At 72.6% G+C, this 57,269-nt stretch carries 46 protein-coding genes and 2 pseudogenes (1 of these 48 running past the window's edge); 17 read left to right on the forward strand and 31 right to left on the reverse strand.

Going from position 1 to position 57,269, the window contains the following annotated elements; genetic code table 11:
* A pseudogene (locus tag ACH4ZA_RS30685) lies at nucleotides 1-169 on the reverse strand (1,4-beta-xylanase); the annotation flags it as partial.
* A 437-nt stretch (nucleotides 170-606) separates the two neighbouring features.
* On the opposite strand from ACH4ZA_RS30685, the gene ACH4ZA_RS30690 reads away from it, so the two are divergent.
* From ACH4ZA_RS30690 to ACH4ZA_RS30700, 3 genes are all read left to right on the forward strand, one after another.
* Nucleotides 607-2,214 (forward strand): sigma-70 family RNA polymerase sigma factor, encoded by a 1,608-nt coding sequence (locus ACH4ZA_RS30690; protein WP_398432586.1) that lies wholly within the window; start codon nucleotides 607-609, stop codon nucleotides 2,212-2,214.
* Nucleotides 2,215-2,490: 276 nt separating this feature from the next.
* Entirely contained in the window at nucleotides 2,491-4,761 is a 2,271-nt protein-coding gene (locus ACH4ZA_RS30695) for a family 43 glycosylhydrolase (protein ID WP_319281299.1), read from the forward strand.
* Between the two features lie 367 nt (nucleotides 4,762-5,128).
* Nucleotides 5,129-6,613, forward strand: a complete 1,485-nt coding sequence (locus ACH4ZA_RS30700) for a ricin-type beta-trefoil lectin domain protein (RefSeq protein ID WP_319281298.1) — start codon at nucleotides 5,129-5,131, stop codon at nucleotides 6,611-6,613.
* Between the two features lie 72 nt (nucleotides 6,614-6,685).
* On the opposite strand, the gene ACH4ZA_RS30705 is transcribed toward ACH4ZA_RS30700, so the two are convergent.
* The 5 genes from ACH4ZA_RS30705 to ACH4ZA_RS30725 all read right to left on the reverse strand — a co-directional run bounded on the left by ACH4ZA_RS30705 (nucleotide 6,686) and on the right by ACH4ZA_RS30725 (nucleotide 11,757).
* Complete coding sequence (locus ACH4ZA_RS30705; RefSeq protein WP_398432633.1) at nucleotides 6,686-7,702, reverse strand: LacI family DNA-binding transcriptional regulator; 1,017 nt, start codon at nucleotides 7,700-7,702, stop codon at nucleotides 6,686-6,688.
* 191 nt (nucleotides 7,703-7,893) lie between these two features.
* A complete protein-coding gene (locus ACH4ZA_RS30710; protein WP_398432587.1) occupies nucleotides 7,894-8,880 on the reverse strand; it encodes a macro domain-containing protein in 987 nt (328 codons plus the stop codon).
* Between the two features lie 166 nt (nucleotides 8,881-9,046).
* Complete coding sequence (locus ACH4ZA_RS30715; protein WP_398432588.1) at nucleotides 9,047-9,808, reverse strand: nuclear transport factor 2 family protein; 762 nt, start codon at nucleotides 9,806-9,808, stop codon at nucleotides 9,047-9,049.
* A 156-nt stretch (nucleotides 9,809-9,964) separates the two neighbouring features.
* Nucleotides 9,965-10,861, reverse strand: a complete 897-nt coding sequence (locus ACH4ZA_RS30720) for an SDR family oxidoreductase (RefSeq protein WP_398432589.1) — start codon at nucleotides 10,859-10,861, stop codon at nucleotides 9,965-9,967.
* A gap of 47 nt (nucleotides 10,862-10,908) precedes the next feature.
* A complete protein-coding gene (locus tag ACH4ZA_RS30725; protein WP_398432590.1) occupies nucleotides 10,909-11,757 on the reverse strand; it encodes an NAD-dependent protein deacetylase of SIR2 family in 849 nt (282 codons plus the stop codon).
* Nucleotides 11,758-11,866: 109 nt separating this feature from the next.
* On the opposite strand from ACH4ZA_RS30725, the gene ACH4ZA_RS30730 reads away from it, so the two are divergent.
* Nucleotides 11,867-12,766 carry an AraC family transcriptional regulator gene (locus ACH4ZA_RS30730; protein ID WP_319281291.1) on the forward strand — a complete coding sequence of 300 codons (900 nt, stop codon included), beginning with the start codon at nucleotides 11,867-11,869 and terminating at the stop codon, nucleotides 12,764-12,766.
* Between the two features lie 250 nt (nucleotides 12,767-13,016).
* Here ACH4ZA_RS30730 and ACH4ZA_RS30735 read toward each other — a convergent pair whose 3' ends face one another.
* From ACH4ZA_RS30735 to ACH4ZA_RS30785, 11 genes are all read right to left on the reverse strand, one after another.
* Nucleotides 13,017-14,180, reverse strand: a complete 1,164-nt coding sequence (locus ACH4ZA_RS30735) for an FAD-dependent oxidoreductase (protein WP_398432591.1) — start codon at nucleotides 14,178-14,180, stop codon at nucleotides 13,017-13,019.
* A 99-nt stretch (nucleotides 14,181-14,279) separates the two neighbouring features.
* On the reverse strand, nucleotides 14,280-15,152 hold the full coding sequence (locus tag ACH4ZA_RS30740; protein WP_398432592.1) for an LLM class flavin-dependent oxidoreductase: 873 nt from the start codon (nucleotides 15,150-15,152) through the stop codon (nucleotides 14,280-14,282).
* 118 nt (nucleotides 15,153-15,270) lie between these two features.
* On the reverse strand, nucleotides 15,271-15,537 hold the full coding sequence (locus ACH4ZA_RS30745) for a hypothetical protein (RefSeq protein WP_319281288.1): 267 nt from the start codon (nucleotides 15,535-15,537) through the stop codon (nucleotides 15,271-15,273).
* A gap of 82 nt (nucleotides 15,538-15,619) precedes the next feature.
* Nucleotides 15,620-16,657, reverse strand: a complete 1,038-nt coding sequence (locus ACH4ZA_RS30750; RefSeq protein ID WP_319281287.1) for a rod shape-determining protein — start codon at nucleotides 16,655-16,657, stop codon at nucleotides 15,620-15,622.
* Between the two features lie 483 nt (nucleotides 16,658-17,140).
* Nucleotides 17,141-18,670 carry an FAD-binding protein gene (locus ACH4ZA_RS30755; RefSeq protein WP_398432593.1) on the reverse strand — a complete coding sequence of 510 codons (1,530 nt, stop codon included), beginning with the start codon at nucleotides 18,668-18,670 and terminating at the stop codon, nucleotides 17,141-17,143.
* A gap of 126 nt (nucleotides 18,671-18,796) precedes the next feature.
* Entirely contained in the window at nucleotides 18,797-22,237 is a 3,441-nt protein-coding gene (locus ACH4ZA_RS30760) for an SAV_2336 N-terminal domain-related protein (protein ID WP_398432594.1), read from the reverse strand.
* Complete coding sequence (locus ACH4ZA_RS30765; protein WP_398432595.1) at nucleotides 22,227-23,285, reverse strand: AAA family ATPase; 1,059 nt, start codon at nucleotides 23,283-23,285, stop codon at nucleotides 22,227-22,229. The genes ACH4ZA_RS30760 and ACH4ZA_RS30765 overlap by 11 nt, the downstream gene beginning before the upstream one ends.
* A gap of 78 nt (nucleotides 23,286-23,363) precedes the next feature.
* Complete coding sequence (locus tag ACH4ZA_RS30770) at nucleotides 23,364-25,112, reverse strand: trypsin-like peptidase domain-containing protein (protein ID WP_398432596.1); 1,749 nt, start codon at nucleotides 25,110-25,112, stop codon at nucleotides 23,364-23,366.
* A complete protein-coding gene (locus ACH4ZA_RS30775) occupies nucleotides 25,109-25,435 on the reverse strand; it encodes a CU044_2847 family protein (protein WP_319281301.1) in 327 nt (108 codons plus the stop codon). The genes ACH4ZA_RS30770 and ACH4ZA_RS30775 overlap by 4 nt, the downstream gene beginning before the upstream one ends.
* A gap of 80 nt (nucleotides 25,436-25,515) precedes the next feature.
* Nucleotides 25,516-27,123: a carboxyl transferase domain-containing protein gene (locus ACH4ZA_RS30780; protein WP_398432597.1), complete on the reverse strand. Its 1,608-nt coding sequence runs from the start codon at nucleotides 27,121-27,123 to the stop codon at nucleotides 25,516-25,518.
* A complete protein-coding gene (locus tag ACH4ZA_RS30785; protein WP_398432598.1) occupies nucleotides 27,120-28,637 on the reverse strand; it encodes an acyl-CoA synthetase in 1,518 nt (505 codons plus the stop codon). The genes ACH4ZA_RS30780 and ACH4ZA_RS30785 overlap by 4 nt, the downstream gene beginning before the upstream one ends.
* Before the next feature lie 161 nt (nucleotides 28,638-28,798).
* On the opposite strand from ACH4ZA_RS30785, the gene ACH4ZA_RS30790 reads away from it, so the two are divergent.
* Entirely contained in the window at nucleotides 28,799-29,695 is an 897-nt protein-coding gene (locus ACH4ZA_RS30790) for a hypothetical protein (RefSeq protein ID WP_319281279.1), read from the forward strand.
* A 37-nt stretch (nucleotides 29,696-29,732) separates the two neighbouring features.
* On the opposite strand, the gene ACH4ZA_RS30795 is transcribed toward ACH4ZA_RS30790, so the two are convergent.
* Nucleotides 29,733-30,332, reverse strand: coding sequence for a hypothetical protein (locus tag ACH4ZA_RS30795; protein ID WP_319281278.1), 600 nt, complete (start codon nucleotides 30,330-30,332; stop codon nucleotides 29,733-29,735).
* Between the two features lie 132 nt (nucleotides 30,333-30,464).
* On the opposite strand from ACH4ZA_RS30795, the gene ACH4ZA_RS30800 reads away from it, so the two are divergent.
* Both ACH4ZA_RS30800 and ACH4ZA_RS30805 read left to right on the forward strand, forming a co-directional pair.
* Nucleotides 30,465-31,238, forward strand: a complete 774-nt coding sequence (locus ACH4ZA_RS30800) for an IclR family transcriptional regulator (RefSeq protein WP_319281276.1) — start codon at nucleotides 30,465-30,467, stop codon at nucleotides 31,236-31,238.
* Nucleotides 31,235-32,086, forward strand: coding sequence for an SMP-30/gluconolactonase/LRE family protein (locus tag ACH4ZA_RS30805; protein ID WP_398432599.1), 852 nt, complete (start codon nucleotides 31,235-31,237; stop codon nucleotides 32,084-32,086). Before ACH4ZA_RS30800 ends, ACH4ZA_RS30805 begins: the two co-directional genes overlap by 4 nt.
* A gap of 121 nt (nucleotides 32,087-32,207) precedes the next feature.
* Here ACH4ZA_RS30805 and ACH4ZA_RS30810 read toward each other — a convergent pair whose 3' ends face one another.
* Genes ACH4ZA_RS30810 through ACH4ZA_RS30820 form a run of 3 tightly spaced genes read right to left on the reverse strand, consistent with a single transcriptional unit; the run spans nucleotide 32,208 to nucleotide 35,555 of the window.
* Complete coding sequence (locus ACH4ZA_RS30810; RefSeq protein ID WP_398432600.1) at nucleotides 32,208-33,608, reverse strand: NAD(P)/FAD-dependent oxidoreductase; 1,401 nt, start codon at nucleotides 33,606-33,608, stop codon at nucleotides 32,208-32,210.
* Complete coding sequence (locus ACH4ZA_RS30815) at nucleotides 33,601-34,935, reverse strand: MAB_1171c family putative transporter (RefSeq protein ID WP_398432601.1); 1,335 nt, start codon at nucleotides 34,933-34,935, stop codon at nucleotides 33,601-33,603. The genes ACH4ZA_RS30810 and ACH4ZA_RS30815 overlap by 8 nt, the downstream gene beginning before the upstream one ends.
* The gene (locus ACH4ZA_RS30820) at nucleotides 34,932-35,555 is read right to left on the reverse strand and encodes a toxin-antitoxin system, toxin component family protein (protein WP_319282403.1); all 624 of its coding nucleotides are present in this window, start codon (nucleotides 35,553-35,555) and stop codon (nucleotides 34,932-34,934) included. The genes ACH4ZA_RS30815 and ACH4ZA_RS30820 overlap by 4 nt, the downstream gene beginning before the upstream one ends.
* Nucleotides 35,556-35,853: 298 nt before the next feature.
* On the opposite strand from ACH4ZA_RS30820, the gene ACH4ZA_RS30825 reads away from it, so the two are divergent.
* The 3 genes from ACH4ZA_RS30825 (at nucleotide 35,854) to ACH4ZA_RS30835 (ending at nucleotide 38,796) form a co-directional block, all read left to right on the forward strand.
* Nucleotides 35,854-37,368: an alpha-N-arabinofuranosidase gene (locus ACH4ZA_RS30825; RefSeq protein WP_319282405.1), complete on the forward strand. Its 1,515-nt coding sequence runs from the start codon at nucleotides 35,854-35,856 to the stop codon at nucleotides 37,366-37,368.
* A gap of 64 nt (nucleotides 37,369-37,432) precedes the next feature.
* Entirely contained in the window at nucleotides 37,433-37,891 is a 459-nt protein-coding gene (locus tag ACH4ZA_RS30830; protein ID WP_319282407.1) for an Rrf2 family transcriptional regulator, read from the forward strand.
* 254 nt (nucleotides 37,892-38,145) lie between these two features.
* A complete protein-coding gene (locus ACH4ZA_RS30835) occupies nucleotides 38,146-38,796 on the forward strand; it encodes a DUF4360 domain-containing protein (protein WP_319282410.1) in 651 nt (216 codons plus the stop codon).
* A gap of 19 nt (nucleotides 38,797-38,815) precedes the next feature.
* Here the strand turns inward: ACH4ZA_RS30835 and ACH4ZA_RS30840 are convergent, their stop codons facing one another.
* Nucleotides 38,816-38,995: a DUF397 domain-containing protein gene (locus tag ACH4ZA_RS30840; protein WP_398432602.1), complete on the reverse strand. Its 180-nt coding sequence runs from the start codon at nucleotides 38,993-38,995 to the stop codon at nucleotides 38,816-38,818.
* Nucleotides 38,996-39,079: 84 nt separating this feature from the next.
* Here ACH4ZA_RS30840 and ACH4ZA_RS30845 point away from each other — a divergent pair.
* Nucleotides 39,080-39,298, forward strand: a pseudogene (locus ACH4ZA_RS30845) (FAD-dependent oxidoreductase); the annotation flags it as partial.
* Between the two features lie 35 nt (nucleotides 39,299-39,333).
* Here ACH4ZA_RS30845 and ACH4ZA_RS30850 read toward each other — a convergent pair.
* Entirely contained in the window at nucleotides 39,334-40,101 is a 768-nt protein-coding gene (locus tag ACH4ZA_RS30850; RefSeq protein WP_398432604.1) for an intradiol ring-cleavage dioxygenase, read from the reverse strand.
* A 391-nt stretch (nucleotides 40,102-40,492) separates the two neighbouring features.
* Here ACH4ZA_RS30850 and ACH4ZA_RS30855 point away from each other — a divergent pair, with 391 nt between their 5' ends.
* Entirely contained in the window at nucleotides 40,493-41,428 is a 936-nt protein-coding gene (locus ACH4ZA_RS30855) for an arabinan endo-1,5-alpha-L-arabinosidase (RefSeq protein ID WP_398432605.1), read from the forward strand.
* Complete coding sequence (locus tag ACH4ZA_RS30860; RefSeq protein ID WP_398432606.1) at nucleotides 41,410-41,703, forward strand: RICIN domain-containing protein; 294 nt, start codon at nucleotides 41,410-41,412, stop codon at nucleotides 41,701-41,703. Before ACH4ZA_RS30855 ends, ACH4ZA_RS30860 begins: the two co-directional genes overlap by 19 nt.
* On the opposite strand, the gene ACH4ZA_RS30865 is transcribed toward ACH4ZA_RS30860, so the two are convergent.
* The 8 genes from ACH4ZA_RS30865 to ACH4ZA_RS30900 form a co-directional block, all read right to left on the reverse strand.
* On the reverse strand, nucleotides 41,700-43,532 hold the full coding sequence (locus tag ACH4ZA_RS30865; protein ID WP_398432607.1) for a pyridoxal phosphate-dependent aminotransferase: 1,833 nt from the start codon (nucleotides 43,530-43,532) through the stop codon (nucleotides 41,700-41,702). The two genes, ACH4ZA_RS30860 and ACH4ZA_RS30865, sit on opposite strands and share 4 nt — an antisense overlap.
* A 186-nt stretch (nucleotides 43,533-43,718) precedes the next feature.
* Nucleotides 43,719-44,765 (reverse strand): aldose epimerase family protein, encoded by a 1,047-nt coding sequence (locus tag ACH4ZA_RS30870; protein WP_398432608.1) that lies wholly within the window; start codon nucleotides 44,763-44,765, stop codon nucleotides 43,719-43,721.
* Nucleotides 44,766-44,850: 85 nt separating this feature from the next.
* Nucleotides 44,851-46,098 (reverse strand): multiple monosaccharide ABC transporter permease, encoded by a 1,248-nt coding sequence (gene mmsB / locus ACH4ZA_RS30875; protein WP_319279159.1) that lies wholly within the window; start codon nucleotides 46,096-46,098, stop codon nucleotides 44,851-44,853.
* A complete protein-coding gene (gene mmsA, locus ACH4ZA_RS30880; protein ID WP_319279158.1) occupies nucleotides 46,095-47,648 on the reverse strand; it encodes a multiple monosaccharide ABC transporter ATP-binding protein in 1,554 nt (517 codons plus the stop codon). The genes mmsB and mmsA overlap by 4 nt, the downstream gene beginning before the upstream one ends.
* Before the next feature lie 32 nt (nucleotides 47,649-47,680).
* Nucleotides 47,681-48,787, reverse strand: coding sequence for a multiple monosaccharide ABC transporter substrate-binding protein (chvE, locus tag ACH4ZA_RS30885; protein WP_057583418.1), 1,107 nt, complete (start codon nucleotides 48,785-48,787; stop codon nucleotides 47,681-47,683).
* A 147-nt stretch (nucleotides 48,788-48,934) separates the two neighbouring features.
* Nucleotides 48,935-49,906, reverse strand: a complete 972-nt coding sequence (locus tag ACH4ZA_RS30890) for a hypothetical protein (protein WP_319279155.1) — start codon at nucleotides 49,904-49,906, stop codon at nucleotides 48,935-48,937.
* Nucleotides 49,907-50,027: 121 nt separating this feature from the next.
* Entirely contained in the window at nucleotides 50,028-51,032 is a 1,005-nt protein-coding gene (locus ACH4ZA_RS30895) for a zinc-binding dehydrogenase (protein WP_398432610.1), read from the reverse strand.
* Nucleotides 51,029-52,189, reverse strand: a complete 1,161-nt coding sequence (locus ACH4ZA_RS30900; RefSeq protein WP_398432611.1) for a mandelate racemase/muconate lactonizing enzyme family protein — start codon at nucleotides 52,187-52,189, stop codon at nucleotides 51,029-51,031. The genes ACH4ZA_RS30895 and ACH4ZA_RS30900 overlap by 4 nt, the downstream gene beginning before the upstream one ends.
* A 256-nt stretch (nucleotides 52,190-52,445) precedes the next feature.
* On the opposite strand from ACH4ZA_RS30900, the gene ACH4ZA_RS30905 reads away from it, so the two are divergent.
* From ACH4ZA_RS30905 to ACH4ZA_RS30920, 4 genes are all read left to right on the forward strand, one after another.
* A complete protein-coding gene (locus tag ACH4ZA_RS30905) occupies nucleotides 52,446-53,348 on the forward strand; it encodes a hypothetical protein (protein WP_398432612.1) in 903 nt (300 codons plus the stop codon).
* Between the two features lie 498 nt (nucleotides 53,349-53,846).
* On the forward strand, nucleotides 53,847-54,893 hold the full coding sequence (locus ACH4ZA_RS30910) for a LacI family DNA-binding transcriptional regulator (RefSeq protein WP_398432614.1): 1,047 nt from the start codon (nucleotides 53,847-53,849) through the stop codon (nucleotides 54,891-54,893).
* A 133-nt stretch (nucleotides 54,894-55,026) separates the two neighbouring features.
* Nucleotides 55,027-56,031, forward strand: coding sequence for an ABC transporter substrate-binding protein (locus ACH4ZA_RS30915; RefSeq protein ID WP_319279147.1), 1,005 nt, complete (start codon nucleotides 55,027-55,029; stop codon nucleotides 56,029-56,031).
* A 95-nt stretch (nucleotides 56,032-56,126) separates the two neighbouring features.
* A protein-coding gene (locus ACH4ZA_RS30920) for a sugar ABC transporter ATP-binding protein (RefSeq protein ID WP_319279146.1) crosses the window boundary here: on the forward strand, nucleotides 56,127-57,269 show its 5' portion. 390 nt of this gene lie beyond the right edge of the window; the window shows 1,143 of its 1,533 coding nt (coding positions 1-1,143); the start codon lies at nucleotides 56,127-56,129; its stop codon lies off the right edge, out of view.

Here is a 57,269-nt window from a genome sequence, read left to right on the forward strand (position 1 = left end):
TGTGCGAGAGGTACATCTGCTGGTTGGTGGCCCCCTCACCGGTGAAGTGCACCATCAGGTAGCCGGGGTCGGCGGCGGCCGCCTGCTGGGGTGTGGTCAGGGACTGCGAGGTGAGGAAGAGGCCGAGTGCGACCAGTATCGCCGCGAGCCGGGTGAGAACCCTTGACATGCGCGTTTCCTGTCTTTGTGCGGGTGCCGGGACGGGGGGAAAGCGGAGGCCGGGTGCGTGACCGCGGGGTCGGTCACGTTTGTTCGAGATTACGGACATTGTTCGTAAAGTCGGCAAGAAGTTAGAGCGCGGTAAGAACGGGTGTCAAGAGGGGGAAGTCGAGAAAAACGGCGGGTGCCTTTGCGTGTCCTCGCGAAGCGGTCGGGGCGGGCGGTCGGGGTCGGGTCGGAGGCGGCGCAGGGCCGTACGCAGGGGAGACGCGCCGCGACGTCGCGCATAACGGAAACCGTCCAACGGAATGCGTCGAGGTGAATCGTCGGACCGGGGAGGGTGTGGGGCGGTGGCGGGGGAGCGACCCGAGCGGATCCGCCGGATTCGGCTCCTGGCACACTGTCGCCCGCGACAGATCGGCACGGCGACGGGACAGGTGAGGCTGGGTGCGCTCGCAGGACGCACGGGAGCGGTCGGACGTCGCCGTCGTCATGGCGGCGCGGGCCGGGGACCGGCAGGCCTCGGAACAGCTCGTACGGGACTCGCTGCCGCTGGTCTACAACATCGTCGGGCGGGCCCTGGACGGCCACAGCGACGTCGACGACGTGGTCCAGGAGACGATGATTCGGGTCCTGGACGGGTTGCCCGGGCTGGAGCGGCCGGATCGGTTCCGGGCCTGGCTCGTCGCCATCACCGTCCGGCAGATCCGTGACCGGTGGCGCAGGGGGCGGGCCTGGCTCACCGCGGAGCCCCTGGAGGAGGGCGCCCACGACACGGACCCGCAGGCCGACTTCTCCGACCTGGTGGTGCTCCGGCTCGCGCTGTCGGGCCAGCGGCGCGAAGCGGTCGAGGCGACCCGCTGGCTGGAGGACGAGGAGCGCGAGGTGCTCGCGCTGTGGTGGATGGAGCGCGCCGGCGAACTGACCCGCGGCGAGCTCTCGGCGGCCTGCGGCCTCGCGCCGCAGCATGCCGCGGTCCGCATCCAGCGGGCCAAGGAACGGCTGGAGACGGCGCGTGCCGTCGTCCGGGCCGTGACGGCCTCGCCGCGGTGCCCCGACCTGACCGCCGTGCTCGCCTCCTGGGACGGGCGGCCGTCCGGGCTGTGGCGCAAGCGGCTGGCGCGCCATGTCCGGGACTGCCCGCAGTGCCTGTCGAACTCGTCCGACCTCGTTCCGGCGGAGGGGCTGCTGGCCGGCCTCGCGCTGGTGCCGGTGCCGGTCGCGCTGACCGGTCTGGTGCTGGCCAGGACGCTGGGCACGGGCTCGGCCGGGGCGGCCGCCGGCGCGGGCGCGCGAACGACGGGCGGCGCGAGCCGCACGGCGGGCAACGCGAGCCGGGCGGCGCGGACGCTCGCCAAGCTGGCTGCAAAGCCCGCGGTGACGGCGGCCGCGGCCGCCGTCACGCTCGCGGCCGCCGGAGCCGCCTGGTACGCCACCGCCGGATCGCACGAGCCGGCCCCGCGCCCTGCCGTCGCGGCCCCGCCGTCGCCCGCCGTCCCGTCCGCGCAGCCGTCCCCGGGAGCGTCCGTCTCACGGACGGCGACGCCGACGTCCAAGCCGACGACATCGCCGTCGACGCAGGTGCCGGGGGCGGCCCCGACGGCGACGGCCGGGGCGCGGATCTCGGGGCGGCATGCCCTGCGGTCGGTCGACGACCGGGGGGACTACATGATCCGGTCCGGCCGATTCGGCGTCCTCGGCCCGGTCGGGGCGACCAGCTCCGCCGCCACCCGTCGGGCGGCCGCCTTCACGTTCGTTCCCGGCCTGGCCGACCCCCGCTGCTACTCGCTCAGGGACGCCGAGGGCAGGTATGTGCGGCACTACGCGTTCCGCATCCGGCTGGACGCCGACGACGGCTCCGCCATCTTCCGCAAGGACGCCACCTTCTGCCCGCGTTCCGGCTCCACGGCCGGCTCGATCTCCCTGGAGTCGTACAACTACCCCGGCCGCTATCTCCGCCACCGCGACGACCTCCGGCTGTGGCTCGACCCTTCCGAGAACACGGCCACGTACCGGGCGAGCCGTTCCTTCGTCCTGGTGGAACCCTGGAGCTGACGCCGAACGACCGTGCCTGCCCTGACAGCGTCGTGACGCTGCGTCAGGCATACGGGGAAGCGTGCAGGCTTGTTCGACCTATCGGACATTGTTCGCAAAGTATTGACGCTGCCTCGCGGCTCACCTCACACTCACGCAGCGCAGCGCAATGTCATACGGGCGGCACGTCAGCACCTCGGCCGAGGGCGTGACCCCCTTCTCCAGCATGCCTTCATCACAGGATGTGAACCCATGCACAGCGTGAGACTTCAAGGCCGTCGACGACGATGGCCGGCCGTGGTGGCCGCCGCCGCGCTCCTCGCGGGTATCGCCGGTCTGTCGGCCCCGGCCCGGGCGGCGGAGGTCACCGACGGTCTGGCGCTCTGGTACAAACTCGACGCGACCTCGGGCGCCGTGGCAGTGGACTCCTCGGGCAACGGACGTGACGGAACCGTCAACGGGGCCGCAGCCTGGTCGAGTTCAGGGCAGGGACTGGCGTTCAACGGCTCCGACACCTACATCAAGGTGCCGGACGGCATCCTGAGCGGCATGAACGCGGTCACCGTCTCGATGGACGTGCAGATCGACGCCGCCCAGGCCACGCCGTACTTCCTCTACGGCTTCGGCAACACCTCCGGCGGCGCCGGGAACGGGTACCTGTTCGCCACCGGCGACACCTTCCGGGCGGCCATCGCCTCCGGCGGCTTCTCCACCGAGCAGAACACCCGGACCCCGGCCGCGCTGCCGCGTTCGGTGTGGAAGCACGTCACCTACACCCAGAGCGGCACCACGGGCATCCTCTACCAGGACGGAGTGGAGGCGGCCCGCAACCCGTCGGTCACCGTCACGCCCGGTTCCATCGGATCGGGCGTCACCACCGCCAACTACATCGGCAAGTCCCTCTACAGCGCGGACAAGTTGTTCAAGGGCAGGATCCGCGACTTCCGCGTCTACAACCGCGCCCTGACGCCCGGTGAGGTCCTCGAGGTCAGCGGGAACACCACGGCGATCGCCGCGGTCGACGACCCCTCGCTGAAGATCGCCGCCCTCGTCGACGACGCCGCGAGCCGGATCACGCTGCCGCTGAAGGAGGGCACGGACCTCACCGCGCTCGCCCCGCAGTTCACCCTCACCCAGGGCGCGTCCATCAGCCCGGCCTCCGGCGTCGCGCGCGACTTCACGCACCCCGTGACGTACGAGGTGACGGGCTCCGACGGGGCGAAGCGCACCTGGACGGTCTCCGCGCAGATCATGAGGAGCCCGGTCCTGCCGGGATTCACCGCCGACCCGAACATCGTCCGGTTCGGCGACACCTACTACATCTATCCGACCGCCGACGGCTTCGCGAACTGGAGCGGTACGCAGTTCAAGGCGTACTCGTCCAAGGACCTGGTCCACTGGACGGACCGCGGCGTGGTCCTCGACCTCGGCCCCGACATCAGCTGGGCCAACAGCCGGGCCTGGGCGCCGACGGCGACCGCGAAGAACGGCAAGTACTACTTCTACTACTCCGCCGACACGAACATCGGCGTCGCGGTCGCCGACTCGCCCGCCGGCCCGTTCAAAGACCCCCTGGGCAAGCCGCTGATCGCCCGCGGCGCCCACGCCGGCCAGATGATCGACCCGGCCGTCTTCACCGACGACGACGGCCAGTCGTACCTGTACTGGGGCAACGGCCATGCCTACGTGGTTCCGCTGAACGACGACATGGTCTCCTTCGACCCCTCGAAGGTCACCGAGAGCACCCCGAGCGGCTTCCGGGAGGGCTCCTTCGTCATCAAGCGCCAGGGCGTCTACTACCTCATGTGGTCGGAGAACGACACCCGGGACGAGAACTACCGCGTCGCCTACGCCACCGGCCCCTCGCCCACGGGCCCGTGGACCAAGCGGAGCGTGATCCTGGAGAAGGACCTCTCGCTCGGCATCAAGGGCCCCGGCCACCACTCCGTGGTGCAGGTGCCGGGCACCGACGACTGGTACATCGCCTACCACCGCTTCGCCATCCCCGGCGGTGACGGCACCCACCGCGAAACCACCGTCGACAGAATGGAGTTCGACGCCGACGGCCTGATCAAGAAGGTCGTCCCCACGCTGAGCGGCATCGACCCGGTCTCCGCCGGCGTCACCCTGCCGACGGACACCACCCGCTCCCTCCGGTCGGTCAACTTCCCCGGCCGCTACGCCGTCGTACGGTCGGACAGCCTCGGCTACCTCGACCCGGTGACGTCCGCCAGCACCACGGCGGTCAAGCAGAGCGCCACCTTCACCGTCGTCCCCGGCCTGGCCGACGGCAGCTGCTACTCGTTCCGTGACGCGGCCGGCCGCTACCTGCGCCACAAGGACCTCCGCGTCCGCGCCGACGCGGGCAACGGCACGACGCTCTTCGCCAAGGACGCCACCTACTGCGCCCGGCAGGGCTCGGTCACCGGCTCGGTCTCCCTGGAGTCGTACAACTACCCCGGCCGCTACCTGCGCCACTACAACTACGAGCTGCGCCTCGACACCTACCAGGACAACGCCACCTTCCGCGCCGACAGTTCCTTCACACCGGTGAGCCCCTGGGCCTGACCGCGCCTTTCCGCCTCCCGGCCTTCACCCGCGGGCGGCGCGCAGCAGCAGACGGAGGGCTCCCGCGGGACACGACGTGCGGGGGCCCTTCGGCCGTGCGGGGACCCTGCCGCCGGGCGGGGGTCCCTGCGCGGTGCGGGCCCTTCCGCTTCCCGGCGGACCAAAGGGGCTGTCCTCCTCCCGAACCGGTCACAGGTCTTGTCACCGGTGCGGGAGACGTGCCAGTGTCCGGCCATGGTTACGTAACCATGGCCGGTTCACAAGGGTCCGAACCAGCTGTGTCCGGACCCGGACCCTGGTTCCTCACTGCCTCGGCTCAGGTGACGAACCCGCACTCCGCCCCGCGATTTCCGTCACTGGAGACGACATGACCAAGACCCCTACGAGGTCGAGAAGACTGGCCAGTGTGCTCATGGCCGGCTTCGGCGCGACACTCATGTTGCTGTCCGCCCCCGCGCCCGCCCTCGCCCGGCAGGCCGCCACGACGCAGGCAGGCTCGTACGCGCCGGCCAAGCCCGCGCCCAAGGGCGGTACGAGTGACTTCCGTGGGGTGAACTGGGCGGACCCGAGGGACAACTACGCCAGTGACGCCGTGGTGCCCAGCGGGCTGAAGGTGACCGACGACTACCGCACGGTGTACCGCACCGCCACCCGCATGGTGAGCGGCTTCAAGAAGAACCTCGGCGCCAACACGCTGCGCCTGCCGATCAACCCGGCGAGCGTGGGCACCACCTGGTGGAAGTCGTACCGGGCGACCATCGACGCGGCCACGGCCCACGGTGACAAGGTCATCGTCAGCTACTGGGAGGCCGACACCAGCAAGGACGGCCTGGTCGACGACACGGCCGCCTGGAAGAAGATGTGGAACACCGTGGTGCGTGCGTACAAGCACAACCCGCGCGTCTACTTCGAGCCCATGAACGAGCCGCACGGCTACACCCTGGACCAGTGGGTGTCCGTCACCAGCGGCTGGCTGGCCCAGCACAAGGACGTGCCGCGCGGCCGGGTCGTGATCAGCGGTACCGGCTACAACGACAACGTCACCGGCGTCGGCGCGGCCCGCGCACTGCGGGGGACGCTGCTGTCGCTGCACTTCTACGGCTTCTGGAACAAGTACACCCAGCAGTCGGACTGGACCGCCGACCTTGAGACCCGCCTCGGCAAGTACGCCGGCCGGACCATCATCGACGAGGCCGGCGCCCCGATGACCATCGGTCTGAACTACGGCGCGTGGAACGGCAACGTCTACACCTCGTACCTCGCGGCCGTGGCCAACACCGCCCGCAGCAAGGGGATGGGACTGGTGTACTGGCCGGGCCTGCGGTTCGGCGACGCCTACTCGATCGAGTCGCTGGACTCCAAGGGCAACCTGGTGGACAACAGCGCCACCGGAGTCGCACTGCTGCGCTGGGGCTACGGCTTCGGCAAGACCCCGCCGGTCAACAACCTGCCGCCCGCGCCTCCCGGTGAGGTCCTGCGCGGAGTGGGCTCCGGCCGCTGCGTCGACGTGCCCGGCTTCAGCACGGCCAACGGCACCCAGCTCGACCTGTGGGACTGCAACGACGGCGGCAACCAGACCTGGAACTGGAACGCGGGCAAGCAGCTCACCGTCTACGGCAACAAGTGCATGACGGTGGGAGGCACCGGAGCCACGGCGGGGGACCCGGTGGTCATCTCCGACTGCACCGGCGCGACGGCACAGCAGTGGAACGTCAACGCGGACCTCTCGGTGACGAGCGTCGCGAACCCGGGCCTCTGCCTGGACGCGGCCGGCGCGGGCACCGGCAACGGCACGTCGGTCGACGTCTGGCACTGCAACGGAAGCACCAACCAGCAGTGGGCCAGGAGCTGACGCCCCCGCCCGACCTCTGATCCTCTCCCCACCGCGCGGGCCCGGCGAGCACCCTCGCCGGGCCCGCACCGGTCAGCGCCGCCGTGCTTCGCCCCGAGGCGAGGGCGGCGGCGCTCCGGTGCTCGCGCGGACGATCAGCCGGGTCGGGACCAGGGTCTTGTCGATCAGGTCGGGCCCGGTCCGGCCGATCTTGTCCAGCAGTTTCTGCAGGCTGAGCCGGCCGACCGCCGCGAAGTCCTGCCGGACGGTGGTCAGCGGCGGCCAGAAGGCCTGGGTCTCCTCCATGTCGTCGAACCCCACGACGCTGACGTCCTCGGGAATCCGGCGGCCGAGCTCGTGCAGGGCACGCATGACACCGAGCGCCATGTGGTCGTTCGCGGCGAAGATCGCCGTGACCTCCGGCCTCTGCCCCAGAGTCAGCCCGTGCAGGTATCCGGACCGGGTGGTCCAGTCGCCGTACAGCACCGGTGGCGGGACGATGCCGGACTCCTCCAGCGTGCGCCGCCAGGACTCGACCCGGTGGGCCGCGGAGAACGAGGTCGGGGGACCGGCGACGTGCCACACCTGGCGGTGGCCGAGTTCCAGCAGGTGTTCCGTCGCCTGACGGGCGCCCTGCGCCTGATCGGTGTCCACCACGGTGTAGCCGGGGCCGGTGTCGGAGTCGACGACCACCATCGGAACCCCCGGGGGGAGGCTGAACTCCGCGTCGTCCAGGAGATGCGCCTCGAAGACGAGGATCACCCCGTCGACGGCCGCCTCGCTGAGCCGGTCGTAGGCGCCCGACAGCCTGCCCATCGTCGGGTCCGGCACGGGGATGAGGGTGACCGCGTACTTGGCGCGCGCCGCTTCCTTGGCGATGGCGTCGAGCGTGCGCGTGTTGCCGAACGTCCTGAGCGTGAAGGTGATGACGCCGATCGTGTTGAACCGCCCGCTCTTGAGCGCGCGTGCGGCTCCGTTCGGCCGGTAGCCGAGTGCCTGCATCGATTCCACGACCCGCTGCCGGGTCGCCGGGTCGACGTTGGCGTGGCCGTTGGACACGCGTGAGACCGTCTGCGGTGCGACACCGGCGTGACGGGCGACGTCCGCCATCGACGGCCGGGGCCGTCCGGACCTGGACCTGTCCCCCATCGCCATGATCCCCTGTTTCCCTGTTTCTCTGTTTCCCGTTCCCGGTTTCCCCTGTTTCCCGGGCCCTGAGGACAGCCTAGGCCCACTTCGCGGAGGCCTGCGGCGCGAGGGCGCGAGGGCGCCCTCGCCGGGAATGCGCGCGGGACCGCGGGTCAGCACCGGGCGGCTTCGCCGAGGGCCCGCCGGTAGGCCAGTTCGTCGTCCTCGCCGAACACGGCGAACACGACGCGGTCGAAACGGCCGGGGTGGGCGTCCAGCCAGTCGCCGACCGTGCGCAGCGCGACGGGGGCGGCCTCGCTCCCGGGGTAGCCGAAGACGCCGGTGCTCACGGCGCAGAAGGCGACGGTGCGGACGGCCTCCACCTCGGCGGCGAGGTCCAGACAGGCACGGTAGGAGGAGGCGAGCGCCAACGCGTCGTCGGCCCGTGCACGGCCGTCGACGATCGGGCCGACCGTGTGCAGGACGTACCGGGCCGGCAGGTGGTAGCCCCGGGTGATCTTGGCCGTCCCGGCAGCCTCGGGTGCGCCCTGCAGCGTCATGATCGTGTGGCAGTCGTCGCGCAGGCGGGGTCCCGCGGCGTTGTGGAAAGCGTTGTCGATGCAGGGGTGCAGCGGGCGGAAGCAGCCCAGCAGGGCACTGTTGGCGGCGTTGACGACGGCGTCCGCGTCCAGAACGGTGAGGTCTCCGCGCCACAGCACGGTCCGGCGTCCGGCCGGGAAGGCGAATCCGGGGAACTGTTCCGCGATCGTGGGCAGACTCTCGACCCGGACGGTCGGCCGTAGCAGGCGCTCCCCGCCGAGGACCGCGTCCACCGCTTCGTCCACGCCGTCCGGCAGCGGGCCGGGATCGCGGACGGTCAGCACCGCGCGCAGCAGCTCGCGGGCCGTCGCCGCGTCCATGCCGTCGAGGTCCGCCGGCGAATCGGCCCGCATCCCCAGGCGGGCAGCGGCCGGATCGGAGGCGAGCAGGCGCAACGCCGTGCGGACGTGGGCGTCCAGCCGGCCGGCGGCCGCGGCGGCTGCGGCCGGCCGCAGGGGCTCGTCCAGCGCGACGGCCTCGCGGTAGGCGGTCAGGGGCAGCGAAGCGGGCCGCGGCCTCGTCCCGGCGGGGACCTCGGGCTCGGTGTGGGGCGCGTTCATCGAGGGCTCCGGGTGGGGGTGTGCGGACGGGCCGTGCCGTCGGCCCGGCGTGTGCACGTCGGCGTGCGCACGCCGGGCCGTCGGCGGGGGTCGGAGCTGTTCGAGCGTGCCGACGTGCAGCTCGCCGATCCGACCCTCGACCGTCTCGTGGATCCGGCAGGCGCGATCAGAACAGGCCGTTGCCGTGGGGCAGTTCGGTGGGCACGGGCGCGATGACGTCCCAGTGCTCGACGATCTTGCCGTCGGCGATGCGGAAGAGGTCGTAGTAGGCGACCGCGACGCCGAACTCGCCCTCGGACTGCGTCAGGACGAAGTCGCCTTCGGCGATGACCTTGTGGACCTTCTTGTAGACGAGGTTCTTGCCCTGCTCGGCCCACTTGGCGGCGGCCGCCCCGAAGCCGTCGAGTCCGTCGGCGGCGTCGGTGTTGTGCTGGTGGTAGGTCTCGGTGGAGATGTAGTCGGTGAGCACCGAGTAGTCGGCGCCGACGAGGACCTTCTCGGCGAACGCGGTCACCAGGGCGCGGTTCGCCTCGGTGCTGTCGGGGTCGGCGACCGCGGCCGGGCCGTCGGTCTGGGAGCGGCCGGAGAGGGTGTTCTCGACCTTGGGGGTCAGGGCGTCCCAGTGCTCGGCCAGCTTGCCGTCGGCGTCGACGTGGAAGACGTCGAAGCCGACGAGCGGGACGGGGCCGAAGCCGTGGTAGATGCCGTGCAGGGCGACGAGGTCGCCGTCGGCGATGACGCGGGCGCCTTCGTAGCGGAAGTCCTCGCCGAGGCCGGCCACGAGTGCGCGCAGAGCCTCGGGGCCGTCGGCGGCGAGGGCGCTGTGCTGCGTGTAGTCCGCGGCGACCCAGCGGTCCACGGCGGTGGGGTCCTTGTCGCCGAACAGTTCCGAGAGGGCCTGGAGGACGGCGTTCTTCGCGTTGCTCATGACGGTCTTCCTTGCGTGGGGTACCTGCGCCGGGATGAGCCGGCGGTCGAGTGGTGATGTGTTCAAACTAGGTCGCGAGGAGAGGGTCGGTCGGGGCAAGAGAGGACTCTCGATGTTCAAAAGTCGACCCTGGTGTCCTTGGGGCACCCACATGTGTCAGGTCCGGGCGGCGCGCACGACGTCGGCGAGGGGCGTGGCGGGGCGGCCCGTGAGGCGGTGCACGGCGTCGCTGACGCCGTCGAGTTCCCCGGCCGCGATGGCCGTGTAGGTGGACACCCAGGCGTCCAGCTGCCACGGCGGGGCGCCGTAGGAGGCGCGGGAGGCGTAGGCCTCCTCGAGGGTCTCCGGCCGGTAGACCACCGTGCGTCCGAGCTGCTCCGACAGGATCACGGCCGCTTCTTCCAGGGTCAGGGACTCGGGGCCGGTCAGGTCGTAGGCGACGCCGGCGTGGTCGTCCGGACGGGAGAGCACCGCGGCGGCCGCGTCGGCGATGTCGTCCTGGCCGACGAACGCGGCACGCCCCTGTCCGGCCGGGCCGCGGATGACGCCGTCCTCGCCGACCAGGTCGGGGACGAACTCGGCGTAGAGGTTGTCCCTGAGGAACGTGTGCGCGAGTCCGCTCGCCCGGATGTGCTGCTCGGTGTGGAAGTGGTCCCGCGCCAGGGTGAAGGCGGCGTCGGGGGCCGCGCCGTAGAAGGAGAGGTACACCAGATGGCGCACGCCCGCCGCTGCGGCGGCGTCCACGAACGCCTTGTGCTGGGCGAGGCGGTCGGCGCTCTCGGAGGCGGACACCATGAAGACGGTGCGGATGCCCGCGAGGGCCTCGCCCACCGCGGCACGGTCGGCGTAGTCGCCGCGCACGGCCGCCGCGCCGGGAAGCCGCGGAGCCCGCTCGGGGCGGCGGACCACCAGCGTCTGCGGGAGCCCCCGCGCGGCGAGCCGCCGGGCCACCCGCCCGCCGAGACGGCCGGTGGAGCCGGTGACCGCGATCGCGGGTGCGGCGGGTGCGGCGGAGGAAGCGGATGCTCCGGGTGCTGCTGATGCGTCGGACATGACGTGGGTCTCCTCGCGTGGTGACGTGGGTGCTCCGCCGGAAGCCGTCAGCGCTCGAGCCGGTCGAGGAACCGGTCCGCCCCGAGGGGAACGGACAGGGCCCGCTCGCCGAGGTCTGCGGGTACGTCGGGGTGCAGGGGGTTGATCCGGACGAGGCGGGCCCGGGGCGTCCGGCGCACCACGTCCTCCATGGGCAGCCGGATCACCCCCGGGGTATTGAATCCGGCGCCCAGTTCCAGGACGAGCAGGGTGCTGTCCGTGGGCGCGTCGTCGAGCCACCGCACCAGCCGCCGTCCCGTCGGCAGATAGTCCCGGTCGACGAACTCGGGACCGACCCGGACGTTGGGGAAGACGTCGGCGCCGCAGTTCGGGCACCGCGGCAGCGCCCGGGGGTCGGTCACCCGGCCGGTCTCACGGTCGTAGACCGCGAGGATCCGGTCGAGGAACGGTTTGCTGGGCCAGGTCTCAGGGGTGCACGGGACGGTGCACTGGAGGCGCCCGTAGTCGCCCTGCGGGGTGAAGACCCGGTCCGCGGCGAAGCCGCTGCGGGCGAACAGGGCGTCGACGTTGGACGTCACCACCCAGTGGTCGCGCTCGCCCACCAGCGTCCTCAGTCGTCGGTACAGCGGGTTGGGCCCGGGGCTGTGACGGATGTCGTCGATGTGGACGGCCCAGTACCCCCACATCATGTCCTTCGGCAGGGGCGTGCCGAACAGGTAGCGGGAGCGCAGACCGAGCCGGTGGAGCCCCGGCAGCAGTTCCCTGAAGCGTTCGGCGTCGCCGTAGTCGTAGCCGGCCGCCGCGCTCAGACCGGCGCCGGCCGCGACCAGGACCCGGTCGGCCTCCTCCAGCCACCTGCGGACCGTCTCGGCCGTCACCCGTCCCTCCAACTGCATCGCCGTTCGCGTCCTTTCCGTTTTCCGCCAGGACAGGCGGAATCCGCCGCTTCGGCGGTACGACCAACGTAGAAGGACGACAGTGCGCATCCCGATAAACTTGTGACTGATGATGGCCAAAACCCGACACGGCGCCTCGAAGGAGATCCTCGAGATCCCCTTCGCCGCGCCCGCGGGCACCCCGGCCGGAATCGAGGTCATGTCACTGGCCGAGCTGCGCCGCCGCGTCGCCGCGCCCACCCTGGGCCGGCCGCAACGCCCCGACTTCCACCACCTGCTCACCCTCTCGACGGGCGACCTCCGGCACACCGTCGACTTCGCCGGCCATGTGCTGCGGCCCGGGTCCTGGCTGTGGGTGCGCCCGGGACAGGTGAACCAGTGGGGCGACCTCGGCGGGGCCGAGGGCACGCTGATCCTCTTCCGGCAGGACGCGCTCGACGCGGCCACCGCGACGGCCGCCCGGGTCGACGACCCGCACGCACCCGTCGTCACCACTCCCGTCGCCGACGACGCGCAGGCCCTGACCATGGCCGCGGAGCATCTGAGCCGCGAGTTCCAGGCGCTCGGCCACCTCCCGCTGGAGGTGCACATGGCGGCCCTGCGTCATCTGCTGGCGGTCCTGCTGCTGCGGCTCGCCCACCTCACCGTCCCGGTCGGCGGCGCCGTACCGGACCCCGACGAGACGTACCTGCGGTTCCGCGACGCGGTCGAGCGGGACTTCACCCGCACCCGGCGGGTCGAGGACTACGCTCGCACGCTCGGCTATTCGGGCCGCACCCTGTCCCGGGCGACGTTGGCCGGCGCCGGGCTCAGCGCCAAGGAGTTCGTCGACCGCCGGGTCGTGCTGGAGGCGAAGCGGCTGCTGGCGCACGGCGACCGGACCGCGGCCCAGATCTCCGACCAGCTCGGCTTCGTCAACCCGTCCCAGTTCAGCAAGTACTTCCTGCACCGCACGGGTCAGTCTCCGATCGAGTTCCGCAACGGCGTCCGCGGGCGGGGCGACGGCTGACCCGCCCCCGCCACCGACCAGGACGCCGCGGAGGGACCTGTCACGCTCCCGGTGCGGGCGGACCCGTCAGACCGGGCGGTGACCGTCGTCGACGAGCTCAGGGCCGGGCCGGCCGGACGACAGCCGTGCGCAGCAGCCCGGGCAGCCAGGGGCAGGTCACGGACTCGCACGACTGTGCGCCGCGTTGCGGTTGGCGACACGTACGCGGGCGACGGCCCTCACGTTCAGTGATGCCGCCGGTCTGTACCCGCTAGACCAGGCTGGTGTTCCAGTCCAGTTGGCGGGTGAGGTCGTCGTCGCCCGGGCGGGGCGGGGGCGGGGCGCCCGTGGGGCGGGGTACGGGGGTGTGGGCGCCGCGGGAGATGTTGCCGCTGACGGTGGTGTTGTGCTCCACGCGGGGGCGGCGGAGCGTCTCGTAGAGGGTGAGCGCGGACTCGTGGTCCGGGGCGTCGCGCAGGCACTTCGCGAGGATCACCGCGTCCTCCAGGGCCATCGACGCGCCCTGTCCGGTCGCGGGGGAGGCCGCGTGCGCCGCGTCGCCGATCAGCAGCGTGCGGCCCGAGCGCCACGGCGTGCCGTTGGGGATCTCGGTGGCGTCGGTGACCAGCACGGCCGCCTTGGTGGACGCGACGATGTCCGCGGCGGGCGTGCGGTCGGCGCGCAGCAGCGCGACGAGCAGGTCCCGCCAGTGGCCGGGGCCCGCGTCCGCGATCTCGCCCGCGCTCAGCGGCCCTGCTGCGTCGACGCGGGCGAACCAGGAGGTCTCCCCGCCCGGTGACGTCATGTGGCCGAAGGCGACCGCGCTGCCGCGGATCATGGTGATGCACGCCGTCTCGTCGACGCCGCTCACCGGAGCGTCGGCGGTGTAGCCGTAGAAGACGCGCTGTCCCGCGTGACACGGCGCCGCGGTGGGGGCGATGGTCCGGCGGACGGTGGAGTTCAGGCCGTCCGCGCCGAGCAGCAGGCCGCCGGTGGCCGTACCGCCGTCCGCGAAGTGCGCGGTGACGCCCTCGGGGCCGTCCTCGACGGCGACGAGACGCGCGCCGTGGACGATCTCGACGCCCCGCCGGACGGCCTCCGCCTGCAACGCCGCGCTGAGCTCGCCGCGGCGCAGGCACCGGTACCGCAGCCGGGGGTCGCCGGCCTCCCCGAGCGGGACGTGGGCCGTCTCGGCGCCGGTCGCGTCCACCACGCGCATCGAGGTGAGCGGGAAGCCGAGCGGGGTCACCGCGTCCGACGCGTCGATCTGCGCCAGCGCCCGCAGCCCGTTGCCCGCGAGGGTGAGGAAGGCGCCGACGTCCTCGGCGGAGTCCGGGTGCGCCTCGTACACGACGGGGTCCTGCCCTGCCTTCCGCAGCGCCAGTGCCGCCGCGGCGCCGGCGATCCCGCCGCCGATGACCAGTACGCGCGCCATGCCTCTCCCCGCTCTCTCCGTGTACGGACGTGCACGGATCGTCCTGTCCGCGATCCTGTGCGGGGGAACGTCCGGGCGGTGGCCGGGAGTTCCCCGGCGTCAGCGCCCGAGGGACGCCAGCAGCGCCGCGAGCTGCCGCAGCGGCTCCGGGCCGACGACGCGCAGGACGACGGTGTCCGCGCCGGAGGCGTGCAGGGCGCGCACGTCGTCGGCGGCCTGCGCGGGGGCGCCGGAGACGGTGAACACCTCGTCCTGCGGGCGGCCGAGCCATGCGCCGTGGCCCTCGGTGTGCGGGTGCAGGGTGCGCGCCACGTCGTCGGCGTCCTCGCCCACGCAGGCGAACGACAGCACGGTCAGGGAGTGGTCGGGGCCGGCGCCGCCCTTGGCGGTCAGGGCCCGGGTGTTCTCCAGGTCGCTCGGTCCGTGGCCCTCGGCGATCAGCACGCCGTCCGCGACCCGCCCGGCCAGTTCCAGGGAGCGGGGCCGGACGACGCCCGCGACCACCGGCGGGACCTCGGCGGGCGGATGCACCAACGTGACGCCGTCCAGGCGCACTTCGCGGCCGTCCAGCTCGACGCGCTCGCCGCGCAGCAGCGCGCGCACGGAGGTGATCGTCTCCTCCAGCAGGGCCAGCGGCGACCGGGGGGCGACGCCGACCGACTCCATCCACTCGCGCACCCCGTGCCCGACCCCGGCGACCAGCCGTCCGGGGAACACGCGGGCCAGCGTGGCCAGTTCCATGGCCAGCAGTGCGGGGCTGCGCAGCGGGGCCGGGGCGATGCCGATGCCGACCCGGATGCGTTCGGTGGCTCCCAGCGCCACGGCCGCCGCCGACACCCCGCCGTTCCACCCGAGGTCCTCGACCACCCACAGGTCGTCCACGCCGAGCGCCTCGGCCTCCCGCGCGAAGCCGGGCAGCCCTTCGGGGGCCCAGTCCCGGTCGTACATGACACCGATCCGTACGTTCGTCATGCCCGGAACCTATGCGGCGGGCGACGGGCCGATCAACGGGGTATCGGCCCGGCGACGGCAGCGCGCCGGGCCTGCGGCGGTACGGGAGCGCCGGCCGCGCGGCGGGCGCCGGCCGTGCTCAGCGGAATCCGCTGTGGCTGGTCCTGCTGTGAGGGCAGTGCGCGCACTCGTGCGCGTGATGCGGCTTGGACGCGAATTCGGTGCAGACGCACCGCAGGCATCCTGTGCTCACGGGGGGCTCCGTGAAGCGGCCCGCGGCGATCAGCCGTGCCGTGGCGGTCTCCGAGACGCTGCGGATCCGTTCCTCGAGGTCGGCGAGTTCCGCGTCGTTCAGCTCGTACGCCTTCTTCTGCTCGCCCGTGAGTTCGACTTGACGGGTCATCATCCCTCCCACGGAAGACGGGACGGCTCGCTCGCTTCCATGGTCGCCCCGCCGGTGGCCGCCCGCATGTCGATCTCTGGAGGGCTCAGGCGCCCAGCGGGTTCAGGGTCAGCGGTTCGATCTTGCCCTCCAGCATCGCGCCGAGGCCCTGGGCGGCGCAGATGTCGGGGCGTTCGGCGATGTGCACCGGCATCCCGGTGGCCTGGCGCAGCATCTGGTCGAAGCCCGGCAGCAGGGCGGACCCGCCGACCATCATGATCCCGCGGTCGGCGAGGTCGGCGACCAGGTCGGGCGGGCATTCCCGCAGCACCCTGCCGATGCCGTCCAGGACGGCTGTCAGCGGGGTCTCGATGGCGTCGCGCACGGCCGCGGTGTCGACCTGCACGGAACGGGCGAGACCGGTGGCGACGTCCCGTCCGTGGATCTCGGTGGAGGCGGGCCCGTGCGGGGTGAGGCCGTTGCCGGAGAGGGCGAGCTGCAGGGGTCGTACCGACTGGCTCGGCAGCATCAACTCGTGCTCATGGCGCAGGTGTTGCACGATCGCGTGGTCCACCGCCTCGCCGCCGACCGGGATGCGTTCGGCGGTCACGATCGAACCGAGGGAGAGGACGGCGACCTGGGTCGCGGCGGCACCGCACACCATGATCATGGTGGCCTCCGGCCGCTCGACGGGCAGCCCGCAGCCCACGGCGGCCGCGATGAGGGTGTCGACGAGTTCGACGCGACGGGCGCCGAGGCCCACCAGGGTCTCGATCGCGGCGCGCTGGGCGAGCGGGTCGGCGTCGTGCGGGGTGCATGCGGCGGCCCGCAGGAAAGGCTTGCGGCGCAGCTGCCGTCGGATCTTGTCGCCGATGAGATGGCGCAGCATGCGCTGCGCCATCTCGATGTCGACGACCGTGCCGCCGGAGACCGGGCGCACCACGCGGATGTAGTGCGGGGTGCGCCCGGTCATCTTCTCGGCGAACTCGCCGACCGCGATCAGCGCGCCCGTGCGGGTGTTCACGGCGGCGGCGGACGGCTGGTCGACGACCAGCCCGGCCCCCTTCACATAGACCCGCGTCCGCGCCGCCCCCAGGTCGACGGCGAAGTGGCAGCGGCGCAGCTGCTCCAGACTGGCGGTCATGGCAGGTCCTCCCGAGAGCGCAGACCGTGGGGGCCGCCGGTCGGCAGGCCTCCCTACGCATCGTGCGGGGACGCGGACGGGGCCGCCCCTTCAGGTGGGCCGGGCGGGGCGCGGCTGAATGGGGGTTGTTCGGCACGCACCGCATCCACGGCCCGCACCGCACCCACGGCACGCACGCGAGCACGGCATCCACGGCCCGCACTGCAGGTACGGCACCCGCGGCACGCCCTGTGCGCGTGGCACACACCGTGCGGCCGTCCGCCGTCGTCAGCCGGGGCCGGCCCCGGTCCGCCCCCGTGCCACGAGCCGGCGCTGCCGCGCGCCCCGTCCCCCCGGATATGCCCGTACGCCTGGATTCGCTCCGTGCCCCGTACCCGCCCGTGTCCCCTGTCCCCCCGCGCCCCCTGTCCCCGCCGCGTGCTCGCGCTCGCGTCCGCGTTCGTGCCGGTGCCGGTGCCGGTGCCGGTGCCTGTGCCGGTGCGGTCAGGCGAAGATGCCCTGGCCCGGGGCCAGGATCCCCCGCGGGTCGTAGGTGCACTTGGCCGACTGCAGGCCCGCCCACGCCGGCCCGAAGTGCGCCTGCCAGTCCGCGGGGGTGAGGGGGATGCTGCCGACGGGGTAGTGCGTGCCGCCGGCCGCCGCGACCCTGTCGTAGGCGGAACGGTTGACGGCCAGGAGGCGGTTGACGGCGGCCGTGTCGTCCGGCGCGGCCGCGCTGAGGACGTCGAAGAGGTACGACACGTCGTCGTCCGAGGTGCGCAGCAACGGGGTGGTGAGGCGGTCGCGCAGCAGGGGGTAGAAGAGGATGACGGCGCCGGGGCCGACGTCGGCCGGGGTGAGACCGTCCAGCACCTGTGAGCCGAGGGCCGCGGCGGACGTGCCGGGGAGCATCAGGTTCAGCCAGGGGTGGGCGAACCCCCAGATGCCGGCCTCCTTCATGGCGGCGATCAAGGGGGACAGCCGGTCGAGGAAGTCGAAGTAGGGCTGGTCGGCGATCTGCACGGTGGCCGGGTCGTGGCGCAGGCCGCGCAGCAGGGCCGCGTCGTCGGGGGCGGGTCCGGCCGGCGGGCCGTAGGCCACCGCTTCCAGGACGTGGACCTTGAACGCGCCGGAGGCGTCCGGGTGGACCTGGCCCTCGACGTAGTCGAAGCGGCCCTCCCGGACGAGGACGCGCTGGTCGTCGAGGAAGGTCGTCAGGTCGCCGTAGGTCAGCTGGTAGCGGCGCACGGTCGTGGGCGCGGGCACCAGGCGCAGCGTGGCCTCGACGATGACGGCGCACTGGCCGAGGCCGGCCAGCACGGCGCGGAAGAGGTCGGACCGGCGGGTCGGGGAGCAGCGCACCAGTTCGCCCGCGCCGGTCACGACCTGCAGTTCCACCACGTTGTCGACCTGGGCGCCGACCCGGTGGGCCTGGCCGCCGAGGCCGCCCACGGACAGCGTGCCGCCGACGGAGAGCTCGAGGTAGTCGGTGAACACGGGCGGGGTCAGGCCCTGGGCGAGGGTGGCCCGGGCGACGGTGCTCCACTTGGCGCCGGCGCCCACGGTGATCGTCCTGGACGCCGTGTTCACGGAGCCGACGGCCGCGAGCGGCGCGGTCTCGATGACGAGGCCGCCCTCAGCCTGCGCCTGGCCGAAGGGGGAGTGGCCCTGGCCGCGCGGTGCGACCGGCAGCCGGTGGTCGTTGCAGAAGCGGAGCATGGTGACGACGTCGCGCACCGAACCCGGGCGCAGGACCGCCGCCGGTCGGCGGTGCACGATGTGCCCGTAGTCGTCGGCGGCGGCGGTGAGCGAGGGGGCGTCCGTGAGGAGCGTTCCGTCCAGCCGCGGGACCTTGGCGAGGGTCGCGGACGTCGACGGGGTCGAGGACGCGGCGGACGCCGAAGACGCGGACGCGGTCTCGGACTCGGCGGCGGTCGCGGCCCAGGAGCGGGACGCGGTGTCGAAGGCGACCACCGCCGCTCCGGTGACCGTGAGTCCGCGCAGAACGGTACGTCGGGACGGTGTGCGGGACATGCGCAATTCCACCTCTCGATCTTCATGAAATCTTCAAAACCCCGACAGCGTAAGCCAGTTCATGTCAGCTGGGCTGGTCCGGACCGCGTTTCACGACCGGTGATTTCCGCGCGCCGCGCCCCGCCGCTACAGGGCGCGGGCGGCTTCCAGCACCGGCGTGAGGGAGGGGACGGTCACATCGCAGCCGGCGTCGAGCAGCGCCTGCTCGACGGTGGGGTTGCGGGCGAGGCCGACGAACCGCAGACCGGCCGCCCGGGCGGCGGCCAGCTCGGCGGGCGTGGAACCGATCATGAGGCCGGCGGCGGACGCGTCCAGCTGCCGCAGCGCGCGCTGCACGCAGTGCGGGTCCGGCATGAGCCGCTCGAGCGCGTCGCCACGGCCGTGCACACCCGCGAGGAGCGGGAGCCGGTAGGGGTCCAGCCGGCTGTGGACGGCCTGTTCGCAGACGTCGGTGACCACTCCCACCCGGCGTCCGGCATCGTGCAGGGTGCGCACCAGGACGACCGAGTGGTGGGTCGCGGGCGCGTCCGGGACGGCGTCCAGCTCCAGCCGGTCCAGGCGGTCCCGCAGGAGAGGGCCCATCGGGTCGTGGGCGAACGCCCGCAGCACGTCCAGCGGATGCACGAACAGCTCCCGGCCCACCGCGCCGGGATCGCCCGCCGGACGGCCCGCGAAGGCGTCCTCGGGGTCGCGGTGTTCGGTGACGACGCGGAGCAGGTCGAGTGCGGCGGCGCGGGCGGTCGTCGCCGTGAACAGCCTGGTCAGCGGTCCGTCGAAGCCGAACAGCACCGCGTCCGACTCGGCGAGCAGGGCATCCAGCGGGCGGCCGGCGGCGGCCGGCCGGGGCGTCTCGGGAAGCGAGGCGTGTTCCGGCGCGAGAGTGACCGCGCAGGTCACGGCCAGCCCGGGCACCGGCCACCGGCCGAGCTGGGAGGCGACCGCGCGCCGGGCGCCGGCCGACCGCCGGACGGAGTGGCGCCGGGTGATCCGCGCCCCTTCCGCCAGCAGGTGCGCCCGCAGCCGCTCGGACACGCCGTCGGCCTCCGCCCGCACGAACGCCACCGGGTCGGCCACCCGCCAGGACAGCTCCACGGCCGCGGCGAAGTCGCCCTTGCCGGAACTGGGCAGCGAGAGGCGGTGGACGGTGTGCTGGGGAGTGAGGTCGACCTCGTAGTACGTGGCCGGGCCGGGCGGGCGGCCGCCGTACGGGTCGGCGGGGTTGAGGAGCGTGAGGGGGCCGTCGGGACGCGTGTGCACGATCGCGGTACGGCCGGGGGCGGGTATGCCGAGCTGCCGCAGATCGGCGGTGAGCAGGGGCCCGCGCACCAGGTCGCGGGCCTCGTCCTCGGGGCGCGGCGGGGGCAGCGGGCAGTTCCAGGCGAGCGGCGGGCCGTCCGGGGCGTCGCCGTACAGCGGGCGGAAGCGGTGCGGTCCGGAGGCGGCGGAGCTGCGGGCGAACGCGTCGTAGAGGGCGGGCGGGACGGTGAGGAGGACGGGGGAGGCGTCGGCGGCCTTCTCCGGACGCGGGAGCGGGCGTGGGCGTGGGAGGGCGCGGGATCGCGGCGACGGGACGGGGCCCTCCGCTTCGTGCGTTCCGTCCGTGCCCTCCGCTCCGTCCGAGTCGTCTGTTCCGTCCGGGCCGTCCTGGAACGTCACCCGCAGGAGCGGCGGTTCGGGCAGGTCGGCGAGGGGGCCCGGGAGCCAGCGCAGGGCGGCGGCGAGGACCGGGAGGAGGTAGGCGCCGGGCCGGATCCGGACGGCGTAACCGTCGTCGCGGACGTGGATCTCGTAGTGCCGGCGGGCGAGGCCGCCCCGGGCGAGCACCTCGTGGACGGCCACTTCGAGCGTGATGCGGGTCTCGGGCCGGGCGGCGAGGTCGGCGGAGGTCTCGAAGCGCAGGACCGTGCCGTGGACGCCGTCGTCGCCGCGCGGCTCTCGCGTCGTCTCCTGAGGGTGGCCGGCGAGTCGTCGCACGGTCTCCTCCCGCACCGTCGCGAACGCCGTGCCCGGCTCGCCGGCCCCGGGGCCGGCGGTCGTCGTCGCCTCCGCGCGGAACTCGCCCGCGGTCAGACCTGCCTGCTCGTCGATCAGGCCGCCGATGTGCGCCAGGAGTTCGCGGGTGCGGCCGCGGGTCGACCGCGGGAGGGTGCGCAGCAGCAGGTCGCGCACACCGGGCCGGAAGTCGTACGAGCCGGGCGGCCCGGCGGCGGTGGTGAGCATGCCGCTGAGAATCACCTCGGCGAGGTGCTGCGGGCGCGGATCGCGGTTCACCGCGCGCTGGACCAGCCGCATCACCGGCACCGAGGGGACGGCGAGGGCCAGATGACCGGCCAGCCGGAAGGCCTCCGGGGAGGCGGTGGCCCGGAAGCGCAGAACCAGGTCCTGGGCGGACGGCGGGGCGGGGCCGGGGTCGGTCGCGCCGGCGGGCTCGGGCGGCACGGGGGCCGGGGGCAGCCAGGCCGCCGCGCCGGGCGTGCGGGCGCCGCCGGGACCGGCGACCAGCGCCGCCCAGTTGGCGAGCCAGGGAGCGCCGGGCTCGAGCACGGGCAGGGGCAGCGCCGAGGGCGGCGGGGCCGGGGCGTCGGGGTCGTAGGGGGTGAACGCGAGGGCGGAGAGCGGGGCGGCGGTGGCGGGGGAGGAGAGAAGGCCCGGTTCGGCGGTCAGCGCCGTGGCTGACCACAGGTGTTCCGGCAGCGGCTGGACGACGGCCAGCGGCATCCGGGTCGCCCAGTGCCGCAGGGCGGCGAACCAGCGCTCGCCCGCCGGACCGGGCCGCCACTGCGGGCCGGTGCAGTCGCTGACGACGAGCGTGACCGTCCGCCCGTCCGCCGTGTCGGGGACCTGCCGGGCCCGGCCGTCCGGTGTGGCGGGGTGCAGGGTGACCGTGCGGAAGACGCCCGACTGGGCGAGCACGGTGTGCAGTTCCCGCACGAGGGGCCGCCACACCGGCATCGTCGGGCCCGTGTCGTGGACGAGGCTCAGACGCAGCCAGCGGTCGTGTGCGGGACGCAGGACGGGCAGCCAGACGTCCGGGTGGGCGCCCAGCCGGGCGATGCGGTCGGCGGTCGCGCGCTCGTCGAGGAGGCGGGCGCGTGCCGCGGGCACCGTCCGCTTCAGCGGGCGCAGGGCGCGCTGCAGGGCCAGGGGGCGGGGGAGCATCGGGGGCGCGGGCGCGAGGAGGCGCCGGGCGGCGCCGGGTTCGGCGGGCGCCGGGGCCGTCGGACCGGTGGCGGCCTCGGGGGCCGGAAGACGCAGCGGGACGCGGTCGGCGGGCGGGACGGCTGGGGCCGTCCGGGCGGGCGGTCCCGTCCGCTCGGCCGCAGTCGGCGCGGTCACGGGGACCGTCTCCTGCGGCGGGACGTCGCCGTCCCGCGGCGGCGCGCCGCCCGCCGGTCCCGCGCCCTCCTTGGCCGTCACGCCGTCCGACTGCGCGGCCAGCCACAGCAGTTCGGCCAGTTCGTGAGGGGTGGGCGCGGCGCCGGCCGTCGCCGTCAGCAGCGCGGTCAGCCGCTGCAGGGCGGACGTGTCGGCGCGCGCCGCCGCCGACGGCGCCTCCTCAGAAGCCATCGCCGTCCGCCGTGGCGCTGAGATACGGCATCAACTGCTCGGCCAGTTCGTCGCGGGAGGCCGCGTCGAGTCCGGTGACGCCGGTGAGGTAGAGGGCGTTCAGCAGCTGGTCGGTGGCGAGCTCGCCGCCGGCCGCACGGGTCAGGAACCGGTCGATGAGACGCTCCGCCTCGCCGGGCGGGGTGTCCAGGTGGGCGCGGACGATGTCGGTGAGCTGTTCGCGGCCGGGGCGGCGCAGCTTCAGCCGCACGCAGCGGCGCAGGAAGGCGGGCGGGAACTCGCGCTCGCCGTTGCTGGTCAGCACGACGAAGGGAAAGGCGCGGCAGCGGACCCGGCCGCGGCCGACGACGACCGGGACGTCCGAGCCGTCGGCCAGCACCTCGGCCGTGGCCGCCTCGTCGGTGGCCTTGCCTGCGGGGTGCCGGGCGGCGCGCATCAGCTCGGGAATCTCGTACTGGCCCTCCTCCAGGACGTTCAGCAGGTCGTTGGGAAGGTCGAGGTCGCTCTTGTCGATCTCGTCGACCAGCAGGGCGCGGGGCCGCTCATAGGGGAGCAGGGCGGTGCCGAGCGGGCCGAGGCGCAGATGGTCCTCCACCGCGCCCCGGGCGGGTTCCTCCCCGGCGGCCTCCGCCCGTTCGCGCCACGCCGCCTGCCGGGCCGCGTAGAGCCGGGACAGCGGGTCGTACTGGTAGAGGCCGTCGGCCAGCGTGGAGCGGCTGGTGATGTTCCACCGCAGCACCGGGCCGAGGCCCAGCTCGCGGGCGACCGCGTACGCCAGCGAGGACTTGCCGGTGCCGGGCGGGCCGGTGACCAGCAAGGGGCGGCGCAGCACGAGGGCCGCGTTGACCAGCTGGACGCTCTCCGGGGTGGCGACGTACGCGCGGGCGCGGTGGACGCGGTCCGGTGAGACGGCCGTCTCGTCGTCGCCGTCCCCGGGCGGCGGCACGACGGGCCCGCCGTCGAACGCCCGCCAGGGCGGCGGCGCGGGGAGCCGGTCGATGCCGTCGTGCGGCTCGCTGTTCCCGGTGTAGACGGACCAGTGCGGCATGGTTCTCCGAAACTCGGCGTGACTCGGTTGCGGGGGGCGGGGCGGGCGGCCCGTGGGCGGCGGGGCGTCGGGGGCGGTTCAGGTCACCGGGGAGCGGGTGTGCGCCGGAGCGCCGGCGTGCGGGTCGGTGAAGACGCGCGGGTCGTCCCAGAGCAGCTGGATGTCGTGCGCCCAGTGGCCGTCCTCCGCGTCGGCCTCCTCGCGCAACGCGAGCACCCGGCGGGGGAGTTCGGCGGGCGGGACGCCGGACACACAGCTGTCGAGCTCGTCCAGGAACGACTTGCCCGGGCATCCGTCGCCGCCGACGCAGGACTCGTCCTGCCCGGAGTCGCAGCCCTCGCGGGACCAGACGACGATCGGGGCGGGCGCGTTGAGCGTGGTGTCGAAGTGGGGGCGGGTGCGGGACGCGGCGGGCGCGGTGGCGAAGCCGGCCAGACAGGCGTCGTCCTGACGCAGCCGCATCCGCAGCCGACGGGGCTCCTCGGGGCCGCCGCACTCGACCCGGTGCAGACGCGCGCCGGACGCCGAGTCGAGCCGGTTCCAGGCGCGCGTCAGCTGGTGCCGGACACTCGCCCGGCGGCGCGTCTGGTCGGTGACGACGAGCGGGTACACGCACCCGAGCGGGGTGTCGTCGTCGGGCGCGCTCGCCCACCGGTCGACGGGCAGGTCGATCCAGTCGCGGGGCAGCGCGAACGCGAGCAACTCGTCGCAGCCCGGCGTCAGATAACGGAACGCCGCCTCGATCCGGTCCTGCACGTAGGCGCGCACCCCGGCCTGCGGGACGGTGTCGGAGCCCACCGGGTGCCGGCGGCCGCCGCTGTAGGCGGACACCTCGACGCGCACGTGCCCGTCGCCCGCACCGCTGTGCCGGAGGTCGACGAGGATCGGCGACCAGTCCGGCGGGACGGGCGCCTCGACGGGCGCCTCGACGGGCGGTTCGGCGGACTCGGCGGGCGTGTGGAGCACGGCCTCCACACGGCCGGTGAAACGGGCCACGGTGGCGGCCGCGTCGTCGCCGTCGATCTCGCACAGCACGAACAGGGCCGCCGACCACAGCGAGTCGAACCCCTCGTCGGGCGCGTCCGGGTCCAGCGGGCCCCTGGCGGCCTCGTAGAGCCGCACGCGTCGCCGGGGATCGTCGTCCAGGCCCGCGCGGACGGCGCGCTCGACGAGGGCACGCAGCCGGGCGCGGTCCGCGGTCCTGTGGTCGGCCGTGGGGACCAGGCCCTCCAGCGCGGGCCAGTAGCGGGCCATGACGTCGGTGGGCATCATCCGCCCGTGGTGCGCGCCGCGGTCCCCGGAGGCGGCGGTGACCATGCCGACCACCTCGCCGGTGTCGGCCAGCGTGACGGCGGCCCCGCTGAACCCCGGCTCGAGCGGCCGGCCGCCGGCCTGCCAGGCCTCCAGCTGGATCCACTCGCGGGAGATCAACTGGCTTGCGGTGACGCGGTATTCGGCGAGGGTGCCCTCGTCGAAACCGACCGGGAAGCCGTAGACGACGAGCTTGCGGGGCCGGTCGGCGCGGTGGGCGTGGGCCGCCCCCTCGGGGGCCAGCGCGGCCGGGGCGGCCGGCGCCTCGCGGGCCAGCTCGAGGACCGCGAGGTCGCCGAGATCGGTCGCGCCGCCGCCCCAGCCGCCGTCGGCGACCACCCGGGCCGGCACGGCGGGCGCGCCGGGCAGCTCGGTGAACGTCACCGTCAGGGCGTCCGGCGCGGCCCCGTCCACGACATGGGCGCAGGTCAGCACCTTGCGCGGGGTGACGAGGAAGCCGGCGCCGGCCACCCGGCCGCCGCACTCGATCCGGGCGTGCCATTCGGCGCTGTTCATGAACCGGAAGAGGGCGACCAGGTCAGTTTCACGACGAGATGTCCCTCCGCCGTGCCCTTGGCGATGATCGCGCCCGTCTCCGCCGACAGCTTCACACCGAACTCGATCTCGACGCCGTCGGGTTGCAGCGTCCCGTCCCGGAACACCCGCAGCGCGGACTCGGCGGCCGCGCGCACGCCCTCCAGGGCGCCCTCGAAGGTGCGGGCCGCCTGCACCGTCCCGTCGCCGCGGGCCACCAGCCGGGAACCGGGCCGCCCCTCCGCGCCCGCCTCCACGGCGACCACTGCGCCGTCGTCGGTCCTGAACTCCACCAGTCCGTCCACGGTCTCCCCCGCAACCCCTTCCCTGCTCCTCGCTGCGCGCAGCCGCCGCTCCCGTTCCGCGGCGCTGCGCGTCCTCATTGTCACGGACGGTGCGCGTGGTTGTCCTGCGTTCCGTGTGCCTGCTCGGTGCGGATCACCCCGAGGTCCGCCAAATCCTGTGGCCTCAGGCGTAGTTGGTCGGCCGTCGTGTCCGCCTCCTGCGGGGGCCGCTTGAGGATCGCCGCCGCCGACTCCGGCGCGATGACGGAGAAATAGCTGTCCGGCGTCGCCCAGGTGCGCCCGGGCGCGGCCAGCGCCAGCGCACCGCCGGAACCGCCCTCGCCGATCACCAGCGTGGTGAGCGGCGTGCGGGCGGTGGCGACCGCGCCGAACAGGTCCGCGATCGCCGCGCCGGCGCCCTGCCGCTCCGCCTCCGCGTCGTTGGCCGCGCCCGGCGTGTCCACCAGGGTCAGCACCGGGATGCCGAGCCGGCCGGCGAGCCGGATCAGCCGGGCGGCCGTGCGGTAGCCGGCGGGCCGGGTCGCCGAGCCGGTCTGCGCCGCGTAGGCGACCGTACGGCCCCGGTGCAGGCCGAAGCCGCACAGCATCCCCTCAGGGTCGGCGCCGCCGCACCGGTCGCCGCGGACGGCGAGCCGGTCGGTGAAGTAGGCGTCCAAGTAGGCCTGTGCGCGCGGCCGTTCCGGCGCCCGGGCCCGCCGCACCGCGTCCCGGCCGGTGGCCGGCAGATCCGTCGCCCCGAGGGCGCCCGGCACGGGAGCGGGCTCGACCGGGGCCGGTATGCGTGCGGCCGCCTCCGGACGGGTGTGCCCGGGGGTGGGAGCGGTCCAGGGAGTGGGCTGTGCCGGTTCGGCGGGGGACTGCTGACGGGGCGCGGCTGCGGGCGGGGCGGCGGTGTGCGCCGTTCCCTCCGGGCGGGTGTGCGGATGCGCCGCGGACCGGGCCGTCGCCGCCTCGGGCGCGGACGGCCCGCCGGGGGGTGTGCCTTCCTCCGGTGGTCCCTCCGCCGCGGCCGTCCCGCCGGTCAGGAGGCGCAGCCAGCGCCCCAGCACGTCCCGCAGCTCCGTGGCGGGCACCACCGCGTCCGCGGCCCCCGCCGCGAGCTGCGCCTCCGCCGTGTAGGCGGTCGGGTCGGCGTCCGCCGGCCGCACCCGTGATCCGGCGAAGCCGACCTGCGCGCCCGGCAGGGCCAGCACCACGTCGGCGCCCGCGCCCAGGGTGGCCCAGCCGCCGCCGGTCGTCGGGTCCCGCAGGACCGCGATCTGCGCCAGCCCGGCCTCCCGGGTGAGCGCCGACTCGTGTGCCACGCGCTGGAGTTGGGTGAGGGCGAGCATGCCCTCCTGCATCCTGCTGCCGCCGGTGGCGATCAACGGCACGACCGGCAGACGGTGTGCGCGGGCGTGGGCGTACGCCGCGACCAGACGGTCGCCGGTGCGCTCGCCCAGCGAGCCGCCGAGGAAGCCGAACTCGAAGGAGATCAGCACCGCTCGGACGCCCCCGACGCGGGCGACCCCGCAGATCACGGACTCGAACTCGCCGGTGCGCCGGGCGGCACGCTCGCGCGAGGCGTCGTAGCCGGGCCAGCCGAGCGGCCCGTCCGGCGCGGACTCCCTTTCCACGTGCGGGAGTTCGTGGAAATCGTCGGCGACCAGGGCGATGAACTCCCGTGCGCTCGCTCGCTGCGCCGTCATGCCGGCAGCGCCCGCTTCATGATCTTCCCCATGTCGTTGCGGGGCAGGGCGTCCAGGTAGCGGACCGTGCGGGGCCGCTTGTGCGGGGCGAGGCGGCGGGCGACGTGGTCGGCCAGCTCGCGCTCGGCGGGCGGCGACTGCGGATCGGCCGGCACCACCCAGGCGACGACCCGCTCCCCGAGGTCCGCGTCCGGCTCGCCGGTGACGGCGGCCTCCCGCACCCCGGGATGTTCCAGCAGGACGTTCTCGATCTCGCCGGCGCCGATCTTGTAGCCGCCGCTCTTGATGAGATCGGTCGCCTTGCGCCCGACGATCCGCACATACCCGTCGGGGTCGCGGACGGCCACGTCGCCGGTGCGGAACCAGCCGTCGGCGGTGAAGGCGGCGGCGGTCGCGTCCGGCCGGTTCAGATACGCCGTGAAGAGGTTCGGCCCGCGCACCTGGATCTCGCCGACGCTCTCCCCGTCGTACGCCCCGACGACCGAGCCGTCGTCCTCGACGAGCCGCAGCTCCACCCCCGGCAACGGCACCCCGACGGTGCCCGCCCTGGCCTCCCCGTCGGCCCGTACGGAGGTGTTCATCAGCGTCTCCGTCATGCCGTACCGCTCGATCACCCGCCGTCCGGTGGCCGCCGAGATCCGCTCGTGGTCGTGCACGGGCAGTGCGGCCGAACCGGACACCAGCAGCCGTGCCCCGGCGAGCGCGTCGGCGAGGCCGGGGTCGGACGGCAGGGCCTCGGCGATGCGGTGGTACATCGTCGGCACCCCGAACAGCATGGTCGCGCCGTCGGTCAGCTCCCGTACGACGCCCTCCGTGTCGAACCGTCCCAGATGCCGCACCGAACCGCCGCGGCGCAGCGGCCCGAGGATTCCCAGCACCAGCCCGTGCACATGGAACAGCGGCAGCCCGTGCACGAGGACGTCCTCGCCGGTCCACTGCCAGGCGTCGGCGAGGGCGTCCAGCGTCGTGGCGATCGCCCGCCGCGGGATGACCGCACCCTTGGGGGGCCCGGTGGTGCCGGAGGTGTACACGACGAGGGCGGCCTCCTCGTCGTCCGACGGCTCGTCCCACACCCCGCCGCCCGCGGCCGGCCCCGCGCCGCCGCGCCCGTCCACGTCGACGTCGATCCGCGGCAACGCCCGCAACGGCTCGGGCAGTTCGTCGCCCGGGGCCGCCAGCACCGCGCCCGGCGCGCTGTCGGACAGGATGTGCCCGAGCTCCTTCTCGCCCGACCTCGGGTTCAGCGGCACGGCGGCCGCCCCGGCGAGCAGCGCGCCCACCACGGCCACGGCGGTCTCCAGGGCGGGCGTGGCCCACACGGCGACCCTTCCCCGCTCCCGGCCTCCCCCCTCCCGGCCGCCCGCGTGCGGCTGGACTCCCGTCGTCTCCCGCACGCGGCCGCCGACGGCGCGGGCCGCGCCGGCGAGCTCCGCGTAGGACAGGGAACGCGCACCGAACCGCAGGGCGGGGCGGCCGGACGGATCGTTCGTGAGTGCGGGGAAGAGAGACGACACGGGACGGACTCCTTGCACGGCTGAGGCGGGCGACAGGGGCGACAAGCAGCTTCCTACCCCACGCGTCGCGCCCGCACCTCCCCGTGCCGCCCGTTCCACCGCGTCTCGACCGCTTGTTAGCCTTCCGGTGATCGGACAGTCGTACGAACAGGGAGTCCGTCGTGGCCCGAATCGCGCTCGTCACCTACGACCCCCGGCCGGAGCCGAGCAAGGACGCCGACTTCCCGGTGCTGCTGAGCGCGCTGCGAGAGGCCGGCGCGGAGGCCGACGGCGTCTTCTGGGACGACGCGGACGTCGACTGGGCCGCCTACGACCTCGTCGTCATCCGCTCCACCTGGGACTACAGCTGGCGGGCGGACGAGTTCGCGGCCTGGACGCGGAAGGTCGCGGCCGTCACCCGGCTCGCCAACCCGGCCGATGTCGTGGGCTGGAACGCCGACAAGCGGTATCTGGGGGAGCTGGCGGCGGCCGGGGTGCCGACCGTGCCCACGCGCTACTTCGCGCCCGGCGAGCCGGCCGAGCTGCCCGCCGCCGAGGAGTACGTGATCAAGCCCGCCTCCGGGGCCGGTGCGCGCTACGCCGCCCGCTATACGCCCGACGCCCACGAGACGGCCGTCCGTCACCTCGCGCGGATGCACGCGGAGGGGCTGACGGCGATGGTGCAGCCGTATGTGCGCGGCATCGACGCCGGCGGTGAACGCGCCCTGCAGTTCTTCGGCGGCCGCCTCCTGCACGCGAGCCGCAAGCGGGCCGTCCTCGCCCCCGGCACCGCCTTCGACGCCGACAAGATCGCCCACCCCGGTCTGGAGCCCTGGACGCCGTCCCCGGCCGAGCTGTCCGTGGCCGAGCGCGCCCTGGCCGCCGTGCCGGACGCGCCCGAGCTGCTCTACGCCCGAGTCGACCTGGTGGACGGCGACGACGGGGAGCCGCGGGTGATGGAGCTGGAGCTGGTCGAGCCGAACCTGTTCCTGTTCCTGCACCCGCAGTCCGTGCCGCACGTCGTCGCGGGCATCCTGAGCGCTGCCGGGTCGGCTGCGGACGGTGCGCGGAGCCGGTGAGCCGTCGATGAGCCGTCGGTGACCCGGCGGTGAGCCGTCACTCCCTGACGGCCGTCCGCTGGAGCAGGCCCCAGGTGAACTCGGCGACGACGTCCCGCCGGGTCCCCCGCCCGTCCGGCGCGGAGAAGGCCAGTCCCCAGCGGGCGGGGGCGGTGCCTTCGAGCGGGCGGGCCGGGGCGAAGGCGTGGGCGGCCTCGTCGACCGTGCAGGACCAGGGCGTGAGGTCGGCCAGGGACTGCAGGAACGGCGGCCGTGCCCCCGGGGCGCGGACCAGCCACTCGTTCCAGACCGAGCCGTTCGGGGCGAGCAGCACCTCGAAGCGCAGGTCGGGCCAGAGCGGGATCGGCCAGAGCCATGCCTCGCAGTCGAGGTCGCCGACGCGCCGGGCGGTTCTCGACTCGGGTTCGCCGAGGACCGAGCGATGCCGCGAGAGCGAGCCCCGTGCGTGCGGGGAGTGGACCATCGCCTGCCAACGCTTGTTGGCCTCCCTCATCTGTGTGAGGGAAACGCCCAGTTCGTGGCGGGCGTTCTCCACCAGATCCGGGTTGTGGTCGGCCATGCGGCGCAGCAGGACCAGCTGGAAGTCGAGCGGCGTGAACGAGCCCGCGAGGCGTTTCTGGGTCGGCATGCGTCCCATCCTGGCCCACCGCACGACTCACGACCATTGCCCGCCGCAACACCTTATGACAGCCTGTGTTCGTCATGCCGATCGCCTGTTGATATCTCGAACATAGCCACTCAGGCCACAGACCAAGAGAGGGGGCCCGTCGTGGGACGCCTCGTACCTGCCGTGACCCGAGCTCTCGACATTCTCGAGCTCTTCCTGGACGGGGACGGTTCGCTCTCCGCCCCCGACATCGTGCGCAAGCTCCAGCTTCCGCGCACCACGGTGCACGAACTCGTGACCACGCTCTCCGCCCGGGCGTACATCGTGCCCGTCCCCGGACAACCCGGACGATACCGTCTGGGGGTACGCCCCTACCAGCTCGGCAGCCGGTACGCCGAGCAACTGGACCTCGCCGCCGAGGGTCAGCAGGTCGCCCGCACCGTCGCCGAAACGTGTGACGAGACGGTGCACGTGGCGATCCTGGAAGGGGCCGACGTCATCTACATCGCGAAGGTCGACTCCACGCACGCGGTCCGGATGGTGTCGGCGGCCGGCCGCCGCCTGCCCGCCCACTGCACCTCCGTCGGCAAGATGCTGCTGGCCTCGCTCCCCGAACAGGAGCTCGCCGCGCGCATCCCCGACGACGCCGAACTCGTGCGGATGACCCCGAACAGCATCACCGAGCCCAAGGCGCTGCGGGAAGCGCTGGCCGAGATCCGGGAGCGGGGCGTCGCGGTCGAGAACCGCGAGTCCAACCCGGACGTCAGCTGTGTGGCCGCGCCGGTGCGCGACCGCACGGGACAGGTCGTCGCCGCCCTGTCCATCTCCGTCCCCATGATCCGCTGGAGCGAGGAGCGCCGCGGGGATCTGGAACAGCTCGCCCTGAAGGGAGCCGGCGACCTGTCCGAGCTGCTCGGCTACCGGAGCGCCGCATGACCACGCGCTACGAGGTGGCCGTACGGGCCGAGGCGGTCCTCGGCGAGGGCCCGACCTGGGACCCGGTCGCCGGCCGGCTGCTCTGGATCGACATCCTGGGCAGCCGGCTGCACGCGTACGACCCGGCCACCGGCCGCCGCACGGTCCGCGCGACCCACCAGCACGTGGGCGCGGTCAAGCCCCGGGAGGGGGGCGGCCTGGTCCTCAACCTCCGGGACGGCGTGGGCCTCCTCGATCCGGACGGCGGCTTCCGCTGGCTGCGCCACGAGCCCGTCCCGGGCCGCCGCGCCAACGACGCGGCCGTCGCCCCGGACGGCTCCCTGTGGGCCGGCACCATGCGCTACGACGAGGCCCCCGGCGGCGGCTCCCTGTGCCGTCTCACCGGCGCGGGGGCGGCCGAGGTGGTCCTCGACGACGTGGCGGTGAGCAACGGGACGGGGTGGAGCCCGGACGGCACGCTGATGTACTACGTCGACTCGCCGACGCGCCGCATCGACGTCTTCGACTTCTCGTCGGACGGGCGGGTGTCCGGCCGCCGCCCCTTCGTCGCGCTGGAGGAGGGGGCCGGATTCCCCGACGGCCTCACCGTCGACGCCGACGGCTGTGTGTGGGTGGCGCTGTGGGACGGGGCCGCGGTACGCCGCTACACCCCGGCGGGCGTCCTGGACCGGCAGATCGACCTGCCCACCCCGCGGATCACCGCCTGCGCCTTCGGCGGCCCGGACCTAACTGATCTGTACGTCACCACGGCCCGCGTGGGCCTCGACGCCCCGCACCCGACGGCGGGCTCCCTCCTGGTGCTCCCGAACGCCGGCAAGGGCCTGCCCCAGCCCGCCTTCGCCGGCTGACCGCCGCCGGCCACCTCGGCCGGCGACGCCCCCGACCGACCGACGCCCGTCAGCCACGGACGCCCGCCGGCCCCGCACGGGCCGGCGTTGCGCGTCGCCGGGGCGGGGAGGCTCCGCCCGGCTATCGCAGGCCCGCTCGCCTGCGTTCGTCGACCGTCAGCGGCGGGCCGGACAGGGGCGGGCGGAGGGGGCCGACGGCGGCCGACGCGAGGGTGGAGGGCGTCAGCAGGATCTGGGGGCCGCGCTCCAGGGACGTCACGTCCGTCAAACGGCGGGCCAAACGGCCGTTGCCGGTGGCGGTGAGCATCAGCCGGCCGACGTACGCGGCCACGAGCCGGTCCCGCCGGGTGGGGCCGGTCTCGGTCGCGCCGGGGTAGAACACGTCCTGGCCGACGGCGAGGTCCCAGGCGGTCGCGACGGGCCGGGCCACCGCCTTCTGCGCACGCCGGGCCAGCCCCGCCGTGGCCCACCCGTGCCGCCGGACGGTGTCGCGCAGCAGTACCGCGCTCTGGGCGGCGACCGCGAGGCCGTGCCCGTAGAGCGGGTTGTACGCGGCGAGGGCGTCGCCGAGGACGACGAAGTTGTCGGGCCAGGCCGCCATCCGCTCGTAGAAATGGCGGCGGTTGACGGTGGAGCGGGTGTACGCCACGTCGGACAGCGGCTCGGCCTGTTCGAGGAGCTGCCCGATGACGGGGTGGCGCAGCTCCTCGCGGGCGAAGCGGACGAAGTCGTCGTTGTGGGGGGAGGGTTCGCCGCCCCGGGTGCCGTTGAGGGTGACGATCCAGCGGCCGTCCTCGATCGGCAGCAGGAACCCGGCGCGGCCGGGCCCGGCGTCCCGCGGGTCGGGCTGCACGTTGACGATCGGGTACCCGGAGCGGGCCGGCCCGGGCGCGAGGTACAGCCGGCTGGCGTACGCCAGTCCGGAGTCCACCTCGCGCCGCTCCACGGCCGGCAGGCCGAGCTCCGTCAGCCAGCCCGCCGCCCGCGACCCCCGCCCGCTGGCGTCGACGACCAGGCCCGCCTCGATTACGCGCTCCGCGCCGCCCTCGCGCACCCGCACGCCGGTGACCGCGCCCGCGTCCCCCACCAGTCCCGAGACCTCGGCCCCCGAGCACAGCTCGACCCGCTCGTCGGCCAGCACCCGGGCCCGGACCGTCGCGTCCAGGAGGTCGCGCCCGGCCAGGATCACGTGGTGCGACTCGGGCCAGCGGCGGAACCAGCCGCGCGGGCCGAGGACCACCATGTCCGTCGTGACCGGCGCGCGGCGCGCCCCTGCCGCCCGGAGCGCCCCGGTGACGTCCGGCAGCAGCTCCTCCACCGCCCGCACCCCGCCCGACCACAGCATGTGGGCGTGACGTGCCTGGGGCAGCCCCTTGCGGGGCGCGGGGCCGTCGGGCAGCACGTCGCGCTCGATGACGACGACCCGGTCGGCGAGGCCGGTCAGGGCGCGTGCCGCGAGCATGCCCGCATGGGATCCCCCCAGGACTACGGCGGTTCTGGCGGGGTTGGAGGGTTCAGTCATGCGTGGAGATGCTCTCTGCCGGGGCGGCCGCGCGGGCGCGGACCGCCTGGATGTCGTCGGGGTGGCGCAGGGCCTGGGACACGGCCTGGATCTCCCGCAGGAGATACGTGGCGTCCGGGCCGGCGGGGAACGGAGCAGAAGGGCCGGGAGAGGCGGAGGCGACGGACGCGGCGGAGCCGGACGCGGCGCGGGGAGCGGGGGGAGCGGCGGAAGCCGGCAGGGCGGCCCCGCCGTCGCGCCGCGGGGGCCGCGTCGCCTCGGCGGCGGCCGCCGGGCGGTGCGCGCGCTCGCGCGCCTCCACGGCGTCCAGCAGCGCCACGGCGGCCGCCAGGGCCTGGGCCCGGCCGCGTTCGACGCCGAGGCCGACGGCGGCGTCGTAGGCCCGGGCGCGCAGATCGTCGTCCAGGCGGCGGGCCAGCGGGAGGAGGGCGTCGCGGATGAACGTCTCACGGCGGATCAGCCGCAGTTCCGGGGTGGCGCGCAGGTCGAACGGCTCCCGGCCGCCGGTGACGGTCCGCATCAGCCGGGACAGCGGCTGCAGGCTCCGGTGGCGGCGGCGCACCCGCCAGCGCTCCTGGAGGTACTGGCCGGCGTGCGGCACGATGAAGCCGATCGCGACGAGCGTGGCGGCGACGCACGCCGCCGAGGGTGCGATGCCGGTGTTCAGCCAGTCCAGGTCGTGCCCGGTCCAACGCGCGCCGACGGCCGTCAGCTTGGCCGCGCTGAACAGCAGGTTCGTCACATAGCCGGCCCCCAGGAAGCGCAGTCCCCAGCGCAGCCACGCGTCGAGGCCGTCGGTCCGGCTCCAGTTCCACACCAGGCGGGCCGTGACCGAGCACGCCACGGTGTGCGCGACCAGGTAGAGCAGGATCTCCTCACGCATGAAGGGCGTGTTGGCGTAGTACGTGTCCAGGTCCCGGATCCGCTCCACGGGCACGTCCGCGAGCGCGAACAGCACCCACAGCGCCACCACCACCGCCGCGTAGACGCAGACCACCAGACGGGTCGTCCGCCGCGTCTGGGCCGAGCGCTCGGTGCGGCCGTTGCGCCAGGCGATGATCAGCAGCAGCCAGGACGCGGAGAGCGCGGTGAGCAGCGAGTACACCCAGGGCGCGGCGATGTTCGGCACGCCGGTGACCCGGTTGGTCCAGGCGATGGTCTTCGGGGCCGCGAAGACGAACACCGCGCAGCCGAAGACGAGCAGGCCGCCGACCGCGCGCAGCAGCGGGTCCCGCCAGAGCTTGACGATGCTGGGCAGCTTGATGGCGAGGGCGGCCCCCAGCACCGCCGTGGGCAGCCAGAAGGAGATGTACAGCCCGTGACTCACCGCAGGGTCCCCCTGCGTCCGCGGTAGCCGAGGGTCCGCTGGACCGCGGCGGTGTCCGCGGCGTCCTGGGCGGCGGCCGGCCCGGGCTCGGCGAGGTGGCGCCGGAAGCGGGCGGCCAGCCGGTGGCCGAAGTCGTCGGCCTCGGCCTCGTCGTCCTCCCGGGAGCCGTCGCGGGCGGCGAAGGCCAGGGCGGCGGACTCCCAGCCGGAGCGGTCGGCCAGGACGCCCGCGGCGACCGTGCCGAGGCCGCGATGGTGGTGCCGGTGCCCGGCGTGCAGATGCCACAGCTCATGGCCGAGGATGACCAACTGCTGGACGGCCTCGGCCCGTTCCTCGACGATGACCAGGTCGAAGTCCTGGAACTCGACCCAGAGCCCGGTCACGTCGATCTCGTCGGGGAACCGCTCGAAGCGCACCTCCACCGGCCGTCCGCCGCGCCGCGCGGACAGTTCCTCGCACAGCGCCCGGCACAACTCGCGTACCCCGTGGGGCCGTTCGGCGCGCGCCCGCAGTGCCGCGGCGAGCTCGCCGGTCAGCTCGCGCATGGCCGGGCCGGTCCTCGCGCGCCGCAGCGCCGAGGCGATCCGGGACGCCCTCCCGCGCGCGCCCGCGACGTCCATCGGCTCCCCCTTCCGGCCGCCCGGCGACGGCCGGTCCGAGACTACGCGGCTGGTTGTGTCCGCGTCACGAGAAGTCGTTGCACGGTCAAGGACAGAAAGCGCTGTCAGAACTCGCGCCGAAGGCATTGACGAGCGCCCGCTTCGAATCTACGGTCCGTTCGGAGCAGCGATCACTATCCGGCATGTCGAACCGCGCGGCCCACCGGCCCACCAGGCCACGACGCGACGGAGGAGGGTCCGGGGAGGGCCGGCCGCCTGGGCGTCAGGGCCGGGGGGAGACCGAACCCGAAAGGCCAAGATGAGCACCGCCCGCTTCACCCTCGACCCCGCCTTCACCGTCGGCGAGGTCGACCCCCGTCTCTTCGGCAGCTTCGTGGAACACCTGGGCCGCTGCGTCTACACCGGCCTCTACGAACCCGGCCACCCCAGCGCGGACGCCGAGGGCCTGCGCACCGACGTGCTGGACCTGGTCCGCGAACTCGGCGTCACCGCCGTGCGCTACCCCGGCGGCAACTTCGTCTCCGGCTACAAGTGGGAGGACTCCGTCGGCCCGGCCGCGGAGCGGCCCCGCCGGCTCGACCTGGCCTGGCACTCGACGGAGACGAACCGCTTCGGCCTCTCCGAGTACATCGGCTTCCTCCGGAAGATCGGCCCGCAGGCCGAGCCGATGATGGCGGTCAACCTCGGCACGCGCGGCGTCGCCGAGGCCCTGGAGCTCCAGGAGTACGCCAACCACCCGTCCGGCACGGCCCTCTCCGACCTGCGCGTCGCCCACGGCGACAAGGAGCCGTTCGGGATCCGGCTGTGGTGCCTGGGGAACGAGATGGACGGCCCCTGGCAGACCGGCCACAAGACGGCCGAGGAGTACGGCCGCGTCGCCGCCGAGACCGCCCGCGCCATGCGCCAGATGGACCCCGGCGTCGAACTCGTCGCCTGTGGCTCCTCCAGCCAGTCCATGCCGACGTTCGCCGAATGGGAGGCGAAGGTCCTCGCCGAGACGTACGACCTCGTCGACTACATCTCCCTGCACGCCTACTACTGGCCCGAGGACGGCGACGTCGACTCCTTCCTCGCCTCAGCCGTCGACATGGAGTCGTTCATCGACAACGTCGTCGCGACCGCCGACCACATCGGCGCGCGGCTCAAGTCGAAGAAGCGGATCAACCTCTCCTTCGACGAGTGGAACGTCTGGTACCTGCGCGAGTGGGAGGAGCAGGCCAAGGGCATCGAGCAGGGGGACTGGCCGGAGGCCCCGCGCCAGCTCGAGGACAACTACAGCGTCACCGACGCCGTCGTCTTCGGCTCGCTCCTCATCGCGCTGCTGCGCCACGCCGACCGGGTGACGGTCGCCTGTCTCGCCCAGCTCGTCAACGTGATCGCGCCGATCCTCACCGAGCCGGGCGGCCCGGCCTGGCGGCAGACGACGTTCTTCCCGTTCGCGCAGGCGTCCCGGCACGGTCGCGGCACCGTCCTCGACGTGCGGGTGGACTCGCCGACGTACGAGACGCGCAAGCACGGCACGACGGACCTGCTGCACGCCACCGCGGTCCGCGCCGAGGACGGCACGGTCACCGTCTTCGCCGTGAACCGCAGCCGCACCGACGCGCTGCCGCTCCAGGTCGCCCTGCACGGGCTGGAGCTGACGTCGGTCGTCGAGCACAGCGTGCTCGCGGACGCCGACCCGGACGCCCGCAACACCCTCGCCGACCCCGAGCGGGTCGCTCCGCACCCGGCCGAGGGCACCGCGCTGACGGACGGCAGGCTGACGGCGACGCTGGAGCCGCTGTCGTGGAACATGATCCGGCTGGCGTAGGCCCGGACGTCCCGGGACGGGGTCGGCGGCGGGCACGGCCGGCCGCTGACCCCACAATGGACGCATGAGGATCTCGGCAAGAGCGGACTACGCGGTGCGGGCGGTGCTGGAGCTCGCGGTGCGGCAAGGCGGCGACCCGGTGAAGGCGGAGGCGATCGCCGCCGAGCAGGACATCCCGCACAAGTTCCTCGAGGGGATCCTCGGCGACCTGCGGCGCGGCGGGATCGTCGACAGCCGGCGCGGCGGCGGCGGGGGCTACCGGCTGGCCCGCGACCCGGCGGCGATCACCGTCGCGGACGTCATCCGGGCGGTGGACGGCCCGATCGTGTCCGTGCGCGGCGAACGCCCGACGGGACTGTCGTACACGGGGTCGGCGCAGCCGCTGCTGCCGCTGTGGATCGCGCTGCGGGCCAACGTGCGCCGCATCCTGGAGGGCGTCACGATCGCGGACATCGCCGCCGACGCGCTGCCGGTCCCGGTGAAGGAGCTGGCGGCGGAGCCGGCGGCCTGGGAGAACCCGTGAGCGCGGCGGTCCGGGGCCTGCTCTGAGCGGTGCGGGGAATCCTCGGCGGCGGGGCTGCTCGGAGTCTGTGGACACAACGTCAACTCCCTTTGTCCTCAGGCTCGTTCGGGGATCTCGGTAGGGGTGTGAACGGGACTGGGTGAATGGCCGGAGTTCTACCTGGCCGCGCCTCGGTGGCATTCCTACGATGCGAGCGCCCCCCCAGTTCTTCACAGGAACTCCACAGGTTTTCCGTTGAACCAAGGAGAGTCACCATGGCAAATGGGCTGCTTCTGGGCGGCGCGGTCGCCGCGCTGATCACCGCGGCGGTACCCGCGCACAACTCGTCCCCCGTGTTCGACAACCCGCCGCCGGACAGGATCGTCATCGACGTCGCCACGGTGAACGGCTCCGGCTGTCCCGCGGGCACGGCCGCCGTCGCCGTGTCCGAGGACAACACCGCCTTCACCGTGACCTACAGCGACTACCTCGCCCAGGTCGGCGGCGGCTCCAACCCCACGGCCTTCCGCAAGAACTGCCAGCTCAACCTGATCGTCCACGTCCCCTCGGGCTTCACCTACGCCATCGCCAAGGCGGACTACCGCGGCTACGCCTCACTCCAGTCGGGCGCGAGCGCCGTGCAGCGGGCCTCGTACTACTTCCAGGGGTCGTCGCAGACGGTGTTCAAGAACCACAACTTCTCCGGTTCCTACAACGACAACTGGCAGGCCACCGACACCACCGACTGGGCCCAACTCGTCTGGGCCCCCTGCGGAGTCCAGCGCAACTTCAACATCAACACCGAGCTCCGGGTCAACGCGGGCTCGTCCTCGCCGAGCAAGGTCAGCTTCATGACGATGGACTCGACCGACGGCGACCTCAGCACCGTCTACCACATGGCCTGGCAGCAGTGCCCGGCCAAGTGAGCGGCCCGCGACCCTAGGGTCACTTCGCCGTGTGGGTCACGAACACGGCCCACGCGGCGAGGGAGGGGGCGAGCCCGGGACCGCTCTCGGCCTCGGAGTCGCGGACATGGATCCGCGCGGGACGGGCGGCGCCCTCGATGCCGTCGCCGCCGCTGCTGGCCGGACCCGCTTCCGTCGAGCGCGACCTCGACACAGTCACCGGGCGTCCCGTACGGCGCGGAGGCGCCCGGCGCCGTCGCGTCGATCGTCGGTGAGCCCGCCGCCCGCCGGGAGGTGGTGGACGCCCACCGCCGCGTCCGCGCTGCGCCGCTACGACGCGATACGGCGACCGCGCGCCCAGTCCGTTGCCCGCGCGGCCCGGCAGGCGGGCCGGATGGGGCACCGGCTGACGCATCCCTCCGCCATGGCCCTGCGCGACACCGCTGTGCGGCTGGTGCCGTCCGCGGTGATGCTGCGCGTCGCCCTCCGGCACGCCGACTGGACGCCGCCGCTCATCCGGTGACGTCCAGTCGGACGGGGATGGTCACATGGCGGGCGTCAGCGTTCGACGCCGAGGGTGAGCGTGCCCGCGTAGCCCGACGAGGTCGAGCTGCCCAGCGCCGTCAGGGTGAGCAGGCCGGAGGCGGCCCCCGCGTCGTCGTAGATCGAGTCCTGGGCGAGGGTCGTGCGGGTGACCCTGTTGGTGGAGTACGGGGAGACCCGCGCGACGGCGGTGGTGATCGTCTCGTCGAAGAAGAGCTGGCCGGTGTGCAGTTCCTGGCCGCCGGTGAAGGAGCCGTCCGAGGTCAGGGTGACGTTCGTGTGGACCTTGACGTGGATGTGCGCGCAGCGCCCGCGGTACCAGCCGGGGTAGACCGTGGTGATCGAGGCGACGCCGGACGCGTTCGTCAGGACGCCGCCGCGCAGGAAGGTGCCGCTGTCCGGCTCGGTGTGGCCGTTGTTGCCGACGAAGCCGGAGTACTCGCCGAGGGCGTCGGCGTGCCAGAGCTCCACCAGCGCGTTGCTGATCGGGACGCAGGTGTCGTCGTCGACGACCGTGAGGGCGAGCTTCAGCGGGATGCCCGCCTTGCCCTCGGTGATGTCGGCGCGGACGTACTGTCCGTCCAGGTAGTAGGGGCCTTCGGTCATCTCCTTGGTGAGGGTGCAGACGGCCGCGACGGTGACGGGGGCGGTGCCGTCCGCTTCGGCGGTGGGGGCGTCGGGCCTGGCGGCGGCTCCGACGGCCAGGGCCGCCGCGGTCGCGCCCGTGGCGACGAGCACGGTGCGGCGTCCGATGGGGGTGCGCGCATCTGAAGTGTCTGTCATGAGCACGGCACCCTAGGGGCGGTTCCTGTACGGAGGCTGTCAGTCGGGCAAACCGGCGAAACGTCAAGGACCTTGCAGGACAGGACAGGGCGGGATGCCCGGGGTCGCCCCCATGGGCCCGCGACGCGGAGGCCGTCGTGGCTTTTCGGTGCTTTTCGAGGACTTTCGCGGTGGCGCGAGAACCGTTGACGCGCAAAGCGTTCGATTCTACGTTCACCGTCCGGCGACGCGACTGTCGTACGGCATCACGAACGGTGAGGTCCCCCACTGAAGGAGCGTTCGCATGAGCCGCACGCCCTGCACTTCACACCCGTCCCGCCTGTCACGTACATCCCGTCCCTCCCGCCCGCCCCGTACGTCCCGCCCGTCACGGTGGGCGGCGCTGCTCTGCGTGCCGGCCGCGATCCTGCTGGCCCTGACGCCCTCCATCGCCTCCGCCTACCCCGACCCCGGCACCGTCACCGGGGCCACGGTCGTGCACGACCCGACGATGATCCGGACCCCTGGGGGCCGGTACCTGCTCTACGCGACCGGCGGCGGACTCTCCTACCGCACCTCCACCGACCGCAGGACGTACAGCGCGGGCGGCGACGCCTTCGCCGGCAGGCCCGGCTGGTGGTCGTCCTACGGCACCACCGAGGCCTGGGCTCCCGACATCTCGTACCAGGGCGGCAAGTACCTGATGTACTACGCCGTCTCCACCTTCAGGACCAACCGGTCGGCGATCGGCCTGGCCGTGTCGAGCACCGGCCTGCCGAGCTCCTGGAGCGACCGCGGCATCGTGTACACCTCCACCGCCTCGAACGACTACAACGCCATCGACCCGAACCTCTTCGTGGACGACGACGGCTCCTGGTGGCTGTCGTTCGGGAGTTTCTGGACGGGGATCAAGATGATCCGGATCGACCCGTCCACCGGCAAACAGCTCTCCTCCGACACCGCCCGGCGCTCCATCGCGTCCCGCGGCACCCCTCCGAACGCCGTCGAGGCGCCCTTCGTCGTGAAGCGCAACGGCTTCTACTACCTCTTCGCCTCGTACGACACCTGCTGCGCCGGCACCAGCTCCACCTACAAGGTCAAGGTGGGCCGCGCCACCAGCGTCACGGGGCCCTATCGCGACAGGAACGGCGTCGCGATGACCAACGACGGCGGCACACCGGTCCTGGAGTCGCACGGGCGCTACATCGGCCCCGGCGGCCAGTCGATCCTGCACGACACGGACGGCGACCTGATCGTTTACCACTACTACGACGGCAACACCAACGGCACGCCCAGACTGGGCGTCAACCTCTTGAACTGGAGCAGCGGATGGCCCGTCGCCTCCTGACCCCGCTGACCCCGCTGACCCCGCTGCTGCTCGCCCTGGCGGCCGGACAGCCTTCGGCGAGTGCGGCCGCCTTCACCGACCCGGTCAAGACCCAGGAGGGCGCCGACCCCTGGATCTCGTACCGCGTCCGCGTCGTCAACCAGTCCACCGGCAAGGTCGCCGACGTGGCGAGCTGCTCCACGGCGGACGCGGCCGAGGTCCGCCAGTGGACATGGCTGAACAGCACCTGCCGGCAGTGGAAGCTCAGCCCCGCGCGTGACCCGGACCTGTCCTAACCCGCCTGGCCCATCCCCGCGGCGTTCGGCCAGCTCTGGGCGTTGGGCCAGCCGGTCGCCGCGGCGGGGGAGAGACCGTTGGTGCCCCTGACCTGGGCGGCCGTGAGGCCGCCGCGGGCCGGGACGCCGGGCGGGGTCGGGCCCATCTGCGGGGCGGGAGCGACCGGTGCCATGGGCGGGGCCATCGCTGGGGACATCGCCGCGGGAGACATCGCGGCCGGCGACATAGCCGCCGGATACATGGGCGGAGGCGACATCGCGGCCGGGGACATCGCGGCCGGGGACATCGGCGGAGGTGCCATGGCCGCCGGGGCCATCGCCGCCGCCGGGGCCATGGGGGCCGGCGCCGGAACGGGGGTCGGGGCGGGAGCGGGCGCGGGCGCGGGCGCCGGAGCGGGCGCGGGCGCCGGAGCGGGCGCCGGAACCGGGGCCGGGGCGGGCACGGACTGGGGGAAGATCTGTGCGGCGGCCGGCAGGGGCACCCCGGCGCCCTCGGACGGCGCGGGCTGCGCCGCCGCCGGGGCGGGCGCCGCCGCGGCGACGGCGGCCGGGACAGCGGCCGGTGCGGCAGCCACCAGTCCCGGCGGCGCGACGCCCATGGCCTGAGCGGCGAGGCCGGGCATGCCCGCCCCGTTGGTGACCAGCCGGTCCACCGCCGCCGTGCCCGAGCTGTAGCCGGCGCCGGGGCTCAGCTCGGGCACGGGGGCTCCCCTCCTGGTCCCGTAGAGCACCTGCTCCATGCCGGACACCAGCCGACGCACGTCCACCTGGGGGCGCACCACGAGCCTCAGGAAGCGGCTCGACGAACCGATCTTGTTGCCGCACTCGCGGACCAGGATGCGGTGTTCGGCGAGCAGCCGGTCGCGGACCACGGTCCCCTCGGCGCCGACCGGCAGGCGCACGAAGAGGAAGTTCCCCTGCGAGGGGTAGACGGTCAGGCCCGGCAGGGCGCTGAGCTGGCTCGCCATGTCGAGGCGGTCCCGGCGCACCTGCATCAGGCTCTGCGCGTATTCGGCGCCGTGCTGCTTGAGGATGAACACGACGTGTTCCGCGAAGGAGTTGAGGTTCCACTTCGGGAGCATCGAGCGGATCCGGCCGGCCAGCGCCGGGTTGGCGACCAGGTAGCCGAACCGGATGCCGTGCAGGCCGAAGTTCTTGCCCAGGCTGCGCAGGACGATCACGTTGGGCCGCAGCATCGCCTCCTGGACGACGCTCGGCTCGGCCTCGGCGTCCGCGAACTCCAGGAACGACTCGTCGATGACGATCAGGTCCAGGTCGGCCATCGCGTCCATGAACTGGACGATGGCGTGCTTGTGCAGGAACCCGCCGTCGGGGTTGTTCGGGTTGCAGATGACCGCGGCCCGGGTGCCCCGCGCGCGGATGAACTCGGCGTACTGTGCGAGGTCGAGGGCGAAGCCGCTGGACTCCTGGAGCGGGAACATGTCGACCCGCTTGCCGGTCTCCATGGGCTGGTCGGTCCAGCGGCCGAAGGTGGGGACCGGGACGGCGAGCGACTCACGGACCAGCAGATGGTCGATCCAGGTGATCAGTTCCGTCGAGCCGTTGCCCATGGCGACGGCCTGCGGCGGGAGTTGCAGCAGGCTGCACAGTTCCGCGGTGATGGTGTCGGCGCTGCTTGGGTAGTACGTGATGATGTCCCGCAGCCGGGCCGCCATCTCGTCGAACATCGCCGGAGTGGGGAAGTAGGGGTTGCAGGGTATGCAGAAGTCCACCGGGCCGACCCCCTCGCCGCCCTCCCGTGTCAGCGCCGCCATCGACGGGCTGTGCGCCGCGTTGCTGCGGAACAACGAGGAGACGTTGTCGGCCATGGAACCTCCGTATGGGGCGGGCCCGGCGGGGACGACCGGGCCCGTCGTCATTGGGTGGCCCGCGCGGGGGAGCACGGGCCGTCCTTACATACGGGGGTTCGGGTGGCGGTGTTCAACCGCTGAGAAACCGGTAAGAAGTTGTGGTTTAACTGTGCATCAGGTGTCACCGGCGGTCGTGCGGGCGGGTCAGGAGCCGAACGAGTGGATCGTCGTCGACCGGTACGTCTGCCCGGGGCGCAGCACCGTGGAGGGGAACGCCGGCTGGTTCGGCGCGTCCGGGAAGTGCTGGGTCTCCAGGCAGAGCGCGTCGCCCTGGCGGTAGGTGCGGCCGCCGGTGCCGACGAGCGTGCCGTCGAGGAAGTTGCCCGAGTAGAACTGCAGGCCCGGCTCGGTGGTCGCGATGCTCAGGGTGCGGCCGGAGGCGGGGTCCCGCAGGACGGCGACCGGCTCCGGCCGGGCGGTGACGCCCTTGTCGAGGACGTAGTTGTGGTCGAAGCCCTTGCAGTGCAGCGACTGCTCGTGGGCGACGCGCAGGTCCCGGCCGACCGCCTTGGCCGTGCGGAAGTCGAAGGGGGTGCCGGCGACGTCGGCGAGTTCGCCGGTGGGGATGAGCCCCTTGTCCACGGGCAGGTAGCGGGCGGCGGCGATCTCCAGCTCGTGCTCGTGCACCGGGCCGCTGCCCTCGCCGGCGAGGTTCCAGTAGACGTGGTTGGTGAGGTTGACGACGGTGGCCCTGTCGGTGGTGGCCTCGTAGTCGATGCGCCAGTCGCCGCCGCCGGTGAGGGTGTACGACACGCTCACCTCGAGTGTGCCGGGGTAGCCCATCTCGCCGTCGGGGCTCGTCAGGCGCAGGCGCAGACCGACGTCCGGTCCCTCGGTGAACGGCTCGACGTCCCAGACGCGCCGGTCGAAGCCCTCGGCGCCGCCGTGCAGACTCCGGTCCTCGTCGTTGAGGGGCAGTTGGTGGCTCTCGCCGTCCAGGGTGAAGCGGCCCGCGGCGATGCGGTTGCCGAAGCGGCCGATCAGCGCGCCGAAGTACGGGCTGCCGGCCACGTAGTCGTCGAGCGCGGAGAACCCGAGGGAGACGTTGGCGTACCGGCCGTCCCGGTCGGGGATCTCCAGGGACTGCACGATCCCGCCGTAGTCGAGGACCTTCATCCGGGTCCCCCCGTTCTCCAGCGACCAGCTGGAGACCTCGGTGCCGTCGGCCAGCACGCCGAAGAGCGTCTTCACTGTTTCCCGCCTTCCACTTCCCGTTGCCGCCCGCCCCTGGAAACACGAGCGGGCCCCGCCTCGAAGGCGGGGCCCGCTCGTCGGATCAGGAACCGGACTTGCGCTTGTTCCAGACGTCGAACCCGACCGCGATCAGCAGGGCGAGGCCCTTGATGACCTGCTGCCAGTCGCTGCCGACGCTGAGGAGGTTCATGCCGTTGTTCAGCACACCGAGGACGAGACCACCGATGATCGCGCCGAGGACCGTGCCGACGCCGCCGCTCATGGACGCGCCGCCGATGAACGACGAGGCGATCGCCTCGAGTTCGAAGCTGAGGCCCGCCTTCGGCGAGGCCGCGTTCAGACGGGCGGCGACCACGAGACCCGCCAGGGCCGCGAGCACGCCCATGTTCAGGAAGACCAGGAAGGTGACCTTCTTGTCCCTGACGCCGGACAGCTTCGCCGCCGGCAGGTTGCCGCCGATCGCGTAGATGTGACGGCCGAAGACGGCGTTGCGCATGATGTAGCCGTAGCCGACCACCAGCAGGCCGAGGATGATCAGGATGATCGGCGCGCCCTTGTAGCTGGCGAGCAGCATCGTGACCGTGAGGACCGCGGCGGCGATGGCGACGAGCTTGAGCAGGAAGAGGTTCGTCGGCACCACGTCGAGCGCGAACTCCTGCTGACGCTTGCGGTCCCGGACCTCCTGGAGGACCACGAAGGCCAGCAGGGCGAAGCCCAGCAGCAGCGTGATGTTGTGGTAGTTGGTGTTCGGGCCGACCTCCGGCAGGAAGCCGTTGCCCATCTTCTGCAGACCGTCCGGGAACGGGCCGAGGGTCTGGCCCTCCAGGAGGATCTCGGTCAGACCGCGGAAGAGCAGCATGCCCGCGAGGGTGACGATGAAGGAGGGTATGCCGAGATAGGCGATCAGGAAGCCCTGCACCGAGCCGGCCACCGCGCCCACGATCAGGCACAGCACCAGCGCGACGGGCCAGGCCACGTCGTGCTGGACGGTGAGGACGGCCGCGAAGGCTCCCGTGAACGCCGTCACCGAACCGACCGAGAGGTCGATGTGACCCGCGATGATCACCAGCATCATGCCGATCGCGAGGATCAGGATGTAGCTGTTCTGCAGGACCAGGTTGGAGACGTTGCGCGGCAGCAGCAGGTCGCCGCCGGTCCACACCTGGAACAGGACGACGAGCAGGCCGAGCGCGATCAGCATGCCGTACTGGCGCATGTTGCGGCGCAGGCCGTCGAGCATCACCTGCAGCAGCCCGCCGCCGGAGGCGGAGCCCCCGCTCTTCCCGGGCGGCGCGGCCGCCGGGCTCTTGTCGGTCACGTCCGTGCTCATCGCGTTACCTCTTTGTCCTTCGTCATCTGACGCATCAGCACTTCCTGCGTGGCCTCGGCCCGCGGGAACTCGCCCGTGAGCCGTCCGGCGGCCATCGTGTAGATGCGGTCGCACATGCCGAGCAGTTCCGGCAGCTCGGAGGAGATGAAGACGACCGCCTTGCCCTGGGCGGCCAGCTGGTCGATGACCGTGTAGATCTCGAACTTGGCGCCGACGTCGATACCGCGCGTCGGTTCGTCCAGGATCAGCACGTCAGGACCCGCGAAGATCCACTTGCTGAGGACGACCTTCTGCTGGTTGCCGCCGGACAGCTTGCCCACCGGCTCGAAGACGGTCGGAGCCTTGATGTTCATCGACTTGCGGAAGCCCTCGGAGACCTGCCGCTCCTCGTGCTCGTCGACGACGCCCCGCTTCGAGACCTTGTTCAGGGCGGTCAGCGAGATGTTGCGGTTGATCGTGTCGATGAGGTTGAGGCCGTAGTGCTTGCGGTCCTCGGTGACGTACGCGATCCCGTGGCCGATGGCCTCGGCGACCGTCTTCGTACGGATCTCCTTGCCGTCCTTGAGGACGGTGCCGCCCGCGTGCCGGCCGTAGGCGCGTCCGAAGACGCTCATGGCGAGCTCGGTGCGGCCCGCGCCCATCAGGCCGGCGATACCGACGATCTCCCCGCGGCGCACCTGGATCGACACGTCGTCGACCACCTTGCGCTGCTGGTCGATCGGGTGGTGCACGGTCCAGTCACGGATCTCCAGGGCCGGAGCCGCGTCCTTCTCCGCCGCCTCGTGCGGGGTGCGCTCGGGGAAGCGGTGGTCGAGGTCGCGGCCGACCATGCCGCTGATGATCCGGTCCTCGGTCGTCTCCGCAGACTTCACGTCGAGCGTCTCGATGGAGTGCCCGTCGCGGATGATCGTCACCGAGTCCGCGACCTTGCGGATCTCGTTGAGCTTGTGGGAGATGATGATCGAGGTGATGCCCTGCTTCTTCAGCTCCAGGATCAGGTCCAGGAGCTTGCCGCTGTCCTCGTCGTTCAGCGCCGCGGTGGGCTCGTCGAGGATGAGCAGCTTCACCTTCTTGGAGAGCGCCTTCGCGATCTCCACGAGCTGCTGCTTGCCCACGCCGATGTCGGCGACGCGGGTCTCCGGGTGGTCGCTCAGACCCACCCGGCGCAGCAGCTCCGTGGCGTGCCGCAGGGTCTCCCGCCAGTCGATGAACCCGCCCTTGGCATGTTCGTTGCCGAGGAAGATGTTCTCCGCCAGGGAGAGGTACGGCGACAGCGCCAGCTCCTGGTGGATGATCACAATGCCGTGCTGCTCGCTCGCCCGGATGTCCTTGAACTGGACGACCTCCCCCTCGAAGAGGATGTCGCCCTCGTAGCTGCCGTGGGGATGGACACCGGAGAGCACCTTCATCAAGGTGGACTTCCCGGCGCCGTTCTCACCGCAGATGGCGTGGACCTCGCCCTGACGGACGGTCAATGAGACGTCTGACAGCGCCTTGACGCCGGGAAAGGTCTTGACGATCGAGCGCATTTCCAGGACGGGTCCCGCCATGGTCGTGCCTTCCAATCCGTAAGGTTCGACGCTTACTTGAGCTGGTCCGCCGTGTAGTAGCCGCCGTCGACGAGCTCCTTCTGGTAGTTCGTCTTGTCGACGCTCACCGGCTGCAGCAGGTAGGCGGGGACGACCTTGGTGCCGTTGTCGTACGACTTGGTGTCGTTGATCTCGGGCTTCTTGCCGTTCAGGGTGGCGTCGACCATGTCCGTGGCGACCTGGGCGAGCTTGCGGAGGTCCTTGTAGACGGTCATCGACTGCTGGCCGGCGATGATCGACTTCACGGAGGCGAGCTCGGCGTCCTGACCGCTGATGACCGGCAGGGGCTTGGCGGCGGTGCCGTAGCCGTCCGACTTCAGCGCGGCGATGATGCCGATGGAGATGCCGTCGTAGGGCGAGAGCACGGCGTCGACCTTGCCGCTCTTGTACGACGAGGTGAGGATGTCCTCCATGCGCTTCTGGGCGGTGGCGCCGTCCCAGCGCAGGGTGGTGACCTGGGTCATCGCGGTCTGGCCGGACTTGACGACGAGCTTCTTGCTGTCGATGTACGGCTTGAGCACGCTCATCGCACCGTTGAAGAAGTACTTGGTGTTGTTGTCGTCGTTGGAGCCGGCGAAGAGCTCGATGTTGAAGGGGCCCTTGCCGGACGCCAGGCCCAGCTTGTCCACCAGGTAGGTGGCCTGGAGCTTGCCGACCTTCTCGTTGTCGAAGGACGCGTAGTAGTCGACGTTCTTCGAGCCGAGGATCAGGCGGTCGTAGGAGATGACCGGGATCTTGGCGTCGGCGGCCTGCTGGAGGACGTTGTTCAGCGACTTGTTGTCGATCGCCGCGATGATCAGCGCCTTGACGCCCTGGGTGATCAGGTTCTCGATCTGCGAGACCTGCTGGTCGGGGTCGTCCTCGCCGAAGACCAGCTTGGTCTTGTAGCCCTTGGCCTTGAGGTCCTTCTCGACGTTGGCGCCGTCGGTGATCCAACGCTCGGAGGACTTGGTCGGCATCGCGATGCCGATCGTGCCGCCCTTGGCGTCGCCTGCCTTCTCCTCACTGCCGCCTTCACCGGACTGGCCGCAGGCGGACAGGGTGAGGGCGAGGGAAGCGGCTCCGGCTATGGCGGCGAGGGCGGCTCTGCGGTTGCGCATGGTCATCATCCTTGATGCTTGATGTGTGGCAGGGATCGGTCTCGCGCTGCGAAGGACGCTTCCGGAGCGACGCCGGAAAGACCGAGAAGCGATGTGTGGGATTCTGCGCGCCTGTGTCGGCTTCTGTGAAGCAAGGTTTCCGGAACGTTATGACCCGGCGTCGAACCTGTTCAGTTCACCGGGCAGTCGCGAGCCTGGAGGGGCCATGTCGCCGTCCGCCCCGTGACGGGCGAGCAGGTCGAGGGCGAGACGGCCACGGCGCACCCGTTCCCGGGCTGTGGCGAGCGCCACGTCGCGCATGTGATGGCCGTAAGGGTAGATGCCCGGCGCCTTGGAGAGGCCGAACTTCAGGTAAAGCGGTGCGCCGCGCCGGATCAGCTCGGCGACCTCGTACATCCGAATGTACCCTCCGAGATCGTCGGGGGCCTCGATGTACATGTCCATGGGGGCGGCCGACACCCGCCGGATCTCCGTGAGGTGATCGAGCGTCAGGTCGCTGGGCACGTTGACGGAGTCGGCGCCGAGGCGCTCGTACACCGCGTACGCGGCCGGGTTGACCGGGCCGATGAGCGCCGACACCTTGAGCGTCGTGTCGGCCGGGATGACGCCGGCCAGGCGGGCGCGGTGCAGCGTCCACAGGACGCCCTCGTCGGCGACGAGCAGGCACTTGACGCCCAGCTCCGTCGCCCGCACGGCGTCTTCCACGCACCCCGCGACGGCGTCGTGCCCGCGGGCACGCAGTCCGCCGCCCCGGGAGTCGGTGCGGGTCGAGGCGCCGATGTCCCAGGTGCCGCGCGGACCGGTGAACAGACACAGCTCGATGTCACGCTCGGCGGTGGACTCGACCATGTCGGTGATCTCGGCGTCGGTCAGCATCCACACGCCGCTGCCCTGGCTGATCCGGTGGATCGGCACGTCGAGGCGCGAGGACTCCTTCAGTATGACGGCCAGCGCTTCGGGGCCCTCGCACGAAGGGACCTCGGTGCGCCAGCGGCCGCCGCCCGGGAACCCATGGGGTGAGGCGTCGGCGGGATCGAGAGCGGGCGCGCCCAGGCCGAGCGTGGCGAGCGCCTGCTCACCAGGTCGGCGAGCTGCCGTGGTGGAAGCGTCGGTGGTCACATGCCGTCCTTCGTGTTCGATATGTCGGTCAAGGTTCGCGGCTCAGGTCGTGCTGGGCTGGGTGTACACCGGCCCGGGACGCGTCAGGACGCCCCGAGCCGGCGTACGGCTTGGCGGGGGCCTACGGCCTGAGCAGCACCTTGCCCACCTTCGGATCACCCGAGCCGACCAGCTCGATGGCATCGGCGAACGCGGTCAGCGGCAGCTCGTGCGTGATGAGCGGCAGCGGATCGAGCAGCCCGGCCCCGAACACCCGGACCGTGTAGGCCCAGGCGTCCGGTGGAGCCCCGAAGACGGTGTGCACCTCCAGTTGCCGTACGACGAGGTCTGTGGGGTCCAGCCCGGCCGCACCGGGCGCCGGGATGCCCGTCAGGACCAGCCGGCCACCGCGCCGGAGCAGCGAGGCGGCGGTCCGTGCGGCGGTCGTGGATCCTGCGGTCTCGATGACGACGTCGATGTCGTCCGGGAGTTCCTGGTCACAGGTGCGGAAGTCGGTGGCGCCGAACTGCCGGGAGAGCGCCTCCCTGTCGCCGCGCGTACCGATGACCAGCAGTTCGGCGGGCGAGCCCGCCTTGAGGAACTGCACGGCGAACATGCCGAGCGTCCCGGTGCCGACGACGGCCACCCGCTCGCCCGGCAGGGCCTTCGCCTTGATCGCGGCGGCCGCGGTGCAGGCCGCCGGTTCCAGCAGGGCCGCCGCCGTGAGGTCGGCGTCGTCCGGAAGGGCGTGCAGCAGCCGGGCCGGCAGGGTGAGGGTGGCGGCCATCGCCCCCGGCTGCGTGAAGCCGGTCTCCTCGTAGCCTTCCGTGCACAGCGTCGTCGCGCCCGTGTGGCAGCGGTCGCAGACCTGGCAGTTGCGAAAGCCCTCGCCCACCACCTTGCGGTCGACGAGCGACGGGGGGACCCCGGCGCCGACGGCCTCGACGGTCCCGGACCACTCGTGGCCGGGGGTCACCGGGTAGCGCACGTACCCTTCGGGCCGGTTGCCGTGGTAGACCTCGCGGTCGCTGCCGCAGATGCCGGTCGCGTGGACGCGGACCAGCGCTTCGCCGGGGTCCGGCTGCCGCGGTTCGTGCGGGACGATGCGATGCTCGCCCGGCGCCTCGACCACGACGGCGGTGCTCACTGCTCGGCGGCCTTCGGCTTGCGCTGTTCCCAGCCCTCGGCCCAGAGGTCGAAGCGCGCCTGCTGCTGCGGGAACTCGGCGGCCGCCTCCACGTCCAGCTCCACACCCAGACCGGGCGCGTCGGAGAGGTGGAAGTAGCCGTCGACCACTTCGGGCGCGCCCTTGACGACCTTCTTGATCTCCGCGTCGGCGAAGTCGTTGAAGTGCTCGAGGATCTTGAAGTTCGGGGTGGTGAAACCGACCTGGAGGGAGGCGGCGGTGAGGACCGGTCCGCCGACGTTGTGCGGGGCGACGAGCACGTAGTGCGCCTCGGCGGTGGCGGCGAGCTTGCGGGTCTCCCAGATGCCGCCGAGGTGCCCGACGTCCGGCTGGATGATGTCGACGGCCTGGCTCTCGAACAGCTCGCGGAACTCGATGCGGTCGTGGATGCGCTCACCGGTGGCGACCGGGATGTCGACCTTTGCGGCGATCTTCTCCAGGGCCTTCAGGTTCTCCGGCGGGCACGGCTCCTCCAGCCACGCGGGCTTGAAGGGCGCGAGCTCCTTGGCCAGCCGGACGGCGGTGGCGGGGGAGAAGCGGCCGTGCATCTCGAGCATCAGCTCTGCGTCCGGCCCGATGGCGTCGCGCACGGCCTCGATCAGGGAGACGGCGTAGAGGCTCTGCTGGTGGTCCAGCTCGAAGTGCCCGGTGCCGAAGGGGTCGATCTTGAGCGCCCGGTAGCCGCGCTCCATGACGCCCCTGGCGGCCTTGTGGTAGGCCTCCGGGGTCCGTTCGGTGGTGTACCAGCCGTTGGCGTAGGCCTTGACCTTGTCGGTGACCTTCCCGCCGAGGAGCTGCCAGACCGGCACGCCGAGCGCCTTGCCCTTGATGTCCCAGCAGGCCATCTCGACGACGGCGATGCCCGACATGACGATCTCGCCGGCCCGCCCGTAGTCGCCGTACTTCATGCGGCGCGCGAGGTCCTCGACGGCGAAGGGGTCGGAGCCGAGAATGTGGTTGGCCTCGGCCTCCTTCAGGTACCCGATCAGCGCGTCGGTGTGACCCAGCATGCGGGTCTCCCCGACGCCCGTGAGGCCCTCGTCGGTGTGCACCAGGACGTAGGTCAGGTTCCGCCACGGCGTCCCGACCACATGCATGCTGATTCCGGTGATGCGCACGGAAGTAACCCTTCAAGCCGTTCGAGATTTCGTCACCCGTTCGAAATGCTGACCAGACAGTAAAGACCGCGTGAGCGGGGTGTCAATGGGGCGAACGGGTATCCCTTTCGACAGTTTCGGTGTCGCTTTCGGACTTTGGGTCGAGACCTTGTGGGGTACGTCACTCTAGTTGACGCGCCGTATGGCCGGTTTCCCACACAACTTTCACAGGCGCAACCGGGAACGCGCCCTTCCGGGAACTTAGTCTCTCCGCGTCATGGACTACTGCCACCCGTGCCGACGGCACCTCAACGGCGCCCTCGCCTGCCCGGGGTGCGGCACACCCGTCGAACAGCTACGCGCGTATCCGCAGGACGCGGACCGGTCGCAGGGGTACGAGCCGCAGGCCGTCCGCTACGCATCCGCAGCCGTCCGCCACGAGCCCGGACCGGCCCGCCACGAGCCGGAACGCCACGGTGACGGGTCGGCGCCCGCGGCGCCCGGCGACATGTGGGACGACCGCGCCGCGCGTGACGATCACGACCCTTCCGGCGAGCGCGACGAACAGGGCGCCGGGGACGGCGAGGCGCAGGGACGGGCCGCACGCCGACGGGAGCAGGGCCGGGGGAGCCGGCGCGGGCCGGGCGGTGCGCCTGCCGCACCGGAGGCGAGCCGTCGCGACCGCAAGGCCTCCGCCCACCGCCGGCGCCGCAGGCGCGTGGTGCTCATCGGCGTCGGCTTCGTCCTGGCGGCGGGCGGCCTGAGCCTGGCCGAACTGGGCGTGGACGCGCCGGGTTTCTCCTCGCCTACCAATCCGGCGGCGGCCGGCGGAGAGTCGGACGAGGTCGACGGGTCGGCAGCGGAGCCGAGTGCGTCCGGGCAGCCCCTGAGCGACCGGACGGACCCGGACCGGGGCGAGGCCTCGCCCTCCCCGGACCCCTCGGCCTCGGCCTCGCCGTCCGCCTCCGCGTCGGCCTCGCCGTCCCCGACGGCCGGGACCGCCGCGCCGGGCCCGGACAGGGAGGCCCAGTCGGGCGCCCGCCCCGGCTCCTCCAGGACGCCGGCCCCGTCGGGCGGCGACGGGGGCTCCACCCCGACCTCCGGCGCGTCGGCGCCGTCCCCGTCCCCGAAGCCCTCGCCCTCGGAGACCTGCACCCGGTTCCTGTGGTGGTGCTCCTGAGGCTGCCGCCGAGCAGTCCACAGGCCCCGTCGATGGTTGATTCTGTGCGCAGTTGTGCGGTTGGCCAACGTGTTTGGACATCCTGTCCAGGGCTGCGAGCGGGAAGTCCCCCGGGTGGTGAAAGTCGGCCGGCGAGGGCCGGCCGGCGTCCGCGCCGGCCGTGGGGGCCTCCGGCCGACGCGGACGCCCGGAACCGCAAAACGGGCTCTGACCTGGCCGTATGTGTCAACGGTGTAAATCGCGTTATGGAACCGTGACGACGATTGACCGCAACCCCCTTGACCGGCGTGAATTGTTAGCGCTCACAATGACCTCCGCGTTCACCAGTCAACGCCCAACGATGCGGGGGAGGTCGAGCGTCGTGCGCACAGCGTCCCGACTCGTCGTTTCCGTCGCATCCGTCGGGCCCTCCGGGACCCCGGAGTGACATCCGCGGCGCGGAACACTCCGCCCGCATCGCAGGCCGTACCAACGAACGAGAGCCGAGGAGGGGCGTACGTGGCACACACCAGGCTTCGGCCGCCCACCATGGCCGACGTGGCACGCCAGGCAGGCGTGTCCCACCAGACCGTGTCCCGTGTGCTGGGAGATCACCCCAACGTGCGGGAGGAGACACGGGCCAGAGTGCTCCGCGCGATCGAGGAGATGGGCTATCGCCGCAACTTCTCCGCACGGGCCCTTGCGACCCGGCGCACCCGGACGCTGGGCGTGGTCGCCTCCGACACCACCCACTACGGGCCGGCCAGCACGCTGTTCGCGCTCGAGGAGGCCGCGCGGTCGGAGGGGTATCTCGTCTCGACGGTCAGCCTGCGCAAACTGACCATGGAGACGCTCTCCGAAGCCCTGGACCACCTCAGCGAGGGCGGGGTCGAAGGAGTGGTCGCCATCGCCCCGCAGCGGTCCGCGGTGGACGCGCTGGCCGAACTGCGCCATCCGTTCCCCGTGGTGATCGTGGGCAGCGGGTCGGGCGTGGACATCCCCGGCGTGAGCGTGGACCAGCACCTGGGGGCGCAGCTGGCGACGGGCCATCTGCTGGCCGCCGGCCACCGCAGCGTCTGGCATCTCGCCGGACCCGAGGACTGGCAGGAGGCGGCCGACCGGGCCGCCGGCTGGCGGGCGACCCTCGAGGCCGCGGGCGTCGAACCGCCCATGACGCTGCACGGCGACTGGAGTCCGCTGTCGGGCTACCGCGCCGGCCAGGAACTGGCCGGCTGGGTGGGCCGGGGTCTGACCGCGGTCTTCGCCGCCAACGACCAGATGGCGCTGGGGGTGTTGCGGGCCCTGCGGGAAGCGGGGGTCCGTACGCCCCAGGACGTGGCGGTGGTCGGCTTCGACGACATCCCGGAGTCGGAGTACTTCGCACCTCCCCTGACCACCGTCCGGCAGGACTTCGCGGCGGTGGGCAGGCGTGGCATCGCGTTGCTCATGGAGCTGATCGAGGGCCCGCAGCCCGCGACCACGCCCCGGATCGCGATCGAACCCCAACTCGTCGTCCGCGCGAGTACGTTCCCTCAGGCCGCTCAACCGGAGGGCGTACCCCGCTGACCTACCGTCGGCCGATTTGCGCACCCTTATGGCCGAAATTCCGAACAATGATCGACAGGCTGGACGCACTACAGCCGGTCCCCTCAAGTACCAGCAGGTCCGTCCCCGGACCGGCTCTTCAAAGGAGAAGAACATGCTCAGCAGAAGGAACTTCCTCACGGTTGCGGTCGGCGTGGCGGCGGCGGGCGGCCTGACCGCCTGTGCCAAGAAGGACGACAGCTCCTCCGACTCCTCCTCCGGCGGCAGCAAGACGATCACGCTGGGCTTCTCCCAGGTCGGTTCGGAGAGCGGCTGGCGCAGCGCCAACACGGACTCCGTGAAGTCCGCGGCCAAGGAGGCCGGCTACAAGCTGCAGTTCTCCGACGCCCAGCAGAAGCAGGAGAACCAGATCTCCGCCATCCGCAGCTACATCACCCAGAAGGTCGACGTCATCGCCTTCTCGCCGGTGGTCGTCACGGGCTGGGACGCGGTTCTCAAGGAGGCCAAGGCCGCGAAGATCCCGGTGGTCCTCACCGACCGCTCCGTGGAGACCTCGGACGACTCCCTGTACGTCACGCTCGTCGGCTCCGACTTCACCGACGAGGGCCGCCGCGCCGCCAAGATCCTCGAGAAGGTCATCGAGAAGGCCGGCCTCAAGGGCCCGGTGAAGATCGCCCAGCTGGAGGGCACCACCGGCGCCGCCCCGGCCATCGAGCGCGCCAAGGGCTTCAAGGAGGTCATGGACGCCGAGCACAAGGACGACTGGAAGGTCGTCGTCAGCCAGACCGGTGACTTCACCCGCGCCGGCGGCAAGCAGGTCATGGCGGCGTTCCTGCAGTCCAACCCGGACGTCAACGTCCTGTTCGCGCACAACGACGACATGGCCATCGGCGCCATCCAGTCCATCGAGGCGGCCGGCAAGAAGCCCGGCAAGGACATCCTGATCGTCTCGATCGACGGTGTGAAGGACGGCTTCGTGGCCATGTCCGAGGGCAAGATCAACGCCATCGTCGAGTGCAACCCGCTGCTCGGCCCCCAGCTGATGGACGTCGTGAAGAAGGTCAAGAACGGCGAGAAGGTCGAGCGCTGGATCAAGACCAAGGAGGGCGACTTCATGCAGGACCAGGCCAAGGCCGCGCTCCCGAGCCGCAAGTACTGACCGACACACCCACCGGCAGGGAGCCTCCGGCCGACCGAGCGCCATCGGTCCCCGGGGCTCCCTGCGGGCCTGAACCAATCAAGAGGAGCGCTGCCATGGCAGAGCCGCGGCCCGTCCTGGAAATGGCGGGCATAGTCAAGGAGTTCCCGGGGGTACGGGCTCTGTCGGGCGTCGACTTCCGGCTCTTCCCCGGCGAGATTCACGCCCTGATGGGTGAGAACGGGGCCGGCAAGTCCACTCTCATCAAGGTGCTGACCGGGGTGTACTCCCTGGACGGCGGCACGATCACGCTGGACGGCGCCACCGTGCGCATCGCCAGCCCGCTGCAGGCCCAGCAGGCCGGCATCAGCACGGTGTACCAGGAGGTCAACCTCTGCCCCAACCTGTCGGTGGCGGAGAACATCTTCATCGGCCGTGAGCCCACCCGCATGGGCCGCATCCAGTGGAAGCGGCTGCGCCGGGAGGCCGCGGAGCTGGTGGACCGGCTCGGACTCGACATCGACGTCTCCGCCCCGCTGCAGTCGTACCCCCTGGCCGTGCAGCAACTGGTCGCGATCGTCCGGTCGTTGAACACCGGCGGCGGCGACGGACCGGGCACCAAGGTGCTCATCCTCGACGAGCCGACCTCCAGCCTCGACCGCGACGAGGTCCTGCAACTGTTCGCGCTGATGCGGCGGTTGAAGGACGAGGGCGTGGCGATCCTGTTCGTGTCGCACTTCCTCGACCAGATCTACGAGATCTGCGACCGGATGACGGTGCTGCGCAACGGCACCCTGGTCGGCGAGCACATGGTGAGCGACCTCGACCAGGTCGGCCTCGTCCAGCTCATGCTCGGCAAGGCCATGGGCCAGCTCGACGAGCTCCAGGAACAGCAGCAGCGCGCCGAGGCGGGCGAAGCCCTGCTGCGGGCGGAGGGCCTCGGCAAGACCGGCCGTATCGCGCCGTTCGACCTGGAGATCAAGAAGGGCGAGGTCATCGGACTCGCCGGCCTGCTCGGTTCGGGACGCACCGAACTCGCCCGGCTGCTCTTCGGCGCCGACCAGCCCGACGCCGGCACGGTGTCCATCGACGGCAAGCAGGTCTCGATGAGCGCCCCCAACGACGCGATCGGCGCGGGCGTCGCCTTCTGCTCCGAGAACCGCAAGAGCGAGGGCCTGGTGCCCGATCTCACGGTGCGGGAGAACATCATCCTGGCGCTGCAGGCCTCGCGCGGCTGGACCCGGCCCATCCCCGCCGCC

This window comes from Streptomyces sp. NPDC020597 (genome assembly GCF_044335095.1).
Taxonomy (GTDB): domain Bacteria; phylum Actinomycetota; class Actinomycetes; order Streptomycetales; family Streptomycetaceae; genus Streptomyces.

Bases quoted from the DNA above. Each gene is read 5' to 3' on its own strand.
- ACH4ZA_RS30700 (WP_319281298.1), top strand. From the start codon at position 5,129: ATGACCAAGACCCCTACGAGGTCGAGAAGACTGGCCAGTGTGCTCATG.
- ACH4ZA_RS30705 (WP_398432633.1), bottom strand. From the start codon at position 7,702: ATGGCGGACGTCGCCCGTCACGCCGGTGTCGCACCGCAGACGGTCTCA.
- ACH4ZA_RS30710 (WP_398432587.1), bottom strand. From the start codon at position 8,880: ATGAACGCGCCCCACACCGAGCCCGAGGTCCCCGCCGGGACGAGGCCG.
- ACH4ZA_RS30715 (WP_398432588.1), bottom strand. From the start codon at position 9,808: ATGAGCAACGCGAAGAACGCCGTCCTCCAGGCCCTCTCGGAACTGTTC.
- ACH4ZA_RS30720 (WP_398432589.1), bottom strand. From the start codon at position 10,861: ATGTCCGACGCATCAGCAGCACCCGGAGCATCCGCTTCCTCCGCCGCA.
- ACH4ZA_RS30725 (WP_398432590.1), bottom strand. From the start codon at position 11,757: ATGCAGTTGGAGGGACGGGTGACGGCCGAGACGGTCCGCAGGTGGCTG.
- ACH4ZA_RS30730 (WP_319281291.1), top strand. From the start codon at position 11,867: ATGATGGCCAAAACCCGACACGGCGCCTCGAAGGAGATCCTCGAGATC.
- ACH4ZA_RS30735 (WP_398432591.1), bottom strand. From the start codon at position 14,180: ATGGCGCGCGTACTGGTCATCGGCGGCGGGATCGCCGGCGCCGCGGCG.
- ACH4ZA_RS30740 (WP_398432592.1), bottom strand. From the start codon at position 15,152: ATGACGAACGTACGGATCGGTGTCATGTACGACCGGGACTGGGCCCCC.
- ACH4ZA_RS30745 (WP_319281288.1), bottom strand. From the start codon at position 15,537: ATGATGACCCGTCAAGTCGAACTCACGGGCGAGCAGAAGAAGGCGTAC.
- ACH4ZA_RS30750 (WP_319281287.1), bottom strand. From the start codon at position 16,657: ATGACCGCCAGTCTGGAGCAGCTGCGCCGCTGCCACTTCGCCGTCGAC.
- ACH4ZA_RS30755 (WP_398432593.1), bottom strand. From the start codon at position 18,670: ATGTCCCGCACACCGTCCCGACGTACCGTTCTGCGCGGACTCACGGTC.
- ACH4ZA_RS30760 (WP_398432594.1), bottom strand. From the start codon at position 22,237: ATGGCTTCTGAGGAGGCGCCGTCGGCGGCGGCGCGCGCCGACACGTCC.
- ACH4ZA_RS30765 (WP_398432595.1), bottom strand. From the start codon at position 23,285: ATGCCGCACTGGTCCGTCTACACCGGGAACAGCGAGCCGCACGACGGC.
- ACH4ZA_RS30770 (WP_398432596.1), bottom strand. From the start codon at position 25,112: ATGAACAGCGCCGAATGGCACGCCCGGATCGAGTGCGGCGGCCGGGTG.
- ACH4ZA_RS30780 (WP_398432597.1), bottom strand. From the start codon at position 27,123: ATGACGGCGCAGCGAGCGAGCGCACGGGAGTTCATCGCCCTGGTCGCC.
- ACH4ZA_RS30795 (WP_319281278.1), bottom strand. From the start codon at position 30,332: ATGGGACGCATGCCGACCCAGAAACGCCTCGCGGGCTCGTTCACGCCG.
- ACH4ZA_RS30805 (WP_398432599.1), top strand. From the start codon at position 31,235: ATGACCACGCGCTACGAGGTGGCCGTACGGGCCGAGGCGGTCCTCGGC.
- ACH4ZA_RS30810 (WP_398432600.1), bottom strand. From the start codon at position 33,608: ATGACTGAACCCTCCAACCCCGCCAGAACCGCCGTAGTCCTGGGGGGA.
- ACH4ZA_RS30820 (WP_319282403.1), bottom strand. From the start codon at position 35,555: ATGGACGTCGCGGGCGCGCGCGGGAGGGCGTCCCGGATCGCCTCGGCG.
- ACH4ZA_RS30825 (WP_319282405.1), top strand. From the start codon at position 35,854: ATGAGCACCGCCCGCTTCACCCTCGACCCCGCCTTCACCGTCGGCGAG.
- ACH4ZA_RS30830 (WP_319282407.1), top strand. From the start codon at position 37,433: ATGAGGATCTCGGCAAGAGCGGACTACGCGGTGCGGGCGGTGCTGGAG.
- ACH4ZA_RS30835 (WP_319282410.1), top strand. From the start codon at position 38,146: ATGGCAAATGGGCTGCTTCTGGGCGGCGCGGTCGCCGCGCTGATCACC.
- ACH4ZA_RS30850 (WP_398432604.1), bottom strand. From the start codon at position 40,101: ATGACAGACACTTCAGATGCGCGCACCCCCATCGGACGCCGCACCGTG.
- ACH4ZA_RS30860 (WP_398432606.1), top strand. From the start codon at position 41,410: ATGGCCCGTCGCCTCCTGACCCCGCTGACCCCGCTGACCCCGCTGCTG.
- ACH4ZA_RS30865 (WP_398432607.1), bottom strand. From the start codon at position 43,532: ATGGCCGACAACGTCTCCTCGTTGTTCCGCAGCAACGCGGCGCACAGC.
- mmsB (WP_319279159.1), bottom strand. From the start codon at position 46,098: ATGAGCACGGACGTGACCGACAAGAGCCCGGCGGCCGCGCCGCCCGGG.
- mmsA (WP_319279158.1), bottom strand. From the start codon at position 47,648: ATGGCGGGACCCGTCCTGGAAATGCGCTCGATCGTCAAGACCTTTCCC.
- chvE (WP_057583418.1), bottom strand. From the start codon at position 48,787: ATGCGCAACCGCAGAGCCGCCCTCGCCGCCATAGCCGGAGCCGCTTCC.
- ACH4ZA_RS30905 (WP_398432612.1), top strand. From the start codon at position 52,446: ATGGACTACTGCCACCCGTGCCGACGGCACCTCAACGGCGCCCTCGCC.
- ACH4ZA_RS30915 (WP_319279147.1), top strand. From the start codon at position 55,027: ATGCTCAGCAGAAGGAACTTCCTCACGGTTGCGGTCGGCGTGGCGGCG.